Source organism: Paraburkholderia metrosideri (genome assembly GCF_904848625.1).
GTDB lineage: Bacteria > Pseudomonadota > Gammaproteobacteria > Burkholderiales > Burkholderiaceae > Paraburkholderia > Paraburkholderia metrosideri.
The window spans coordinates 230687-288357 of record NZ_CAJHCP010000009.1 but is presented as its reverse complement, the minus strand read 5'-3'; the positions used below and the strand labels follow the sequence as shown (position 1 = coordinate 288357).

Below are 57671 nucleotides of genomic sequence, written 5' to 3'. Positions count from 1 at the left end.
AACTGGAACGACAACGGAATCAGCACACCGCCAAATGCGCCCTGCAATGCGCGGGCAATGATCATCGTGTCGATGTTGGGCGCGACTGAACAGACGAGCGAAAACACCAGGAACCCGCTTGCGCCAGTCAGTAGTACGCGGCGAATCGTGAATACCTGCACGAGCCACCCGGTCAGCGGAATGACGATGATTTCCGCGACCAGATAGGCGGTGGTTATCCATGAGCCTTCTTCAAAACTGGCGCCCAGAGAGCCGCGAATGTCGGGCAGCGACGCGTTTGTCACGTGCACGTTCATGCCGGCCATAAAGCAGCCGAATACACCGCCGAGCACGGCAATCCACGTCCGCAGCGAGACGTTTGCGCTATCGGCTGCGGCGAGCCTGGTCGTTGTCATGACGGCTGCCCGCCATCCGCATTGCGCGTGTCGACTCTCACGACGACCGACATACCCGCACGCAACCGGCGAGCATCCTCGCGTGACGCGTCGAATCGTATCCTGACGGGAATCCGTTGAACGACCTTCGTAAAGTTTCCCGTGGCGTTGTCAGGTGGCAATAACGCGAACTCCGCGCCGGACCCTGGCGCGATGCTCGTGACCTTTCCGCGCAACGTGTGCCCTGAATACGTGTCGATGTCGATCTGCACCGGTTGACCCGTATGCATGTCGCCCAGTTGGGTTTCCTTGAAGTTGGCCACCACGTACACGTCATTCAGTGGCACCACCGCCAGCAATGGCATACCGGTCTCGACATACTGGCCCGGCCGCACCGTGCGTTGACCGATCACACCGTCGCGGGTCGCGCGAATCACCGTGTGCTGCAGATCGAGTTGAGCCAGCGCAAGCGCCGAGCGCGCTTCGCTCAACTGCGCGTTCGCCCTTTCGATGCCCGCGAGGCTCTGCTCCCGACGCCTGCGCAGTACGTCCTGCTGATCCCGCTGACTTTGCACGGCGGCGCTCGCCTTCGCCAGCACCGCGGCCGCTTTCTGTTGGTCGGCCCGCGCCAATTCAAGCCGTTGACCGCTGGACGCCTGCTGCGCATATAACTCGCGATAACGGCCCGCATCGGCATCGCGGCGCACGGCATCCGCCCTCGCAGCCGCGACGTCCGCCTGCGCCTGTGCGATGAGGCTGCTCTGCTGCGCCACTTGCGCATCCAGACTCGCGGCACCGGCTTCCTGCTCATGAATGGCCGCGAGCGCGGCACTCACCGTTGCTTCGGCATGATCCACCTTCGCCTGATAATCGCGGTCGTCAATCCGTATGAGCACGTCGCCGGCCCGAACCGGCTGGTCGTCCTGCACGGCAACTTCGCTGACATAGCCCGGCACGTGCGAACTCATCGTCACGACATCGGCGCGCACGTACGCGTCGTCGGTGCTTTCGATGAAGCGTCCGACTGTCCACCAGCGAACGCCCGCCACGGCGGCCGTCACGGCGACGACCACAACGGCCGCCGCGATCAGATGTTTTCTTCCCGGAATCGTGCGCTTTTCGGGCGCGACAGTGGTACTCATAAGTGGAACCCTCAATCAAGAAATAACGCGTGAGCGCAAGCGCATCGCTGATTTTTTCAACGCTGCCATCCGCCGCCCAATGCCTTGAAAACGGCGACCTGGTCCGACGCAAGGATGTCGGTCGACGCAGCGAGTTGAGCATCGGTCGTGACGAGACCGCGTTCCGCATCGAGCACGTCGAGGAAGTCGAGCGCACCGGCCTTGTAGTTCAACTCGGCTAACTCGAACGCACGCGCATGCTGTTCGCGAGCCTGCTGCAACGCGCGATGACGATCCCATTCGGCGCCGTACAACGTGAGCGCCTGTTCGGTTTCCTTCAAGGCAGTCAGTACACGACTGTCGAACGAAGCCAGTTCGGCGGCGCTGTCGGCACGCGCTTGCGCAAGCTTCGCGCGGCTCACAGCCAGATTCGGAAAATGCCAGCTGATCAGCGGTCCAATGCCCCACGCGACCGCGTATTCATTGCCAAGCGATGCAAGACTGCCACTCGTCGAGAGCCAGTTCACCGAACCGCCGAGCACCACCGACGGATACAGTTCCGCGGTCGCCACACCGACGCGCGCACTGGCCGCCGCAAGACGCCGCTCGGCCTCACGCAGGTCGGGACGGCGCTTGAGAAGCGCTGCACCGTCGCCGACGGGAAACGGCGTGGCGATCACCGGCACGGCGCGGCATTGCGCTGCGGCGGCGGGAATATCGGCGGGAGTTCGGCCAGTCAGCATGGCCAGTTCATACAGCGCTGCGCGGCGCTTGCCTTGCAAGTCGGGCAACGTGGCCCGGGTGTCACTGACAAAAGCCTCTGCTCGCACAACTTCCAGTTCGGAAACGAGACCTTGCGAGCGCTGAATCGTGGTCAACTGCGCGACGCGCTCGGCGATAGCCAGCGAGCGCTGCGCCACGTCGATCTGCTGGCCGTAGCTGCATGCGTGAGCGTAGGCGTCAGTCGTGTCGGCGGCGATAGCAACGCGCAATGCGTCGCGAGCGGCCTGCATCGCCTCGGCGTCGGCCTGCGCGGACGCAACCAGCTGACGCACACGGCCCCACAAATCCACCTCCCACGACACGGCGAGCGAAGGCGCATAGGCCCAGCGCGTCGCCGCGCTCTGATGAGTCGCCACCGCGACGATCTGATCCGTGCTCTGTTTGCCGTAGTTGCCGCCCAGCTCAACCGCCGTGTCGGGCAGACGCGCGGCACCCGCCTCGTTCAACACGGCTTGCGCGCGCTGAAGATGCGCCGCCGCGACCGCGAGATCGCGATTGTTGATGAGGGCCTCCCGCACGAGTCCATCGAGCGTGGGATCGCGATACAACTGCCACCATGGGTCGACAGCCGGCCCGGAAGAAACGGGCGCCGCAGCGCTCGAGACGAACGGGCGCACTGCGGCCTCCGGCACAGCGGGTTCGTGGTACGGCGTGCCGAGCGTGCAGCCCGCGATCGTGCTCGCGAGCGCACCGGAACGCACGATCCGCAACACGGGGGAATAGCGGCACAAAGCCGCCTGAGAAACACGCCACCAGCCGAAATTCGTCATCGATTGCCACGTAGCTGAGATGAAAAGACAGCGGCAATGCTAAGCTCGCGACTGGAGTTTTTCTCTCGCAGAATCAACATTCATCGTCGCAAAATGGACAATCCGTCGCGGAACTACGCCCCCACGCAGCAGATTCATCCGGTTGCGGTTATCGCCACCGATCCGCCGGGACGAACCGCTTTTCCGTCGCACGCACACCGACAAGGTCAATTGATTTACGCGATTTCCGGCGTGATGATCGTCCGCACCGATAGCGGCAGTTGGGTCGTTCCCACGGGCCGCGCGGTGTGGGTGCCGGGAGACACCCAGCACGCGATCGAAACGACCGGCGACGTGCGTATTCGCACCGTGTTCGTCAAACCGGGCGCAAGAAAGGGATTACCCGACGCGTGCCGCGTCATCCTGGTGAGCACACTGCTGCGCGAGCTGATCGTGACCGCAGCGGACATCGACGAGCACGCGGCCAGCGGCGCACGCGCGCGCCGCATCATGGCGCTGATTCTCGACGAGATTGAAATCGCCCCCACTCTGTCGCTGCACGTGCCAATGCCGCGTCACGCCGCACTCGTCAGGCTCTGCACGCAGTTGATCAACCATCCGTCAGTGCCGGTCACGCTCGCGGGTTGGGCACGCGAAGCCCATATGAATGAGCGCACGCTCGCTCGCACCTTCAGACGCGAGACCGGCATGACCCAGGGCGCATGGTGCCGGCACACGCGTTTGCTGCTCAGTCTGCCGCGGCTTGTTGCGGGTGCTTCAATACTTGAGGTTGCTCTGGAACACGGTTACGACAGCCCAAGTGCGTTCGCGGCGATGTTCCGCAAGACGCTCGGTGTGCCGCCAAGCGAATACTTCCGCAACGCGTGAATGAGCGCGCTGAGTGAGGCCGGATGCCATCACTTCCTCATTCAGACATGCCGGGTGCGGACGACGGCTGCGCTGGACGTTGCGGCACAGTTTGCGCCTGCTGTCGCGGTGCTCGACATCGGCCTGCCCGGCATGGACGGCTATGAACTGGCCGTCGCCCTTCGTGAGCAACCGCAACATGCAGGGCTTCGTCTTTTCGCTCTGACTGGCTACGGTCAGGCCGACAATCTGAAGCGTTCGTTGGCTGCCGGGTTCGAACGTCATTTCGTGAAGCCCGTGGCGTTGCAAGAACTGGTTAACGCAATGAATGACAATCAGGCAGGCTCATAGCGTTGCTGGAACCCAGCCGCACATTGGCGCCACTTTATAGGCGCCGATGTACGCTACCGCACCGAATGCAACGATTACGCGTGGCATAGTCTGCGCCCAGCGCCGGAGACGCCCGGCCCGGTTAAACACGCCGGCCCGCCTGAACGGCGAAGGAATACGACCTTCGCTGTTTAAAACATGCTCGGGAAAACATCTATTTTTTCTGCTCACCCGGTCGCGTAATTTTAAAATCTGCCGCATCCCAAATATCGGACGAAAGAGCCGCACTCCGACTGCCGATCTTCGTGGACCGATAAAAAGCTGTGCAAGGTACCGATTACATACATGAGCACGCAAACCATTGCGTCGACTTCGCGCGATCGTATTCACGACCCACGGACTCAGGGGGAAACATGATCACCGGTACCCGACAAAGCGGATTTTCCGCATTGGGGCCCATCAAGTGGGGCGCCCATCTGTGTCATTTCTACGAATCGCGCAGTGAATTGCTGAGCGTCACCGCAGAATTCCTGCGTGCCGGACTCGAGAACGGCGAGATGTGTGTATGGGTCGCTCCCGCGTTGCTGGGCCCCGACAAAGCCCGTTACATGCTGGTACGGGAGGACCCCGCTCTCGCCAGTTTCATTGACGCAGGGCAACTGCGCATTCTCGATGCGGCAGAGTTCTACGCGCCTGCCAATACAGGTTTCGACGGCGGCGCCACGGTCAGCATCTGGTCGGCGGCGATCAACGACGCGCTTGGGCGAGGCTTCGAGGGCCTGCGGGTGGCCGGCGACGCGATCTGCAACGAGACAACCAACTGGGCAGCCCTGATCGACTATGAAGCCAGCTTGCAGCAGAAGCTGGCCGGGCGCCCGATCATCGGTTTATGTACTTACTGCATGCATCGGCTCCGCTCTGCGCAGGCTCGTGAGATCGAGCGCCTGCACGACGCAACGGTTCAGGCGCCGCTTGCCGGAGAGTCCTGGCGCTCACGTGCACCGACCGGTTGTCAATCCGGGCCTCAGACGCAACATGCGGCCATGAACGGCACGCTTCGCGATGACGCAAAAGAAGTGTTGACCGGCCCGATGATCGGCCATGAGATACGCAATGCGATCACGCCGATTGGGCTCCTCGCCCGCTTGCTCAACACCCAGTACGGCCACGACGAACAGCTGACGCGTTACGCGTTGCTGCTTTCGCGCCAGGCGAGCTTGTTGGGCGAGTTGGCCCAGCAGTTGATGGCGCCCGCCACACCTCCTTCCGCTACCGCCCGTGAACTCACGCTGGCGGTTTCGTCGTCCTCGTTGCCCGCCAGAGGTCCTGCTCTGGGTTCCGGCGTGGATGTCGGCGATCTGCTGGCTCACTGTGTTCAGGTTGCCGAAGCCGGCCTTCCCGATCATGTGCCAATCGAACTGATGCCGGGCGACAGTCCGTTGAGAGTCCAGGGCGAGTTCGACAAACTGGCTCAGGTCTTCGTCAACCTGATGAGCAATGCGCTGAAGTATTCCGCGCCTGCGGATGCGATCCAGGTAGTGGCGTCCCGAGCCGGACGTTACTGCTACATCAGCGTATCGGACCACGGCATCGGCATCGCTTCAGAAGACCTGGTGAAAATCTTCAGGCCCTACGCCCGGGGGCATACAGGCAGCGATACGAATGTGAGCGGCCTTGGACTGGGCTTGTCGGTGGTCAAGGAGATTGTCGCGAGCCAGGGAGGAACGGCCGAGGCTTTTTCTGACGGACCGGGTCGCGGTTCAAAATTCGTCGTGCGCTTGCCGCTGGCAGGCTCAGCCTCGGGCACTGTGCCGATGCAGTACCAGGTGGATGCTGCCGGAACGATCCCCTCTGCTTCTGTCTGACAACACGTCTCCATCTGGCTGATAGCCCGCTCTTGATGCTGGATGCGACGCGTACGTCAACGCGTAGTCGCTCATTGCGCGTCAGGCGCTCACTTGTCCCGCCGGCCATCAGCCCGCCTGCGCGTCCACGGGCGGTCGAGCGCGAGTGCGGCAAATGCAGGTCTGCACAAACGTTTTCTACGCGAACCGCAGCACTATCTGCATAACTACGACGATTCGAGCGATTGCTGTCGATGTCGTAAAAAACCATCAATCTCAGGTTATTTCTCTGGATAACCTGTGCCCCCTCGGGCCGGCTAATAGCGGCCAACACTGCGATCAAACCGCGTGGCCCGACCCACTTCTCGTCCCGACACCCATATGCGGCCCAAGCCCAGCGGCAATGCGGGCTTCGTCCTGATGGGGCCCGATGCAACACCCGCCCCGATTAATCGAACTAACTAGATGGTACAAATAAGTACAAACCCCCAAAGACGCCATATTGCGTTTGAACGACACTTCGGACTCGTTCCAGAGCGGTTCGAATGGCTAGCTCGCTGGTGCTCCCCTTTGCGGGTCTTTGCACCCGCATGCTCATCGACCCTGCCTATCCACGGGCCGGGCGGCGAGCATCACTAGCGTTAGAAATGCAGAATAATTTTTTAAAGAGGAGCACATATGAAAAAGGCACTCATCGGTTCAGCTCTGGGGTTGGTCGCCCTGGGCGCGCACGCACAAAGCAGCGTGACGTTGTACGGTATCGTCGATACGGGTATCGGCTATCAAAGCAGCGCGGCAAAACTCGGGTCGAACGCAGGTGGCGCTTCGCAGGTCAGGATGATCAACGGCATCTGGGCGGGCAGCCGTTTCGGCCTGAAGGGCGCCGAAGATCTGGGCGGCGGCACGAAGGCCATTTTCCAGTTGGAAGAGGGTTTCAACAGTGCAAGCGGTGCTGAGAGCGTCACGGGTCTGATGTTCAGCCGCCTCGCGTATGTTGGTCTGACGAATGCCAACTTCGGTACGTTCACGATGGGCCGTCAGTACACGGCGTACTACTCGATGCTGTCCGCGTACAGCCCGACCAATTGGCTGACGGGCGCATACGGCGCGCACCCGGGCGATATCGATTCGATGGACACGATCTATCGCGCGAATAACTCGCTGGTGTACGCGTCGCCGAGTATTCATGGCCTGACGGTCAGCGGCTCGTACTCGCTGGGCGGCAACCCGGGCAGCTTCGCTGCGGGTCAAACCTGGAGTGCGGCAGCCCAGTACCTGTATGGTCCGTTCGGCGTCGCGGCAGGTATCCAGCGTGTCGATAACGCGGCTAACGGCGGCGCGACGTGGAACTCTGCGTTGTCGAACAACGGCGCGCAACCGGGTATCTCGGGTGTCAACAACGGCTTCTCGTCGGCAGCGAAACAGCAGCGCGTTGCAGTCAACGGCGGCTACGCATTCAACTCGCAGTGGGATGTCTCGTTCGCCTATTCGAACGTGCAATACGCCCCGGGCGTCAACTCGTTCTTCCAGGGCACGGCGATCTGGAACACGGGTGGTGTCGTGCTGCACTGGAAGCCGATCACAGCGCTGGATCTGGGAGCGGGCTATAGCTACACGCGCGCAACGCAGTCGAACGGCATTACGAGCGCCGCGAGCTACAACCAGTTCAACCTGTCGCAGTACTACAGCCTGTCCAAACGCACGGGCCTCTATGCACTGGAAGCCTATCAGCGCGCGGGCGGCAAGACGCTTGGTTCGGATGGCAAGACCATCATCAACGCAACGGCTGCTATTGGTGACGGTCAGAACGGCTCGCCGTCGTCGTCGCGCAGCATGGTGGCTGTCGGCGCAGGCATCATCGTCAAGTTCTAATTGTGTAAGTAAGTGAGTGCGTGGCGGCGCAGTGTCATGCCGCCATGCACGTTCTTCTGCGGGCACGCTCTTCCGCGACCGGTCACCCGGTAAAAGTGCCAACGCGATCATCAGGCCCAATGAGTGGTCGATAGCCACAGCGAGCGGTGCGTAGGTCTGCCGTCACCGCGGGGCAGGCGCACGACGTTGGCCGGCTCAAGCTCTTCCCTTCCGTTCCCTTCCCGCAGTTTTCGTTGCGCGCGAGTTTGCGTCGCGAACGCCCCCTTCAAAACGCTCCTTCAAAAAAAGCAGTCGCGCTGCCAGAAAGTGCTGTCCGCTACAATAGCGGCTAGCCACTCTTCGCTGCGCGGGTAACGGCGCCAGCGGTTGGGTAGACGTCATCCCCCTTTTTCTTGCTGACTGCGCGTCTTCCGGCTCGACTCCGGAATGCCATCGACGGTCAAACCTCGCGTTCTCTCCGGTAATCGCGTCGATCCGCGCGCTAACGGCCAGGATACGCCACGCTCGCCAGTCGGATCGACTGCTATCGCATCACCGGAAATCTGCTTTTTCAATGCTGTCATGAACAACAACATCGCCGACCCTGCCACTCCCGCGCGCGCCCCGAACTCGCCGCGCTTCCTGCTGCTTCTGATCTGTCTGTTCGCTTCCGCCGGGCAACTCGCCATCGACATCTACGTGCCCGCGCTGCCGGCAATGGCGCGCTTCTTCGCGACATCGCCGCAGGCTATCCAGTCGAGCGTGTCCGGGTACATGGTGGCCTATGCACTCGGCCAACTCATCTTCGGGCCGGTCGCCGACGCGTACGGCCGTAAGCCCGTGCTGGCTTTCGGGCTCGTGATCTATACGATCGGCTGTCTCCTGTCGCTGGCCGCGACCAATCTGGAAACGTTCATCCTTGCCCGCTGTCTGCAAGGATTCGGTATCGCGACCACCAATCTTCTCGCGAAAGCGATCATCACCGATTCGTTCGCCGGACAGGCACTCGTGCATGCGTTCACTTACATGTCGATTGCGTGGGGTCTCGCGCCGATCGTCGCACCCGTGATCGGCGCGCACTTGCAAATCTGGTTTGGCTGGCAAGCCTGCCTCGTGTTCCTGCTGGTCTATTCGCTGGTGATGTGGGGACTGCTGTGGCGTTATCGCGAAACGCTGCCGCGACCGGTGCACCTCGCGCCGCGTACGCTGATGGCCAACGGAGGCAAGGTGTTATCGAGCCCGGTATTCCAGAGCTGCTTCCTCGCTCAAGGGCTTTGCTACAGCATCCTGCTCGTGTTCAACATCGTTGGACCGTTCATGGTGCAGAACACGCTGCACAAGCCGCCCACCTTCTTCGGTTATCTCGCACTCGGCATCGGGATGATGTATTTCCTGGGCGGCCTGTCGAATCGTATGCACGGCCCGCGACTGCCAAGCGCAGAGCAACGACTGCGTTTCGGCGCGCGTCTGATGGCGGGGGCATCGATTGCGATGCTGGTGCTCGCGCTGACAGTCGGACTGCGGGTATGGACACTCGCCACACCCGTGCTCGTGATGGGCTTCTGCGCCGGCGCGATGTATCCCACCTTGATGGCCAAGGGTAATTCGTTGTTTCCGCACATCGCGGGCCTCACAAGCGCGATTCTCGGATGCGCGCTGCTACTCGTGTCGTCGGCGATGATGGGACTGGCCGGCTTCGTATCGGTGCAGGAACTGACACCGCTGGCCGTGTTTTTCGTGTTGCTCGCGCTCACTGTCGTCATGATGGTCACGAAACTGCTGCGACATCTCGCGCAACTTCAGCCCGCCGTGGTCGTGAACGCAGGTGGCGAGACGGCGTGATCTGGCGGTTTTCGCCGATCAGAGCACGCTAATGATGAACGACTCTGCGCTCAATACACATCTCAACGACGGATGCGCATAGCGCTTACACCAGCGATGCTTGCGGCGCATCACCGATCACGCATCTACATCGCGATACGCAGCAAACTTCGACGTCCCGCCAATGCCGGGATTGAAGCAATTGCACGGATCGAGTTCCTGATAGAACGCGGCGAGTTGAGGCTTTGCTTGATATAAGTGCCCCACGTTGTGCTCGGCGGGATATTCCGCGCCGCGCACGTCGAGCAGTTCGAGCATTTCATGCTCTAGCGCAACGCAGTCGTTGCCCTTCGCGACGATATAGTCCTGGTGAAAAACGTGGCACAGGAAGTGCCCGTAATACAGCTTCAACATGATCGGGCGTTCGATCTTTTGCGGCAATTGTTCGAACCAGTCGCGCTCGTTGCGTCGCAGAGCAATATCGAGTGCAACGATATCTTCGACCTCGCGATGATGCACGGCGCGATATCGCACCGCGGCGCTCGCCGCCGCGAAACGATGCAGGAAAGCCTTGCGGCCTTCTTCGTCGCTGCATTCGAAATACGCGCCGCCTGATTGCGCGAAGCGCCCCGACAAAAACGCGCGCGCTTCGTCGATGCCCGCTGCCGGGACTTTCAGCATCAGATGATGTTCGTACTGTTCGCGGTATGTCGTCAGACGTTGCGGCAGATGATCCGGCAGACGCTCGCTGAACCATTGCAACACGCGATCGGTCAGGTGTTTGGGCATGAAGCCGAGACGCTCGAACGCTACGTCACAGCGCGTTTTCAGATTGAAAAACAACGGCAAACGACTAGTACCGAACTTGTCGATGATGACGAACAGGTCCTTGCCATATTTCTTCGCAACGTCGAATGCATCGCGGTGCATATACTCGCCGGCAATCGGCAGATGCGTGAAATTCGCGAGCGCATGGCGACGGATCTCAGTTAGCACGCTGGTATCGTTCGTGCCGATGTAGAACACCTTTGCACCCTGCTCTGCCGCGAAAGTATCGAGGCGGACCGCGAACACCATCAGCTTGCCAGCGCAACCCGAGGCCTCGTACAGGCGTCGCGGATCGGCGTTGTAGCGCGCGGGCGTAGCCGCATCGATATCGCGGACATGGGTTGCATACTCGCGATCCGACGCCGCTGCGCCAGCGTGAATGTCCGTGTCACTGAACGACCCGGCTTCGACGCGTGACAGAATTTCTTCCGGCGTGCTGCCGAGTTCCACGCCCAGATGATTGACGAGCCTGAGCGTGCCGCAAGCATCGACCGCGGCGAACAACGCCATTTCTGTATAGGCCGGACCGCGATGCACGAGCGAGCCGCCCGAATTGTTGCTGATGCCGCCCAGCACCGACGCGCCAATGCACGATGACCCGATCACCGAATGCGGTTCGCGTCCAAGCGGCTTCAGCGTGCGTTCGAGTTGATCGAGCGTGGCGCCGCCGACACACACCACCTGACGTCCGCCGCCGATCAGATGAACGCGCCGGATGCGCGTCGTGCTGACAATCACGATGTCTCGATCGTAGTCGTTGCCATCGGGCGTCGAGCCGCCGGTCAGGCCGGTGTTCGACGCCTGGGTAATGACGATCGTGCGCGCCGCCACGCACGCAGCAAGTGCCTGCCATTGCTCGACCAGCGTGCCGGGCCGCACGACGGCGAGCACCCGGCCCGTGCCGAACCGATAGCCGGTACGGTAGCGGCGAGTTTGCGCGTCGCTGGTGAACACATTGCGTGCACCGACAATCGCGCTCAGTGACGCAATCAAGGATTGACTTGCGCCCGCAAGCGGGGCGGGGAAATGGGCGGTATCGGACATGATGGCCTTCGATCACAGATTACGTAAGCGGCTTCAGACCCGGCGCGGCGGCGACGACACGTCTGCCGACGCTGAAGTCAGACGCTGTGTCAGCGTCAACACGGCACCGACAAACAGCGCCACGGCGACAACGATCAGGCCGGCGTTCGTGCTGTGCGTCACGTCTTTCATCCAGCCGATAATCGACGGGCTCACGAAGCCGGCAAGATTGCCGACCGAGTTGATCATCGCAATGCCGGCAGCGGCGGCCGTGCCGGTCAGCACGCTGCTCGGATAAGTCCAGAACACCGGCATCATCGACAACACACCGGCTGTGCCGAGCGACAACGTCACCAGTACGAACGCGAGGTTGCCGGTGGAGAGCGTGCTTGCGTACAACCCCACCGCCGCGGCGACAGCCGCCAGCGCGAGGTGCCAGCGGCGCTCATTGCGACGGTCCGAACTGCGCGCCACCAGAATCATCGACACGATGGCGATGGCATACGGTATCGCCGCCAGAAAACCGACGTCGAGTGCGTCCTTTACGCCCGCCGCCTTGATCAGCGTGGGGAGATAAAAACTCACGCCGTAGAGACCCATCATGCAGCAGAAGTAGATCGCCGCAAGCCGCCACACGCGGCCGTTCGACACGATGCTTTTCAGCGACGCCTCTACACCCGCATGTCCGTCACGCGCGATGTTGTCTTCGAGAAGCTGCTTTTGCCGCGCGTCGAGCCAGCGTGCGGCGCGGATGCCGTTGGGCAGCACGAATAGCGTGACGATACCCAGCACCAGCGACGGAATCGCCTCGAGCACGAACAGCCATTGCCAGTTCGCCAGGCCCCGCACACCGTTAGCCGCCTGCATGATCCAGCCCGACAGCGGTCCGCCCAGCACGCCCGCCACCGGAATACCGATCATGAACAATGCGTTCATCCGGCCACGGCGCATCGACGGATACCAGTAGGTCAGATACAGCACGATCCCTGGAAAGAAGCCTGCTTCGGCGACGCCGAGCAGAAAACGCAGCGCATAAAACGACGCCGGCGATTTCACGAACACCGATGCCGCCGACACTAACGCCCAGGTCACCATGATGCGGCTGATCCACACGCGTGCGCCTACCCGATGCAACAGAATATTGCTCGGCACTTCGAACACGAAATAGCCGATGAAGAAAATCCCCGCGCCGAGTCCATACACCGACTCGCTGAACTTCAGGTCACTTAGCATTTGCAGCTTCGCGAATCCCACGTTGACGCGATCCAGATAGGCCGCGACATAGCAGATGAACAGGAACGGCAATAGACGCCACGTTACTTTCGCGTAAGTCGCAGTTTCGAAAGCGGTGGTTGCGATCAGGGAAGGGTTCTGAGGTCGGTCCGACGCGAGTCGGTCAGACACACTGGCGGGATCGGGCGGGTTCATTACGAGTCTCCAGATTCATGCGCGGCTTCACGCCGCAACTGAGTTTGATTGCTCGCATTGTTCCGTGCCATTACAGCGCTGTCGAGACACAACCTAACTGGTCCTACCAGTTATTTTTGCCGTGCCAGATGTGATGATCCGCGCAAATCAGGCGTGGTGCGGTCTCGCGGCGGCATGCAGCGGTTCGCCGACACTTGCGTTCGGCGTCATTCCCAGCCGTTGAGCCGCAACGTTGCCCGCACCAGCCGCTGCTCCTCGGCCTCGATCTCCTTCAGGCAGGCGATGGTGGAAGTGATATGCGTGCTCGCGGCCTTGCGCGCCTGTTCCGGCAGTTTGCCCGTCACAGCTTTGTAAAGACGGGCATGCTGCCTGTCGATCACGCGCTTTTCCGCTTGCCGATGGTAGAGATTATTCACTGACGCGAAGACCGAACTCAGCAGTACGTCGGTGAGCGAACTCAGCGTGTGCACGAGCACGGGATTGTGCGAGGCCTCGCAAATTGCCAGATGGAATGCATAGTCAAGGCGCGCGCGGGTCGATTCACCCACCCCGCTATGATTTGCGGCGAGCATTTCCTCATAGCGAAGGGTGATGATCGCGAAGTCGGCCTGCGTGCCGCGAAGCGCGGCCAGGCGCGCCGATTCGGCTTCGAGCAATTCACGCACTTCGAAAATGTCGTACAGGGTTCTCGGCTGCGAGCCGAGAAGATGCATCATCGGTGTAAGAGCGGGCTGCGTGTTCAGCGCCGCAACGAACGAGCCCCGTCCCTGCGACGTTTCGATAATCCCGCGTGCGCGCAGCACCTTCAGCCCTTCTCGCAGCGCTGACCGCGAAACGCCCAGCTTGACCATCAGGCGCCGCTCGGAAGGCAGCGCCTGACCCGGCTTCAATACACCGTCGACAATCAGGCTTTCCACGCGCTCGGAGACGACGTCAGCGATCTTCAACGCGCTTTCCAGAGTTTTCTTTTCGGCTGCATTTTTCACTGGTCCTACCACCTTGAGGATTCACCCTTCTCGACGATGCTAGCATTTTTGTCATGCGATGCGACGAGCAGCGAGAAATGTTCAGGCATCGGGAGAGCCAGGCGAGCGCACGCGCACTGAGGAGATGAGCGCCGTCAAGGCGAGCCACCTCCGCGGTCTTTTTTGTCGGAAAGAGGAAACGCGCGAGTCGCGCGCTGAGGGCCACGCACAACGCGAGCAGAAGATGGTGACGCTACGCCCGCACAACGAAAAACGGCGGCATATTCGCCGCCGTACAATTCGTCCCCCATCCGCTGAAGAGCAGGCGACCTGGGCGCCTGTCATTTGACCCATAGCGGGCGGCAGTGAATGGAGTTGTTAGAGTGATTCGACCCTGTGAACCTCAGAACTGCTCGATCCACGTCGCAAGGCGATCGGCGGGAAACTCTGTCTTGCGTTGAACCGGCCGGAATGCAATGGCCTCACCCTCACGGACCGGTTCGAGCGCAAAGTCATTCCCGTCCAGCCACAGAAGGCTTGCAAACCAGACAGCGTGCTGATTCGACACCGCGTTGTTAGCCGGTTCGCCCAGGAATTCTGTCAGTGCGGGAAGATCGCTCCAGATCAGAGCATCGCCTTCGCGACGGACTTTGATGCCCGCCTCCTCCAGCGTCCCGGCCACCGCCGACACTGCGCCGCTCACGCCAGAACCGGCATGACGGTTACGCAGCGTCGCGAGGTTCTCCGCCACCTGATGCCCAAACACTCCGCTGCGGTTACTCTCGGCGGCGACCAGATCGGAATAGTCGAGCAACAGCCAGTCGGCCTCGGAGCTTTGCACGCTGGCCAGTACCGCTGCGGCCAGGTAGGTATCCACCGGCTGGAAGCGCTCCGGCCCGATCAGCGTGGCGGACATCGCGCGAACCGCACCGACCCGTGTGGCGAGCGTCTGCTTTTGCAGCACACCCAGCTTCTCGCGCACCAGATGATCCCGCTCCTTACGCAACTCGGCCAGTTCGAGCGCCTGCTTCAGTTCCATCCGCAACGCGGTGATGTCCCACGGCTTCTTGATATAGCGGTGGATATGACCGAGGTTGACGGCCGCGACGGTCTGGTCGATCTCCGAATACGCGGTAGTCAAAATCCGCACGATATGCGGATAGCGCTCGCTGGCATAGCGGAGCAACTCGTTGCCGAATTCGCCCGGCATGCGCTGGTCGGAGACAAGGACCCCCACGCTGTCACCGTGCGCGTCCAGCAGAGCCTTGCCCTCTTCTACCGAACCGCCAGTCAGGACCGGCGCCAGGCTTCCGATAGCACGCTGGAAGTATTTCACGGCCGTGGCCTCGTCATCGACGAAGATGATCGCCGGTGACGACTCCTGTGTGGCTTTCGCTTCGTTCATCAATAACTCCTGTGCGTTTTATCTTTGATAGGGGGGAAATCCAGCATGACGGTGGTGCCGCCCCCTGGCGTGGACTCGATCCGGATGCCGCCGCCACAGGATTGCATGACGCGGTTACACAAAATCAGGCCCAGGCCGTTCCCACCGGATTTCGCGTGGGTGGTGATCGGGTCTGTCAACAGACTGGCCTTTACCTCAGGCGGAATGCCGGGACCGTTGTCGCAGATGCTGATGCCGGGCTCGGGTTCCGCTCGCACCGTGAAGCGTACCGACGGCGCGGACACATCCGCGAGCGCGCGCAGCGCGTTGGACAATAGCGAAGAGAGCACGAGTGCCACGCAATTCGGTTGCGTCACCACCGGAAAGTCGCCGACCACGTCAACCTGTACCCACGTCCGCTGCGTCGTTGCAAACGGATAGGTATCGAGCAGCGCGGAGATGAGTCCGTTTGCGGTAACCTCGTTGCGCGGATCGCTCCCCGCAAGCCGCCTGTGCCCATTGTGGACCGACCGCCAGAACGATGAGACGACCGATATGCAGTACTGCGCGCTCTCACGCATCGACCGCGCGGCGCCAGCGATCTCACCGTCGGCGTCGTGCGCGCGGCCGGAATCCTGCTCGCCGTCAGTACGGTTTTCGATACTGCGCGCGTTCAGCGCGATAGCCGCGAGCGGCGTGTTCAGTTCATGCGCGAGAAAGGCCAACGTCTCGCCCATTGCCATCAAGCGCTGATTCTGCAACGCACGTTCGTGGTAACGATCGAACGCGACATGCAGCGTCTCACGCACGATAGCCGGCGTCAGCGGCTTTTCGAGAATGCGGAATACTTCGCCGGCATTGACCGTTTGCAGCAACACGTCTTTGTCTGCGTAAGCGGTGACCAGAATGCGAATGATGTGCGGATATTCCTGCGCCACCTGCCGCAGCAGATCGCCGCCATCGCGCCCGGGCATACGAAAATCCGTGACCAGTACCGCAATGCGAGCGCTGTCCTGCAGCAGGATGGCGCTTGCCTCGTCACTGCTTCTCGCGACCAGCACGTCGTATTCTGCCCCTACTGTGCGGGCGAAATATTTGCATGCCAGCTCTTCGTCGTCGACGTAGAGAAGAGTGGGCCGCGTCTGTCTGATGTCATTCATTATGTTCTCAAGGCGCGCGCGACAGATCAAAGCTGAACGATGCCCAGCTTCCCAGTTCGCTCTCGGCAAACAGCAGACCGCCGTGGCGCTCGATGACCGCATAACTGATTGACAGCCCCAGACCCAGGCCCTGCCCGATGTCACGGGTAGTGAAGAACGGTTCGAACACGCGCGCGAGATGTTCATCCGCAATGCCTGGCCCATTGTCCCGTACTGTCACGTGCAGACGATCTTCCTCCCATTTCACGGCGATGTTAATGGCGGGTTTGACGGTGCCCGCTTTACGCATGGCCAATACCGCGTTCGACAGCAGATTGATCAACACGCCGATGATCGCAGCCTCGTCGCCTTGCACCAGCGTATCGACGGGAAGGTCGCGCGTGACCGCGACGCCGCGCAATTCATGCGCGACGAGTCGAATGGATGAATCGAGCGCTTTCTCGAACAGGAACGGGGTGCCCACCTCTGCCTCGGCACCCGGCTTGCGATAGGCGAAAGTCTTCAGGTCCGACACGATATGCTGAATGCGTTGCATGCCCTGCTTCGCGTCGACAAGACATTCTTGCAGCGTCGGTTCCGTTTTGGTTATGGGCTCTTCCAGCCCGAGTTCGATCGCCATCAGGCAGAAATTCACCGGATTGTTGACTTCATGCAGCAGGCCAGCGGCAAGCGTACCGATTGCCGCCATTTTTTCCTGTTGCAACAGTTGACCCTTGATGTCGACCAACTGACGGTTGATCACTTCCAGTTCAGCATTCTTTGCTGAGACTTCGGCATTCTTCGCGGAGACCTCTGCCTTCAGGCGAAACAGCATGAAGCGCACTCGCTCGTTGAAGAAGGTATAGACCGCGCTGGCCGCGGCAGCAAACAGAAGAAGCAACACGTTGACGGTCAGCGTGCCGCCCGGCAGCCCACCACTCGAATGCAGCAGGCAGGCCAGCAGGTAGAGAACGCACGACAATACGCCAAACACCACGTTCTGCCATAAGCCGAAAGGCAATGCGATGCCGGACGCGAAGATGGCGAGATTCAGCCCCATGTAGTACGGCGACAGCACACCGTCGGTCTGCCAGATCATCCACGAAATCATGATCTGCGGCAGCAGCAGCCATGACAGGGTCAACCATGGGCTCAGGTTTCGTCCCGCCGAACTGCCCAGCAGTACCACGATGCCGCCGATCAGCAATGAAACGACCACCCGCGCCGCCGCGAACGGTAACAGCAGTTGAGGATACTGCGCGTAATCCAGTCCCACGCCGAGTAGGACAAGCACAATGGCCGTATAGGCGCCGCCACGGCTGAACGTAATGCGAAAGTCCGCCAGCTCGGTTTGATAGCCTGAGTGCAGTTGGCTGATGCTCATGGATGAGGTGTCTGCTGACGTCAGAGGATCGTGGCTTCCGCGAATACATTCACTCCGGTCTCGTCGACATAGAGCTTGTGTCCGGCGGACTGTTCGGGCAACAGCGCTTGCATGCCGCTTTCATTCCGGTAGATCAGATACCACTCGAGCAGGTGCTCCATGCCGTATTTCTCGGGGTTCGCCGAATGCACGTTGGTGACGAGCAGTTGACCATTCGGCCGCGTACGCGACGCGAAATAGCTGAGCAGACGTGCGCACACCTTATCCGACAGGTAGTCGAACAGACCCGCGCAATACACGGCGTCGAATTCACGCAAAGACGGGTCGGGTGTGATCTTGCGCTTAAGCAGGTCGTGCACCGACTGATGCACCGTTTCCACCACGACCTTGTGCCCGCCTTCGGCCGCCGAGCGCTCGATTGCGTCTTTCGTAAACGCCAGCGTTTCCTCGCTGAAATCGACCAGCTGGAACGACAGCAGATCGGGCCGCGCGTATTCACGCACGAAGCGCTGAATCTCGAAAGCCGGTCCGCAACCGACATTGAGAATGCGGAACGGTCTGCCGGCCACGCGCGCGGCTTCAGCCTGGCGCGTCAGAAAGTCGATCAGCAGCGTGATGCGGTTTCTGTGCGCGGTCGCCACGGCGGCCTTCAGGAACGCCGTATTGACGATCTGGAAGTAGGTGGTCGGTCCCTGCTGTGGATCGCTCAGAATCTGATTGACCATCTCGTAGTCGCCGGCATAGCCCAGCGGCTTCGTAAATGTGCGATAGACAAACGGTGCTCGAAGCAGCAGCGGATGCAACGCTGCTTGCGCATACGTGCGATGCACAGGTGCGATTTCGATATCGACACGCTCAGCCTCTTCCTCGAGTCGGACGAGGTAAGACTTGACCTTATGCATTATGGGTGTGGCGAGCTCGTAGAACAGATCTTCGCGCAGCCGGCCATCGGTCTTCGGCAGACTTTCGGTCAGATCCACCTGCTCGACCCAGCGCGACACTTCCGACAGGAATGCCCGCATCTCGTTGACCACGATCTGATAGTCACGCCGGATATTGAATCGCGCGTCCCAGTCGGTAATGAAGTGTTCAGCTTCGCGCCCGACTGACCTGGATTCATTAGAGAGAACACTCAGTTCTCGCCATTCGTCGATCAGTGCCAGTGACACTACCGCGGTGAGACCGGTATTCACGAGGCTGACGACCACGGCCTTGCCAAGATAGGCATTCCTGGCGCCCATTCGCACACTCAGGTCGCTTAATACTTCACTGACCTGCACAATGGAATAAGGGTTATAGACCTCCATTACCAAAGATTTTCTCTGGAGGTTAATGATCGTGCCACGCACCTGTTCGCGCTGCGAGTTGCGGAAACTGACTACCGGATCGATTTGCGTTTGAGAGTACACGGTTTTAGAACCTGAGGAATCTGGAAAAACGCAGCTGAGTGTTCGGATGAAGTTCAGAAAATGGCCGCCACATGCATGACATTGGCTACGATCTGTCGATGCGACTCAAACGGGCGATGCATTTCGAAACCATCCAAACCCTATGCCAGAGAGGCTTTGGCGAGTGGCAGTGTAACACCAACAAGTTCGATCTTGAACCACGCTCAATTCAGGATGAACCACGCACACAAATTTGCCTTGCGTAACAATAACACGCAGTAAAAATTGATTTTTTAGTAAACCATTTTTTCCTTGGAACCACCAGTATGCGTCCGATCACGGCAAAACCCCACGTCGTGACGCGCTAAAAAAAAGCGGCCACCGGCACGACCGCCCGCTGCCGCTTTTGAATCCACATGCTCAACGACGCTTGACCCGGCCACGAACGCTTTGCCAACGGCCATCGCGAACAACAGCGTGCGCAGCAACGACGTCAGTCATCGCGCTGCATCGCCTTCTTCGATGGCGATCACGGCGGGCGCTTCGTCGTTCTTGTTTTTGCGCGACATCAACCTGAGTGCAAGCCGCCGGCCCGGCATTTCGACCATGTGATAGGAAGCCGCGGAGCACGCAATCACCGTGACGAACGCGAACAATGCCGACGCGACGACAGAGAAGTGGCCCAGATGCGCATCGGAAAGAGCCACGACCCGCTTCACGGCGGGCGCAAGAAGAATATGAACCAGATAGATCGAAAAGGAGATTTTTCCGAAGAAAAACACCACGCGATTGCCAAACATCGCATTCGCGGCTTTGGAATTTCCCAAACATGCCATAACGGTCGCAAACAGTAGTGCGTAAATAGCCAGGTCAGGCAAGCCCGCGAAATATGCACCGAGCATGCCGAATGCGGATAAGAGCGCAAACAGATTAGCCGATGCGATTGCGCGGATTGACGGCACGCTCCACAGCCGGTAACCGGTCAGCCCGAACGTGAAGCCCGCCACACATCGCATGAGCGGGTATAAGGTATCGCCGCGGAAAATATCCAGATAGCCCGTGCACGTGGTGCAACCACTGTTGCCCATAGCAGCAGCCACCAGAAGTGCGCCACTCAGGATCGTCATGATCCACGCGACCGCCGTCCTGCTGTGTATCGTCAGTGCGACCAGAATCGGGAAAAGGATATAGGCGCCGAATTCGGTACTCAGCGACCATGCGGGACCGACTGCGCTCTCCGAGATTCCCCACGCCTGAACGAGGAACAGATTTGCGATCATCGTTTTCAGTTCCCAGGTATCGGGCATCGCGAGTCCGAGACCGATATGCTTGCTCAGATCGTAGGCCGTCTTCACGACCGTCACGAAGAGATAAAGCGGGAACACGCGCGCAATGCGCTTCTGAATAAACGATAAATAGGGCTTGCTTCCTGCACCTAACGTGACCGTCGATGCATAGTTCAGTGCCAGCACCAGGCCGCTCAGCATGAAGAACATGTCGACGGCCAGATAGGCATGCTGCAACTGATTTCCGACCGTGTCGGTAGCACGTAGAAATGTCGAAACACGACCGCTAGCGCGGCAATGCCCCGCACGCCTGTCATTGGCCGGATTTCACCCGACTCGTTGCGCATCCGACGAACGTTTGCATATCCCATGGTCACCTCCGGTTCACGTCCTGGCGTGCAGCATCGGGCGACCTGTCACTGCAATTGCGGGTCGTCTCACTATTACAGTGCGAAAAGACGCGCTCTGTACGCTAAGGCTCACAGAGCGCGGCAAGCATGCAATGCGTCGTCAATCCAGTCAGCGGTTGACAGCTAAGTTCTAAAGCGCAGTACTTTCTAATGACCGTGTCGCTCCTCGACTGCAATGGGTGCCTGCCTTGTCTGCCGGCTCAACATCAACGTGACGATTGCCGACACGCCGAGTGTTGCGCCCACCACATACAGGCCCGCTGAATAGCCACCCGTGACGTTCTTGAGCCAGCCGATCACAAACGGCCCGACGAAGCCCCCAAGATTCCCAACGGAGTTGATCATCGCAATGCCCGCTGCTGCACCGGCGCCCGACAGAAACATGCTCGGCATTGACCACAATGGCGCTTTCGCAGAGCTGATTCCGATGTTCACAATCACGAGTGCGACAATGATCATCAGCGCGCTGCCGGCGCCACCGGCCAGAGCGAAGCCGGCAAATGCGACGACACAGGGAATGACGACATGCCAGGTCCGTTCCTGCGTGCGGTCCGAATGCCGCGCCCATACGATCATCGCGACGACCGCTAGAACACTCGGAACACCAGCGATCAAACCGGTTTCGAACGAGCCGAATCCGTACTGGCGAATAATTAGCGGTGCCCACAGGCCCAGTGTATAAAGACCCGCCGAGGTCCCGAAGTAAATCAATGCCAGCGCAAGGACTCGGGGGTCGCGCAATGCACTGAGTGCACCGGCGGTGTGTCCTGCGTGTGACTGCTTTTCTTCTGCTTCCGTTTTCAGCCTTGCGACCAGCCACTCACGTTCTTCGGGCTGAAGCCAATGCGCTTTTCGCGGCGTGTCCGTCATGTACTTGAGCACGACGAAGCCAAGAATAATGGCGGGGACCGCTTCGAGAATGTAGAGCATCTGCCAGTTGGAGAGTCCGGCGATGGACGGCAGCTTCATGATCGCGCCGGAGAGCGGAGAGCCAATGGCGGTGGAAATCGGCGCCGCCGCCATGAACCACGCAGCGGCAACAGCCCGTTGACGGCTCGGGAACCACAGGTTCAGATAAAGGATGATGCCGGGAAAGAAACCCGCTTCTGCGACACCCAGAATGAACCGCAGCGCGTAGAAGCTATTCGGCCCGACCACGAATGCAGAGGCTGCCGACACGATGCCCCACGAAATCATCACGCGCGCAATCCATCGGCGTGCGCCCACCTTGTGAAGAATCAGATTCGACGGTACTTCAAATAGAAAATAGCCGATAAAAAACAATCCGCCGCCAAGACCAAACGCAGTGGGAGACAGACCAATGGCTTTGTTCATCGTCATGGCCGCGAAACCAATATTGACGCGATCCAGAAAACTCACGAAATAAAGCAGCATGACAAACGGGATGATCCGCAACATCAGCTTGCGGGAAACCCGGCTTTCGAGATCGGTGATCATTGTCTCCTCCTGGGAGGTTGGGCCATGCGCTGCCTGCAACGAAGTAAAACGCATCGTGTGCCGGGGCCGGTTAAGCCGGCTCTCTCGTTACATCGACGGGTCGATCGGTAGATCGTGTATCCCAGCTTGTTTTTAGTGCGCGGACGAGCTGAGCCGGGCCGCGCAACGCGCGGCACTGGCCCGGACTCGATCCTTCGGATTCGACGGCTTCGCCCGAATACGCGTGCTTTTTGCGGACGTAACAAGCGCAAGCCGGGTTCACGCGTGCTTAGGCTGCACGCGCCGCTGCCGCTGCCGGCTCGCCGAGTAAAGCGCAAACAGCGGCGGTCACTTCAGCAGTGGTCGCCTGGCCGCCAAGGTCTCGCGTATGCAGCGAGGTATCGGCCGTCACTGCTTCGACGGCTTGCATCACGCGCTTCGCGGCGTCGAATTCGCCCAGATGCTCAAGCAGCATGACAACCGACCAGAACGTCCCGACCGGATTGGCGAGGCCTTTGCCCATGATGTCGAACGCGGAGCCGTGGATCGGCTCGAACATCGACGGAAAACGGCGCTCCGGATCGATGTTGCCGGTCGGCGCGATACCGAGACTGCCTGCAAGCGCGGCAGCCAGGTCGCTCAGGATGTCGGCGTGAAGATTGGTGGCAACAATCGTGTCGAGACTCGCCGGACGATTGATCATGCGGGCCGTCGACGCATCCACCAGTTCCTTGTCCCATTTGACATCCGGAAACTCTTTCGACACCTGCACGGCGATCTCGTCCCACATCACCATCGCGTGACGTTGTGCGTTGCTCTTCGTGATCACGGTCAGCAACTTGCGCGGACGCGACTGCGCCAGCCGGAACGCGAAGCGCATGATGCGTTCGACGCCGGCACGCGTCATCATCGACACGTCGGTCGCGGCTTCAATCGGATGTCCCTGATGCACGCGGCCGCCGACACCCGCATATTCGCCCTCCGAGTTTTCGCGGACGATCACCCAGTTCAGGTCTTCCGGCGCACAGCGCTTCAGCGGTGCGTCGATGCCCGGCAGGATTCGCGTCGGACGCACGTTCGCGTACTGGTCGAAACCCTGGCAGATTTTCAGACGCAAACCCCACAACGTGATGTGATCGGGAATGTCCGGATCGCCTGCCGAACCGAACAGGATCGCGTCCTTATCGCGGATCGCGTCCAGCCCGTTGTCCGGCATCATCACGCCGTGTTTGCGGTAGTAGTCGCCGCCCCAGTCGAAGTTCTCGAACTCGAAGGCGAACGCGTCAGTGGTGCTGGCGAGTGCCGACAGAACCTGCTGACCTGCCGGGACGACTTCCTTGCCAATGCCGTCGCCAGGGATGGTTGCGATGCGATAGGTTTTCATGTCTCCGTTCCTTCACGTTTAATCGGTGTGAGTCGACTCTACCCACATCCGGAGGCAAGAACCGGTGCTAATATCAAAGCATCTTTAACTTTAATTCACAAATAGCTCCATGCGCGAGACCGTCCTGGCCGCTGATCTGGGCTTCTTTTCAGTGCTGGCGTCATCCGGCAGCCTGAGCGCCGCTGCGCGCGAATTGGGGCTGACAGCGGCGGCTGTCAGCAAAAGACTGACGCAGATGGAGGCCCGCGCTGGCGTTGCGCTGGTCAACCGCACAACGCGCCGGATGATGCTGACTCCCGAGGGCGAGTTGTACCTCGAACATGCGCGCCGCATTCTCGACGAGATTGACAGCCTCGCTGAACTACTCGGCAGCGCGAAGAAAAAGCCGCAAGGCCTGTTGCGCGTGAATTCGACGCTCGGTTTTGGCCGCAGCCATGTTGCCCCGGTGGTCTCACGCTTCGTCGCACGCTTCCCCGAGGTGTCCGTGCAACTTCAACTGTCGGTGACGCCGCCGCCGTTGACCGACGATACGTTCGACGTCTGCATCCGCTTCGGTGAGCCGCCCGATACGCGCGTGGTCGCGCGGCGGCTGGCGCCGAACCGCCGGCTGCTTTGCGCCGCGCCGTCTTATCTGGCGGCTCGTGGCGTGCCGCTGACTGCGCATGACCTGTCACGGCATAACTGCATCGGCATCCGCCAAGGGGATGAAGCCTACGGCGTTTGGCGTCTGAGTTCGGGACGCGGTGCGGCGCGCAAGACGGAGGCGGTGCGTATCAATGGAACGCTAACCACCAACGATGGCGAGATCGCCGTCAAGTGGGCGCTGGAAGGGCACGGCATCCTGATGCGGGCAGAGTGGGACATCAGCGAGTATCTGCAGGATGGAAGACTGGTTCAGATACTGCCCGATCATGAAACGCCCAACGCCGATATCTTCGCGGTCTACTCGCAACGGCATCAGATGTCGAACCGGATACGCGCGTTTGTCGATTTCATTGCGCTAGAGCTTGGGAATGAGTTGAGGGCTTAACGGAGCAGCGATGATGCTGCTCCGTTTTCAGGCGGCCGATGCTGACTGCGTCGGTTCACTCGGGCGGTTGGCGCTTCAACATATGTCGCCGACAGCGACTCGAAGCCTTTTCCGCACCGGCGCCCAACAGCACAATCGGCCACTCGCGTTGCACGGAACGCCTAAACTGAACGAATCCGTTTCGTCAGGGTTCGACGCAACCATGCAGGCTCTGTTAATCAGAGCCACTCCCGCAAGGCTGCGAGAACGCACCGTCCGCATGGGAGACATGATGGCCACTGGTTCAATCGCAGGAAGCGCGGACAACGGTATCGTCACCGTCGCAAGCGCGCACTCGGGTATCGCGACGGTCGACCGGTTCCAGGCGTTGATCCGGGACAAGGGGCTCATGCTTTTCACCTGCATCGATTTCAGCGGCGATGCCGGACGAGCCGGGCTCGCGCTGCCCTTCAGTCAACTGGTTATCTTCGGCAATCCCAAGGCCGGTACGCCGCTGATGCAATACGCGCCAACCGCTGCGCTGGATCTCCCGCTTAAAGTGCTGATCTGGGAAGACGCGGACGGCCGCGCGTGGCTGTCGTTCAACTCAACCGACTATCTCAGCCAGCGTCACGCACTTCCGGACGATCTGATGAAGCCGGTTAGCGGCGTCGCCGCGCTGGTGGATGCCGCTGCGCGATAACAACGTGTGTCTCGTTAAACAAGGCGAGGAGGACGCTGGTTGAGCATTTGACACACAGCGAAATCAACAACCGCATTTAGCCCTCCCTCTCACGACTCTCAACAAACGGCGAGTCGGTATCATTTCCTCCCGCGCGCAGCGCCGTGCGCGCCTCTTCCGCCAGCCTTTCATAATGTTTGCGGAATCGGCTCAGGTCTTTCTCCTCCAGTTCTTCGAGATCGAGCAACGCATTGTGCGCACCCTCGATCGCGCGAATCAGTTCGTCGAGCTTGATCTGCATCGCAGCGGTATCGCGGTTCTGGGTGTTCTGGATCAGGAAGACCATCAGAAACGTGACGATCGTCGTCGACGTATTGATCACGAGTTGCCACGTATCGCTGTAGTGAAAAACCGGACCGGTGACTGCCCATAAAAGCACAAGAATGGCCGCGACGACAAAAGTAAGCGGTCTCCCGGTCATGGTGGAAAGGTAACTCGAAAATTTAGAAAACCATTTTCCGGTCATGACGATCTCCGATTCTCAGGGCAGTGTGACGAATGTTATGTCACGACCGGGATTGAGATGACGCAAGTATCCGCGGCGATGATCATCGCCGCTAACTGGGCAACACGTATCGTGCACATCCCCTTCGCAGTGCCTGATAAAACGTCGACGCAACTGTCGGCCTGCAATCGCATCGATCCTGAATTGATCAGGAGACCCATACGCTATCCGCACAAGTAACACTGGCCAACGCAAATGATAATGGTTATCATTCATTAACCCGAGTACGAAGGCGTTCAGTCCCACGCAAAGGGTGCATAACCAGGAGCCTTCGTCATGCACCAGCACACTGACCGCTTTATCCCGGACAGCCCGTCCGCAACGAGTCCGAGCCTGCCACAGTGGGAAGCCATCACGCGCGAGTCCCTCGCTGCGGAACGCGCAGGCCAGACCGTACTCGCACTCGCCGGCTACCGGCGAGCACTGTCCATCGCGCGCCAGTTGATTGACACACCTCTGCCCGGTCGAGCCGAAGATTGCGTGGCCGCGCTGGTGGTCTCGTGCCACAACCTGGCCGATCTTCACGCCGGGCAAGGTGATCTTGATCTCGCCGCCGAACACCTCAGCCGCGCTCACGAAGCGCTGATCGCACTCCTTCTGGATTCCGGCCGGGATCCCGCGCTTCAGCAAGCCGCCATCCGTCACAGCCGTGAAACGCACATGGCGCTGATCGCTCACGTGTCGCGGCACGGACCGGATCCGCTGATCACGCAGGCACTCCGTGCAGGTTGTCTGGCGATGAACGTAGACAGCCCGACCCGGCACTGAACATCCTTCTCCCATTCGCAAGGAGCCGCCTCATGCCTCATGTATTGCCCGAACTGCCGTATGCGGTCGACGCACTCGAACCACATATCGATACCCGCACGATGGAGATTCACCACGCCAAACACCATCAGACCTACGTCAACAATCTCAACGCGGCGCTGGAAGGCACCGAGTACCAGGATCTGCCTGTCGAAGGCCTTGTTGCGCAACTCGAATCGCTTCCCGAGCAGTTGAAGCCGGCCGTGCGTAACAACGGCGGCGGTCACGCGAACCACAGTCTTTTCTGGACCGTCATGTCGCCGCAAGACGGCGGCGAGCCGGATGGCGAGATCAGGAAAGCGATCGACACCGACCTCGGCGGCTTCGACGCCTTCAAGGATGCCTTCACCAAAGCGGCATTGACGCGATTCGGCAGTGGCTGGGCGTGGCTGAGCGTCGACCGGCAACGCAAGCTGGTGGTCGAGAGCACCGGCAATCAGGACAGCCCGTTGATGGCCGGACTCATGTCCGGCAATACGCCGATTCTCGGTCTCGATGTCTGGGAGCACGCGTACTACCTGAAATACCAGAATCGCCGACCGGAATACATCGCAGCGTTCTACAACGTGATCAGCTGGCCGGAAGTCGCACGACGCCACGCTGCGGCACTGAGCCGGTAAGCACCGTCATCCTGCGGTTCTCCTGCCTCACTAGATTTATCGTGCGGCAGGAGATCGGCAACGGCGCGGTTTCCGTCGATACACGCTGTCACGCCGATGCGTTCCTGCCTGGATCCCGGCTTTGCCGGCAACCTCACGCTTTTCGCACCATCGCACAAGATCGACATAGCCCGGAGACTTTGATGAACACGGTGGCGAGCAGAAACACGCTCACCGAACGCGCGACGTCCGCGATCCTGGACGTGCTCGCTGGTAACCGGCGCGGTGGCCTCCGCTCGATCCTGCTGTTTGCAGGACCGGCTGTGATTGCGTCGATCGCGTACATGGACCCGGGCAACTTCGCGACGAACATTCAGGCCGGCGCAAGGTTCGGCTATTCGCTGCTGTGGGTCGTGCTGATGGCAAACCTGGTCGCGATGCTCTTTCAGGCGCTCTCCGCCAAACTGGGGATCGTGACGGGCCGCAATCTGGCAGAACTATGCCGCGAACAATTTCCGCGTCCCGCCGTCTACGCGATGTGGGCCGTCAGTGAAGTCGCGGCCATGGCCACCGACCTCGCCGAATTCCTCGGCGGCGCAATTGCGCTGTCGCTGCTGTTCAACCTGCCGCTCATGGCCGGCATGGCGATCACCGCTATCGCGACCTACGTCATTCTGCTGTTCGAAAAAAATGGCTTCCGGCCGATGGAAATCGTGATCGGCACGCTCGTCGGTGTGATTGGCCTCTGTTATCTCACGGAGATGTTTATCGCGCCTGTCGCGTGGGGACAGGTTGGTCTGCATGCGATCGTTCCATCGATGCCCAACGCGGAAGCGCTAACCATCTCGGTCGCCATCGTCGGCGCAACGGTGATGCCGCACGCGATCTTTCTTCATTCCGGCCTGACCCAAAGCCGTATCGCAGGACGCAATGCGCGCGAGCGCCGCCTGCTGCTGCGTTTTTCGAACTGTGAAGTGGTTGTCGCGCTCGCCATCGCCGGTCTCGTCAACATGGCCATGGTCATCATGGCAAGTTCTGCATTCCACGCGGGTCACAGCGATGTCGCGCAAATCGAAACGGCCTATCACACGCTCACGCCGCTGCTTGGTGCGGGTGCCGCCGCGATCTTCCTGATCTCGCTGATCAGTTCGGGAGTTTCCAGTTCGGTCGTCGGAACCATGGCGGGCCAGATGATCATGCAGGGCTTCGTCGGATTTCGGATCCCTGTCTGGCTGCGCCGGCTGGTGACGATGGTGCCCGCTTTCATCGTGGTCGCGCTTGGTGTGAATGCGACGCAAGCACTGGTGGTCAGCCAGGTCGTCCTGTCGTTGGCGTTGCCCGTTCCAATGATCGCGCTGGTGCTCTTCACGCGGCGGCGCGACCTCATGGGCGAATTCGTCAACAGTCGCGTGACGGACGTTGCCGCAATCGTGGCGACGGCGGTCATCGTCGTGCTGAATATGGTGTTGCTGCTCCAGACCTTCGGCGTCGATATGGAGCGATTCGCGGTCTGACCGTTGCGACGATCAGACCGCGAGACCACACGAGCGTCACGCGGCCAGCAAACCTCGTTTGCGCAACATCGATGCCGCTTGCGGATCGCGCCCGAGAAAAGCACGGAACGCCGCGCGCTGTTCACGACTATCGCCAGCGCTGTAGACGTATTGCTGCAGCTTGTCGGCCAGAGACGGATCGAATGCATTGCCGGCTTCTTCGAATACGTCGAACGCCTCGGCTTCCAGCACTTCCGCCCAGATGTAGACGTAATACCCGGCGGCATAATAGTCGCCGCTAAAAACGTGACCGAAGTGAGGCAGGCGGTGGCGCATTCCCACTTCGCGAGGTACGCCCAGCCGCTTGCATTCGTCTTCCTCGAAGCTGGCGATGTCGATACCGGTGGGGTCTTTCTGCAAGTGCAACGCCAGGTCGATCAGAACCGACGATGCGTAGGCCACTGTCTCAAACCCCTGATTAAAGGTTTGCGACGCACGAATGCGCTCGATCAGCACCGCAGGAATCGGCGCGTTGGTCGTCACGTGGCGCGCGTGTTTTGCCAGAACCTCAGGCACCGTGGCCCAGTTTTCCATTAATTGCGACGGCAGTTCGACGTAGTCTCGCGGAACACTGGTACACGACAGACGGCCGTAATTCACGTTCGACAACAAGCCGTGCAGACCATGCCCGAATTCGTGAAACAGCGTGCGCACGTCGTCGAAACTCAGCAACGTGGCGCCCTCGCCGCCACGCGCGAAATTGTTGTTGTTGACCACGATCGGAATCGCTTTGCCGCCGTTACGTGTTTGCCTGCGATAAACACTCATCCACGCGCCGCCCTGTTTGTTCGGGCGCGCGTAGTTGTCGCCGAGGAATACGCCCACCAGCTCGTCGCCGCGATGCACTTCCCACAGGCGCACATCCGGGTGATAGAGCGATACGCCCGTCTGCTCGACGAACTGAACGCCAAACAGGCGGTTGGCGCAATCGAACATGGCGTTCAGCATGGCCTCGAGGCTGAAGTAGGGTTTCACTTCGGCGTCGTCCAGCGTATAACGCGCCACGCGCACTTTTTCGGCGAGGTAGTACCAGTCCCACGGTTCGATATCCGTGGGTTCGCCGAGCGCCCCGGCTTGCGCGACCAGCGCCTGTCGTTCCCGTGCAGCGCTGGCTTTGGCCGGCTCCCACACCTGGTCGAACAATGCATACACCGCGGCCGGTTTGGCTGCCATGCGGTCCGCCAGCGCGTACTCAGCGTAGTTGTCGTATCCCAGCAAGCGCGCCTGTTCCGAGCGCAACACGAGAATCTCATGGGCTAGCGGACGGTTGTCTGCCGTTGGCGTCGTTCCCCGGCTTGTCCATGCACGCCATGCGGTTTCGCGTAAGTCGCGGCGCGTGGACCATGTGAGGAATGGCTGCACCAGCGAGCGTGACAGCGTGATCACATAGCCATCGACACCGCGTTCCCGGGCCGCGCTTCGCGCAGACTGGCGAATGGAATCGGGAAGTCCGGCCAGGTCGGCCTCGCTGGTCAGCGGTAGTTGATAGCTGGATTCGTCGGCCAGCACGTTTTGCGAGAACTGGGTGTACAACTCGGCCAGCCGCTCTGCAATCGCCGCGAAGCGCTCACGTGCAGCACCTTGCAGCGTGGCGCCGCTACGCACGAAGTCGGTATGGAGGCGCCGCAGCAGGCGCTGCTGCTCTTCGTTCAATTCAAGCGTGGCCGATTGCTCATAGACCGCGTGCAGCCTCGCGAAAAAACCGCCATGCAGGGAGACTTTGCTGTCATGTGCAGCAAGCAGCGGCGCCATTTCCCGCTCCACCGCCTGTAACGCGGGTGGCGACTCCGAAGCGCACAGATTCCCAAAAGTCAGACGCACGCGATCCAGCCTTGCACCTGCGGCGTCGAACGCGGCGACCGTGTTGTCGAACGTGGGCGCGTCGGGATTGGCGACCAACGTATCGATTTCAGCGAGATGCTCGGCGAACAGCTCGGCAAAAGCCGGCGCAAAGTGTTCAGGTTTGATCTGCGCGAATGGCGGCAGTTCGTAGCGGGTATGCCAGTCTCGTAACAGCGGATTGCTGTGGTCGGTCATCGCGATCTGCCTTGTGGGCGTCAAGGTGGAAGAGCCACCATGATAAAACATCGCCGCGATCTCGCCGCCGCCCTGGCATTCAGAGGAAATATGCAATTGGCATAAATGAGTTCGGCGCATTCAATCCGGACTCAATCAACACGCCCCCCCAAAAAAAACGGCGCTTTCATTTAACTGAAAGCGCCGCCGCACCTGCGCATTTTCTTCCCGTAGCAGTTTAGGTATATTCGTTATTCAAACGCGCCTGCAAACGAGACTTCGAGCAAATTCTTTTTATTGGCGCTCTGCCGCCAGTTTTCCCTGATTGTCATCCGTCGTCTATCCGGAATTAGTCACGCCTCTCATGCCAGACAGAACAATGAATGCGTCGGCTCGACGCGATCCGGTCGCCCAACACGCATTAACTCAACACGCAACCGGCGCCACTGGCCAGCCCTCGTGGCTGGATCTCGTGACAGTAGATGCGGACGATGCCGCAAGCATCCAGCGGCGATGGATGTCCATCGAATACGACCAGATTGACGGCGGCGCATTTTCCGGCCGGTTTCAACAACTCGGCATTCAGGACACGCTCGTCGCGACCGAGCGGCAAAATCGCACGGTATTGAAGCGGCAGTACTTTCCTCCTGATTACTGCACGGTCAGCCTGATCCGCTCAATCTCCGGGCAAGGGCGCTGCGGACTCGACGCGCTTTCGACACGAAGTGTCGGCTATATGCCAGGCAATAAGAGTTACGAAGTTCTTCTACCGCCCAGCGAGATCGTGTTTTTCCGGATCCGTCAGGAGCGGTTTTTACAGGCGGCCGACACATTGGGCTATGACCTGCCGGGAAGCGGCCGGCAGATGCTGTTTCTGGATGGCCTCGATCCCAGCTATCTCGACGACATGGCTGAGACCTTGATGTCGATTCAGCATTCGCCAGTTGCCGATCTGTTTGCGTCGATCGATCGCGCTTATCTGGACCAGGTCGTGCTGGAACGCATTCTCGGCGTGCTGCTCGACTCGACTGCCCGCTCCACGCGAATGCCATTGCTTAACGCACACAGGATCACCCAGGCCGCGCAGTCTTTGATAGAGAGCAGCGTCAACGAACCGTTGACGGTCATGCGCTTATGTGACGAACTGGGCGTGAGTCGCGCTTCGCTTCAGCGCAGCTTCCTGCAGATTTATGGCGTCTCACCGCTTGCCTACTTAAGAATGCGACGGCTCAATTGCGCGCGGCGCGACCTGAAAGCGGCATACGGCACTAGCACCACCGTCGCCGTCATCGCCATGCGTTGGGGCTTCTTTCATTTCGCCCGATTTTCGCAGGATTATTTTCAACAGTTTGGAGAATTGCCGTCCGCAACACTGGGCAGGTCAGTCAGAACGAAGCCTGAGCCTCGCAAGAATCATCTGCGGGGTTAAGCGCGAAGGGCTTGCTTCACCCGGAGCGTGCCCATCGCCTGGCAACGCCGCCGCTCACCACGGCACAACCCGGCCGAGATAATCCAGGTAATGCAGACCGGAGCGCCCCTCGTACGCGCCGATCGTATTCACCAGGTTCGGAATGCTTTCTTCGATAGTCAGACGCGCTCCAGGGCCGCCCATCTCCGTGCGTACCCAACCCGGCGCCATCAGCAACAGGGTTCGCGAATCATCGGCGTGGCGCGCCGCGAAACTCCGCATGAACATGTTCAATGCCGCTTTGCTGCCCCGATAAACCTCGTAATTTCCATTGACGTTATTCGTGACACTCCCCTGCCCCGACGACATCACGCCAATTGTTCCATTGGGTCGCACGAGGTCCTGAAACGCCTCGATCACCCTCATCGGGCTGAGCGAGTTCGTCACCATCACGCGGATGAATTCGTCCGTCGAGACATCGGCTATGGTTTCGCGATCGTCGTTTTTAACGCCCGCATTCACGAAAAGCAGATCGATCTGACGGCCTGCGAGCCGCGCGCGTAAAGCTGCGACCTGCTCGGGCATTGTGATGTCGACGGTTTCGACTTCGAGCGTTCCTGCGAGGTGACGGAGTGGGTCCGTCGAGTTGGCCCGACCGGTGGCGATCACGCGCCAACCGCGTCTGAGGTATTCCGCGGCCATTGCCAGTCCAAGACCACGGGATGCGCCGATAAGAAGTGCGGTTTTCTGCGGGGTTGAGGGTTGCATCTGCCTTGCTCCTATGAATTTACGCGCGGTCTGCCGCGCTGGCCAAGATCAATGTAGCGCCGATCCACACATGGCGGAAGACGCAACAAATGCACTCGTAACCTGCATCAAACGCCTTCTCTAGCCGCGCGGTGTTACGATCCGGGCATGGCCGAACCCGATCTGAATCTGCTGATTGCGCTCGACCCGCTGCTTGCCGATGGAAGCGTCGCAGGCGCGGCCCGTCGACTAGGACTGAGTGCTTCGGCCATGAGCAGAACGCTCAGCCGGCTTCGCGCCGCCACCGGCGATCCGTTGCTGGTCCGGGCGGGCCGTCAGATGGTCCTGACGCCGTATGCCGAGGAAATCCGCGAACGGACACAAAACGCGGTTCACGAGGCGCGTGCAGTGCTGCGTCCGTCGAAGGAAGAAGTCGATTTATCGACCTTGCGGCGAACCTTCACCATTCGCGCCAACGATGGTTTTGTCGAGGCATTCGGTTCACCGCTGATCGCTGCGGTAACGGCGGTTGCACCGCACGTATGTCTGTGCTTCGCGCCGAAGCTCAACAAGACCGCGGCCCATTTGCGCGACGGTTCGGCTGATCTTGAGATTGGCGTATTAAGCGACATGGGTCCCGAGGTGCGAGTGCAGGCATTGTTCCGGGACCGCTTCGTGGGCCTCGTCCGAAAGGGACACCCGCTTGAACTCGACGGCGACGTCACCGTTGAACGATACGTCGCGTTTGGGCATGTCGTCGCGTCGCGTCACGGACACATGAGTGGCCCCGTCGATCAAGCATTGGCCGCGCTCGGTTTAGAACGAACCATCGTGGCGGTGGTGCCAAGCTTTCCCACCGCGCTCGCCGTGGCTCGCACGTCGGATCTGATCGCCCTCGTGCCCGCTTCTTTTCTGCGCAATCAAACCGAACTTCCACGCGATGCAGCAGGCATCGCCACTTACGCGTTCGAGCTTCCTGTAGCGACGGGAGGAATTACCGTGTCGCAGATGTGGCATCCGCGTCTGGAGGTCGATCCGGTTCATCGTTGGCTACGGCAACTCGTGCTATCGGTTTGCCGGCAGCAGGTGCCGCTCTGAACGTCAGGTCACTGCTGAACAGCGCCCTCGCCCGGACGAACTAGTCAGCCGGCGTCTCCCCGCCATACCTGGCACGTGCCAATCCCTCCTCCTCTGCGGCACAAAAAATGCGTGGGTACCAGCGTTCCATCTCGCGCCGCGTCGCGATCAGACCGAATGTGCCGACGTAACAGGCATGTCGGCGTCGATAAGTACATGGAGGCTGTCAATGGACCAGACAAAATATCCGGCGGATTACACGCTGGCGGCAAACGATCCCGTCACGTTCGCGCACCGCCACGAAGGCGTGGTGTCCTGGGGAGCCGTGTTTGCGGGCGGCATCGGCGCGGCTGCGTTCGCGCTCATCCTGTTGACCTTGGGTACCGGGCTAGGCTTGACGGCGATTTCGCCGTGGTCGTCGGGTACGTCGAACGCGAAAGCATTCGGCTTTTCCGCCGTGCTGTGGGTATGCGTCACGTCGATCCTTACCTCGGGGCTGGGCGGCTATCTGGCGGGTCGGCTCCGCCGCCGCTGGCTCGCCGTCGACGTCGATGAAATGCACTTTCGCGACACCGCTCACGGCTTCCTGAGTTGGGCCGTGGCCACGCTTCTGACGGCGGCGATATTGACGTCGGCTGTTTCCGGCATCGTGCGAACAGGCGCACAGGCTGCGGCACTCACAGCGTCGACGGGTGGCGCGATCACGATGGAGACGATGCAGCGTGGCAACGCACCCGCCGAGATGAATACATGGCCGCTCGGCTATTTCGTCGATTCCCTGTTCCGTATGCCCGCCGGTGTTCCTGCTGCAGCCACCGCAGAAGCCCCGGGGCGTAACGCGGTACCGCGTGCTGAAACCGCGCGCATCCTCCTCAACAGTGCGGCAACGGGCGACCCGTTGTCTGCGGAAGATACCGCCTATCTCAGCCAGCTCGTCGCGCAGCGTACCGGCCTTGCGCCAGATGCCGCGCAGGCCCGGGTCGTCACTACCTATACGCGTCTATTGCAGAAAATAACCGCGCTCAACGCCGCTGCGAAAGACGCCGCCGACAAGGCGCGCAAAGTCACGATAGGCGCATCGTTGTGGCTCTTCATCTCGCTGCTGATGGGCGCGTTTTCCGCGAGTCTGATGGCGACTCATGGCGGTCGGGTACGCCAGCTTTAACAGGAACTTCGGTTCACTTTCCTAGGGGGATTAATCATGCGTTCCATTCTTCTTTATCTGCTGGGCGTGCCGATTCCGATCATCATCCTGATCGCGCTGTTCTGGCATTAGACCGACGGCGCGCAGTGGACCGCCCGATAGACCTTGCCATCCGGCGGACACGATCGCGGTCACCATCACCTTCGTCGCCAAGAGCGTGATGCCCGCACCGCGCCAATTTAGGGGAGGCGTCATGATTCGACGGGCGCTCGTTATCCGCAGCAAATCTTCGTTCGTCGCGTGGGTGTCGATTGGAACCGGCGCGGTATTTCTCGTGCTCGCGCTGCCGATGGCGGCCTTAGGTGCGTTCGTGCTCGGCGCGTATTGCGCGTATTCGGCACGGCGCAAACTGCGATAGTGCCGGTGCTGTTCGAGCAGAGGCATGCCTATGCCGCGCTCATCGGCGGCAAGCTAATTCAACGCTAACTTTGAGCGTTCAGGATGGCGTCATCGAATCAGAGGACGACCACCATGAAACTCCTGAACATCACCCGTCTGGCCCTGCCCGCAGGTTTGATTGCCGTCGCGCTTGGCGGCTGCGCCGTCATGCCGCCTACCGGGCCGTCTGTCGTCGCATTGCCGCCAGCCGGCAAACCGATCAGCGTATTCCAGCAGGAAGACTATGCATGCCGGAACTACGCGTTCCGTGAGGATAATGCCGCCACACCCGCACAGGGCGCGCTGCCCGACGGCGTCGGCAGCACCGCGGTCGGAACCGTGGGCGGAGCCGCTGCCGGTGCGCTGCTCGGCGCGGCGGCCGGCGACGCTGGCGTCGGCGCCGCAATCGGCGCGGGCGCAGGCTTGCTGCTGGGCAGCGCGTTAGGCGCGAACCACGCCCAAGCCAGTTCCGCCGGTCTGCAGGCGCAATACGACGCGGCCTACTCGCAATGCATGGCCTCGAAGGGCAACAGCATTTCCCAGCCGGCCGTCTATAGCACAGCGCCTGTCTACGCCGCGCCGCCCGTCGCTTACGTGCCGGGCCCGGTCGTCTATGGCTATCCACGCCGTTACGGCTACTGGGGTTATTAGCACTATCGGTGCTAATTCTTTGCTCACTTTAGCCAGTGAAGATACAGCCATGGATCACCCACAGCGAACGACGCTGCTGCCGTGACTCACTTTCCCATTCCATGAGGCACCCAGAATGTTCACCAGGATTCTCGTCGCAGTCAGTGCACGTTCCGCCGATACCGTTCTGGCATCGGCCATCGAAATCGCACAAAAATACGATGCGCAAGTCGTCGCGCTGCATGTGGTCGATCCGACGCCCTGCTATTTGGGCGCCGCCGATTGCAACTCCGGTCTGATCGTCGACGCGATGGAAGCACACGGACGCAAATTCATCACGCAGATCTGGAATCAGCTGGACGGACGGGTGCGGGTCGCGGAAGTTCGCATGGTGACGCTGCCGATGTCCGGCATGACGATGGGCAGCGCAATCGCTGCCGTGGCCGACGAAACCGGTGCCGACATGATTCTTCTCGGCGCTCGCGGTTCGTTCCTGCGGCACTGGTTGACGGAGGACGTGGCTTCGGAAGTGATGCGCTGTTCCGGCAAGCCGACGCAGATCGCTGCTGACAGCGTGGCAGTTAGTTCGACGGGGCGCGGTGCGAAGCGCTCTTTTCTCAAGGAGGCGGTTTTTGCGGAATGACTGATGCTGCCCGCTTCGGCTGACGCGGTGTTCGAAGCGGGGAACGCGTGAGCGGCTCGTGGAAACCGCGACTTCCACCGCAACAGCCATGCACCGGCGTGGTGATCGACGCCGCTGCTTCGCGTGACGGATCGGCAACGCTTGCCGGGTGACCGCATGCACGCGGCAAACCTTGCCGCCAGCGGACCGTGGTTACCCTCATAGCATTGAATCAGTCGCGAGGATTGCCGAAGATCTATTGACAGGAACGCTAAGTAATACGAGATTTGCAAAGCGCCCTCGCCGAGGTTTTCACGATATAGACGGATAGCGCGGACGCACTAATCCAACTATCGGAGACAGGCCATGCAAATGCAGCGTACCGTCCGACACCCCGGCTTCATTGGGTCCTCGTTAATCGTCGCCCCCGTGCTTACCGCACTCTCGTTAAGCGGTTGCGGCGACAGCCTCAATGCACCCACGGCGGCACCGCTCACCTGCACCCAACTCGTCGGCAAGACAGTGCCGGCGGCGTCGATCGGCTTACCGACAACTGGCGCAACCGTCACGGCAGCCACGACCATGCCCGCGTCGGGCACGGGCGCGCAGGCGGTCGGCGAATATTGCCTCGTGAGCGGCGCGATCAATCCCGTCGATACAAGCGCGCCGCAAATCGAGTTTCAGATTGCGATGCCCACCGCCTGGAACAACAAAATCATGATGTTCGGCGGCGGCGGTTACGACGGCACGATCCCGGCGCCGACCGGCAACGTACCTGCCGGTCCCACGGCACAACTCACGCCGCTCGGACGCGGCTATGCGACTTTCGCCAGCGACTCTGGACATCAAGCGAACGCGCTGGGTAGCGAGGACGGCTCGTTCGGCGTGAACGACGAAGCCATCAACAACTTCGACGGCGATGCACTGAAGAAGACCCGCGACGTCGCGGTCTTTCTGATCGACGCGCGCTACGCGGTGAAGGCGCCAAAGCGCGCCTACTTCGCGGGCGGCTCGTCCGGTGGCCGCGAGGCGCTCGCCGTCGTGCAGCGCTGGCCGCAGGACTGGGACGGCTCGATCGTGCTCTACCCGGCGTGGGCAGCCGCCAGTCTCGACTTGCAGTTTGGCCGCATCACGCGCGCGCTGGCGGCCCCAGGTGCCTATCTGGATCAGCCCAAACGCAAGGTCCTGCTCAACGCCGTGCTGGCTACCTGCGACACACTCGACGGCGTGGCGGACGGTCTGATCAGCAACGTCGCTGCGTGCAACGCCACGTTCAATCCGTCGACCGCGATGCTCAACGGCTCGCCGTTACGTTGTGCTGGCGGCACGGATACGGGAGACACCTGTCTGTCGGATGCGCAGATTTCAGCGCTCAACGTGTACAACACGCCGATCACGTTCAGCTACTCGCTGGCAAGCGGCGAAACGCAGTACCCCGGTTTCAATATTTATGGCGCGGATCTGGGTATTGTCAACGCGTCGGCGTTGCAGCCCACGGTCACGACCCTCGCGATGGGAACATCGCAACCCGCGTCGCCCATGCCCACCACCGCGCCTTATCTCAGCGTCTTCTGGGACCAGTGGATACGCTACTTCGTCACGCGTGACCCCAGCTACAACTCGCTGACCGTCGATCCGCAAAACCCCGGCAGTCTGCAGGCGCGTATCAGCCAACTGACTGGCTTGCAGGATGTCAACAAGACCGATTTGTCGGCATTCAACGCAAAGGGCGGCAAGATCCTGATGGCTCATGGCATGTCCGACGCGCTCGTCAGTACGCGCTCGACCGAGCAGTACTATCAACGCCTGCAATCGACCATGGGCGCGTCCACCGTCGCCAATTTCGTGCGCTTCTACGAGATTCCGGGTTACGGACACGCGGTCAGTTCGGTCTTCAATGCGTCGTGGGATTCACTCACGACGCTGGAAAACTGGGTTGAGAAAGGCGTCGCACCACCGGCACAAACCGTTGCGGATACGGCGGGTGTGCCAGGGCGCACGCGGCCGCTTTGCGAGTACCCGACGTTCCCGCGATATAGCGGTTCCGGTGATGTGAACACGGCGTCGAGTTTTACCTGCGCGACGCAGTGACGGAGCGCGGTAACGTGGAGTGGCCTGCGATCTCATTCGACAAGCCTTCGTCTCGAATGCGACCGACCTCCTCGCGGATCATCAGTCAACCGCTGACGTACACTGTTGCCCGGTTACGCTGAGTGATGACGAGGAGCAAAGCAGCTATGGCAAGTGCGACGACAGGCGACGACCAGCCAGACAACTGGCTGGTCGCGCGGCGCGATCCGGAGACCGGTATCGAAAGCCTGCGCGCGCATTTCAGCGGCCACGCATACGATCCACACGATCACGACGACATGCTGATCGGCTACACAGAGCAGGGAGTGCAGCGCTTCCAGTGTCACCGGTCGCTGCACACGAGCGTCCCGGGCCGCGCGATCCTGATCGAGCCCGGCGCGTTGCACGACGGTCACGCACCCGACGCGAACGGCTTCACTTACGCGATGCTGTATCTGCCGCCAGCGTGGGTCGAGCGGGCGGCGCGTCGGCTCAACATAGCGGGGCTGGGCGGCGTCGAAGCGGCCTTCGGCCACACGCTCGTCGACGACCGCAGCCTGGTCGATGCAATCCGGCAGGCGTTTTTAGCCATCTACGATGACGAAGGCAGGCTCGCGCGCGACCAGACGCTCGACCGTCTGCTGACGCAACTCGGTGGCCAGTTACGCAATCCGCCGTTGGCGAGCGAGCTTGCCGCGCCGCCGGCCATCGCCCGCGTGCGCGACCTGCTGCACGAGCAGATGGACGGCAACATGGGGCTCGACGAGCTTGCCGATATGGCCGGCATCGACCGGTTTCGGCTGACCCGCCTGTTCCAGCGCACGTTCGGCACGTCGCCACATGCGTATCTGGTGCGTTTGCGCCTGCGCGCGGCGCGCAGACTGCTGGCAATCGGCCGCACGCCCGCGCAAGTCGCCGCGGAGGTCGGATTTGCCGATCAGAGCCATCTTGGCCGCTGGTTTCGCCGTGCCTACCGGATGACACCGGCGGCCTACCGGCGCATGTGCACAAACGTTCCAGACTGATCGGTTCGATTCGTCGATCATGAGCGGCTCAACGAGGAGCAATCATGTTCGATACCAAAGTGGCCCTGATCGTGCGGGACGATCTCGCGGTCTGGCAAAAACTCAATGTGGTCGCGTTTCTCGCGACAGGCGTCGCGGCTGCGATACCCGAAGCATTGGGCGAGCCTTATGAGGACGCGGCCAATCATCAATACGGCCGGATGCTTGGCCAACCCATGCTGGTATTTGCCGCCGATCTGCCCGGCCTGCAATCTGCGCATCGGCAAGCGCTAACGCGCGAACTCAAGATGGTGCCGTACGTGCATGCGATGTTTTCGACTGGACACGACGCCGCGAATCGCGAAGTGTTTCGCGCTGGCGATGCAGCGAATCTCGACCTCGTGGGCCTCGCGCTGCATGGGCCCAAAAAAGCCGTGGACAAGGCGGTGAAAGGCTTGTCTTTGCACGCATAAGCGGGGGGTGATCTCGCAGCGCGGAGGCGGTTTGCACACGGCTATCTGGAACAACGCGCATCGATCGCGGGCATGCGGCCGTCGAAGATGGTGTGAGTTTGCAGGCATTCACCCCAGCGGTTGATTTGCCGGTTGGCAATCCGTTTCACCTGGCTGTTTGCTGCACCCATCAACCTGCCGTCGCTGTCAGCCGTGACTATCGACCCACGCCCGACACCAGTCGAACCCGGCTATTCTTGCTTCTTCGTCGGACTCATAGGTACCGAGTACGCCTGAACCTTCGATAAGCTTGCCCGCGCGCATGATGGTTCCGCCAGCAGCATATCCGCCGTCCTGCAGGATGGCATGGCCCCAAACGGAATATCCCTTGTAGTTCTCCGACTCCACTTTCTGTCTCTGCGTTGAGCTGCATTGAACTGCTTCAGCTACTTTTAATGCGGTGAAACGCCGGCTTCACGAGTTCCAGTATCGGGTTCAACCTGCCCTGCTGCAACCTGTTAAGCGAAGCCCGCAACCAACCGAACCGACTCGTTGCCGGTCTACACACGAAGCACGTTCCCTTCCGGCGTAATCACCCTCGGAATATAGACAGACGGTGGAACGGATGGCTTCTTCGCTACAACGACAGGTGCCCGTTTGCCCGAGACCGATCGGGACACCGGATCGGCTACGCGCCGCGGCACAACCTTCCCCGCATTGCGGCTGGAGACGGTCGCACCGTGAGTCTTCGGTGCGCACTTGGTGGCCGCGGGGGCACCCATGCGAGCCTCAGGCGGATTCCATATTTCCACGTAGCGCTCCCCCGCCAACACCGATGATGCAATGGTCAGCAGGAATACCCCGGCGCCCAAAAATCGAAGCATCTCCCCTCCGTCTATCTGTTCGAGGTTATCCGTTTGCGTCTATGGACGACATGACCTTGCCGTACCGATGCACGAACCGTCGCAGCCGTCGCAGTAATGCCGGTCGCGCACCGAGCGGTCGGCGCGCCAGGCACCCGTTGCGGCCGGCGCCGCAGTGCCCACCGAGTACCCGTTTTCGCATGCGTAAAACGTCGGCTCGCCGGCTTCTGCACGACGCATGGCCTCGTTAATCTCCTGCTCGCCAAACGCCAATTTCATTCCGGCAACGAACGCCGCTGTCTCCGGCATCGGGTGACTGACAGGCTTTCGCACACGCATGTCCATCAAATGGCACTCCAGAAAAAGTGCGGGTTCGGTGTTCCAACCTCTCGTACGAGATACTGTACATCCATACAGTAATTTGCGCAAACAGGACTTTCGGCTCCGCGCGGAGATTGTCGCGCAAGCCCAACGCGCCCGGATAGTTGCCCTGCAGCGTACTGACAGTTAACAAGATATTTTCAAAAGTTTCGGTTAGAAAATCGAATGTAATCTTTCGCACTACCGAAACGGTATATATATAATCTGGCCTTCCGTCTCACAAACGCGTATATATTTTAATCTATATGCGTTGATATTGCATTATCAAATCATTGAAAAATTTCCCGCATCACCTGCGCTTGTGCAATCCGATAAATAAAATATCGCCAAAATCATACCTTGAATTCAGTGGAAAATAATCGGCTATGCGGCAATTAAATTAAATGACACGGCTATCTTTCCATCGAGCATTTTCCACCTTCGTGTGTGCGTCGCTTTTGCTTTACTCGCGATTGTCAATGGCCTCCGTCACAATGAATTTCGCGAATACGGATATCACGCAGGTCGCACACGCAATCGGAGCCGCCACGGGTAAAACCATCATCGTCGACCCCAGAGTAAAGGGCTACCTTAATCTGACTTCTGAAAACCCCGTAACTGAAGAGGTGGCCATCAAGACGCTGCAATCGGCATTGCGAATGCAGGGTTTTTCGTTATTACAAGATCACGGAGTGATCAAGATTGTGCCGGAAGCTGACGCAAAGCTACAAGGCGTGTCAACGTATGTGGGCAATGAACCCATTGCCAGAGGCGATCAGATCGTCACGCAAGTGTTTCATTTGCGCAGAGAATCTGTTAACAGCGTGGTACCGATTCTGCGTCCATTAATCTCGCCCAACAATACCGTCAACGCATATCCAGGCAATAACACGATTGTGGTCACCGACTATGCCGACAATATCAAGCGAATCGCAGCGGTTATCGCCGGTATCGACGCCGCATCGGAACCCCATCTCGACGTGGTACAACTCAACTTCGCCGATGCCGCCGCTCTTGTTCCCCAGCTTCAGAAGCTGCTCGACATCGGCGCGATTGGCGAATCGGATGCGACGCAGAAAGTCACCGTGACAGCGGATCCCCGTACCAATTCGATCGTGCTTCGCTCGAGTGAGCCGGCCCGTTTGAATGAGGCAGAAGCGCTCGTTATCAAACTCGATACACCGGCTCGAACGCCCGGGAATATTCATATTGTTTCCCTGCGAAATGCCGACGCTGCCGACCTGGCAAAGACTCTCCGCAAGATATTGGGGTTGTCAACCTCGGCAGATTCGAAAGACAGCAGTACACAAACCAAAGGCAACGGTCAAAGTTCGTCCAGGCTTTCGGATAGCGACGGCTCACTGCCTCCGTTACCCAGTTCCAGCGGCGGAACATCGAGCAGCACAAGCACTTCATCGACCGCATCCGCAGCAGCTTCACCTCTGACAGGCAACGCCACAGGAAACACTGCATCTAGCTCCGGCGACGAAGAAGGGGATAAAGCGAGCGGCGAAGTCGTAGCCGACGTTTCGACCAATTCATTGATCATTACCGCTTCGGAACCCGTATTCAGGAATCTCAGCACGGTGATTGCCCGCCTAGATCAACGCAAGGTTCAGGTCTACATCGAATCGCTGATCATGGAAGTGTCGTCCGATAAAACCGGGCAGTTCGGTATTCAATGGCTGACCACCGCGGGCCTCGCGACCCTTGCCGAATCGACGACCAATGTCGGCATAGTCGCGGGCTTTGGAAATATTCTGGGCACCAAAGGTCTGTTTCAGGCCTTACAGACAAATTCCGACGTCAACATTTTGTCCACACCGAGTCTGGTTACACTCGACAACCACGAAGCTCGAATACTGGTTGGAACCAACATTCCAATTGAAACCGGCACGTATTCAACCGCCAGTACGAGTTCTTCGTCTGCCTCCGCATTCAATACTTATGATCGCCAGGACGTCGGGATCATGCTGGATGTGAAGCCGCAGATCAATCAGGGCGGAACGATCAAATTACAGCTCTACCAGGAAGACTCGAGCGTCATAAGCGGATCGGCCGACAACGCTGGTGGATCCAGTATTAACAAGCGCTCACTGCAGTCCACGATCCTCGCCGACGATGGGCAAATCGTGGTGCTGGGTGGGTTGATAAGCGACTCCTATACCAACACGAATAGCCGGTTACCTTGGGTCTCGAAGATACCGTTGTTGGGATATTTATTCAGGAATGAAACGAAGAGCAGAGAAAAGACGAACCTACTGGTCTTTTTGCGACCGGTGATCGTCAAAGACGCGGCCACGTTGAAGACTATCTCATCGGACAGATACGGATATATCCGCGGTAAATCACTCGACTATAAAACCGACAACTGGACGGAAAAGGACAACACACTTCCCGTTCCGCCGCCAGAAGAAAATAGGAATCCGCGAGATGGCGCGGCGAACGTGTTCGACCTGACGCATATCGAGCATAAGGTCGATAACAATGCGCAGTAACCGTTGCAGCGCCCGATTTAATCCGGGCGCCGCATACCTCAGTGCAATGGTATTAGCTCAATGTGCGGCTAGTAATTCGCCCACATACTGCTTCCACTCTTCCGGATGCGTCTGCGTCTGATGCCCATATGAATGCTCTGTTTCCGGCACTTCGACGAACCGTCCACGCGCGACGGTTGGGATCAGACGCTGCATCACGCCCAGATCGACGGCGTTGAGCAGATCGTCGTTAAAGTTGACGGCCAGCACGCGCGCGCGAATCTTGTTCAACTGCGCCGTGGGATTGTAGTCATAGGACGAATCGAACCAGTACAGCACGTCGTTAGCGTCACTCTTGCGAGCCTGTTCGATCAGGTTGTCATAGAGATCGGTCGCCGTCCTGCGATCCGGCGCCTGCGCCTGCAGACGAGCCGGGTTGCCAGTCAGCACCGCGAAGATCGGCATCACGCGAAGCCATTGGGTCGGCTCAGTCGTGTAGTCGCCGTTGTGCCAGTCGGGATCGTTGCGGATCGCCCCGATCACCATCTGGCGCCACAGCCAGTTGCGCCCGGCAATGGCAATCGGCTGGCTCACTACGGGCATCAGCGCGTCCGCCATGTCCGGATAGCGTTCGCCCCACATCCAGGTTTGCATGCCACCCATCGACACGCCGAGCACCAGCCGCAGATGCGTCACGTGCAACCCGTCGACCAGCAATTGGTGGTTAGCCTCCACGACATCGCTATAGCCATAGCGCGGGAAACGCGTGCGCAAGCCATCGCTCGGCTTGCTGGAGCCGCCGCGGCCGAGGCCATCGGGGATCACGATGAAATAGCGTTGCGCGTCCAGCGGCTGGCCCGACGCGTATAGCTCGCGCCGCATTAGCGGCGTCAGGAATTCCTGGCTGCTGGCGGTCGTGCCATGCATCAGCAATATCGCATTGTCGATACGGCCATGCGCATCGCGATGCGGCGTACCGATCGTCACGTAGTGAATTCGAACCTCTGGCAATACCGTGCCATCGGAAAACTGGAAGTCGTGCGCAACGAAGTCAGCCGATTGTTCCGGTGCAGCCGGCTGCGTGACATCGCTTGCGTACGCAGCGTCGATGCCGGCACTCGCCGCGATGCATAGACTGAAAGCCGCCTTCAGCAATCTGGATTTAAACATGTTCCTTTCTGGGCTCATGGGGGGACGTCATCAAGAGAACGCGCATGTTAAGTGAAACCGCTCGCACGCTGCAGTGAACATGGCAAGACGGTTGCGGCGCTGCGCTATATCGAGGTCCGCACGTGCAGACCCGTCACACAAAAAAAAGCGCGGCCAGGGCTCGCCTGGTCGCGCAAGGAAATGACAGCCGGCCCGCGCCGCAAACAATGCGGTGTGATTAGCGCATGAACAGCGTCTGATCGAGGTTAGCGGGAGCCGACCTTAAACACGGATACCACATCACGCAGCCCCTGGGCCTGACTCGCCATCGAGTGCGCGGCCGCCGAAGCTTCTTCGACGAGTGCCGCGTTTTGCTGGGTCACCTGGTCCATCTGGTTGACTGCGGTGTTGACCTGGCCGATACCCGTGCTTTGCTCCTCTGACGCCGAGGCGATTTCCTGCAGAATGTCGTTCACCCGTTTGACCGCGCCGACGATTTCTTCGATCGTTCCGCCCGCCTCCTGGACGAGTTTCGAACCCGTATCGACCCGCGCAACCGCTTCGCCGATCAGCCCGCGAATTTCGCCCGCAGCCGTCGCCACACGTTGAGCCAGTACCCGCACTTCCGACGCCACCACCGCGAAGCCCCGTCCCTGCTCGCCCGCGCGCGCGGCTTCGACGGCCGCATTCAGCGCGAGAATATTGGTTTGGAACGCAATGCCTTCAATCACGCTGATGATCTCTGCCATGTTGGCGGAGCTTGCCGAAATTTCATTCATCGTGCCGACCACTCGACCGACCACGTCGCCGCCCCGCTGCGCCGTCTCTGACGCGGTACCGGCAAGCAACGTCGCCTGCTTCGCATTGTCCGCATTCTGGCGAACGGTCGCGGTCAGTTGTTCCATGCTGGAAGCCGTTTCCTCGAGCGATGCAGCCTGCTCCTCGGTACGCTGCGACAGATCGGTATTGCCAGCGGCAATCTCCTGCGCAGCCGTATTGATGTTGCCGGCGTTCTCGCGCACCACACTGATGGTCTCGATCAGCTTGCCTTGCATGGTGTGCAATCCGCGCATCAACTGGCCCATCTCGTCCTGCGAGCGTACTTCGACCCGCGTGGTCAAATCGCCGTCGGCGATTGCCTGGAAATGCGTGAGCGCCTCCTGAAGCGGCCGACCTATCGCGCGTTGCAGCGAGCGCCACGCGAGCGCAGCAGCGGCCAGTGCGAACGCGATTCCCGCCAGCGCAATGCCAACGAACCACTGAAAACGCAACTGCGCAGTCTGGTACGTTTCACGCGCCACTTTCGCCTGTTTCGCCAGAAGCGCGTCGATGCTGCCGGTCACGTCGATATATTGCGCGGACGATGCATTGAGCACGGTCTCCCTGATCCGGTTCGCGTCGCCACTGCTGATCGCCTGAAAAATCGGATCGAGGCCCACTGTGACGAGGTTTTCGAGTTTTTGCGTGACCTCGTTGGCCTGGCGTTCTTCGTCGGCGTCTGCGGATGGCAACGCACGATAAGCGGCCCAGCTTTTCTTCGACCGATCGAGCAGCACTCTGGCGTTCTGAGCGTATTGGGGAACGGTGGCAGCACTCGGGTCGATGGCAATACGGAACAGCCATAGACGCGTTCTCGCCAGCGCCACGCTGGCGTCACCCAGTGCGACCGACGAACCAAGCTGGTTCGAATAAAGGCTCTTGACGTTGTCGTTACTCATCAACACGCCGCCGATGCCCATTGCCCCGCCGATAATCAGCAGTAAACCCAGAAAGCTCATTGCCAACGCAAGGCGGGCGCGAATCGTAATGTTCTTGAACATGATGTCAGGAAAGATTGATCCCCGTCGACGTCCCATGGACACTGGAATCTTGTAACGGGCAGGAAGGCTGCCGGGAGAGAGATCCGTCAGCGCCAGCGATATGTCTCCGTGCTGGTTTACGGCTTATCGGGGATAAAACTTGAGCCTGCTGTGACCGGTTCTGTACGTCCTCTATCTGTACAACGCAGCGACAAGCGGGCAAACCGTCATTCAACGTCCTATACAATCCATCCCATCATCAAAGAGCCACTTCGAACACCCGCCAATTCAATGGAGGTACGACGTGAAATACCGCCTGCTCTTGCTGCCGCTTGCTCTCGCCGCCTGTGCGCAAGCACCCGAAACGACAAGCCCGGCCCCTGCGACGACCACGACGTCGGCCGCCCCGACGAGCACCGCGCCAGCCACGGGAAGCAGCAGCCTCGTCCAGTACCACTGGCAACTCACTAACGCGACCGACAGTAACGGCAAACGTATCGACGCGTTGTTTGTCCGCGAAGACAAACCTGTGCAACTCGATTTCAGCCCGGACCGGCTGAACGTCATCAACAGTTGCAATAGCATGGGCGCCGGCTACACCATCAGGAAAGGCCAGCTGCAAGTTGGCTCGATGGTGAGCACGATGATGGCCTGCCACGACCCTGCGCTGGCCGCGCTCGACAGTGCCATCTCGCAGCGCCTGCAAGGCAATCTCGGCGTCAGTATGCTGGCCGGCGGCAATGCCCCGCACCTTCAGTTAGTCGCCGCAAACGGCGACACGTTGAACTTCACCGGCATGGCGACGGCTCAAACGCGCTTTGGAGGTCCCGGCGAAACAACCTTCCTTGAAGTGGCCGCGCAAACCGTGCCGTGCAATCATCCATTGATCCCCGACAAGCAGTGCCTGCAGGTGCGCGAAATTCATTACGACGAGCAGGGCCTGCTGACTGGTACGCCAGGCGCATGGCAGCCGCTGAATCAGGATATCGAGGGCTATACGCATACACCGGGCATCCGCAACGTGCTGCGCGTAAAGCGCTTCACCGTCAGGAACGCGCCGGCGGATGGACCGTCCACCGCTTATGTGCTCGACCTCGTGGTTGAATCGCAGAAGATCCAGCAGTGATTGGATGAGCGTGGTGTAAGGGCAAGTGCGGCGCGTGAAACGTGAATGCGCGCCGCCCAAGGCTCGCCTGGTTGCGATCCAGACGCATCGGCCTTACGCCGTACCCTGCGCCGCCTGAATCATCTTCCAGCCGTTGCCTGCAGGGTCACGGAAACCCGCGTCGATGCTGCCGAAGCGTTCGATCGGCTCCTGCGTGAACTCCACTCCGCTGGCCTTCAAACGCGCATAGCTGGCGCGACAGTCGGACACCGACAGAACGAGCGGCGGCATCGCGCCTTTAGCGACCATTGCACGGAGGGTTTGCGCGGTGGCGTCGTCGTGGATCGGCGGCCCCGGGGTGAACAGGCCGAGCTGGAACGAAGGCTGATCCGGATGCTGGACCGTCAGCCAACGGTAGGAACCGTTGCGCACATCCGTATGGATGCGAAATCCAAGTTTGTCGACGTAAAACGCGAGGGCTTCGTCCTGGTTGTCGACATATAAGCCCACCACGCTAATTCCCTGATTCATGACACTTCCTCCCTGGTTGATGGCGGCAATGTATCTTGCGCCACCCGGCGCCGCTTCTCCAAAACTGCGATCGTAAGATCGGGACGCTGTGCGGCCTTCAGCAGACAGGCAGGTACGCGGTCGAGCTGCTGCATGCCGGCCCGCGCTTCGCGGCGCATCGCGCTGGGGCTTCGACCGGTGATGTCGTGAAAGATGCGGCCAAACGTGCCCAGACTCTCCCAGCCGGTGGCGAACGCGATGTCCGTGATGCTGAGTTCGGTGTCGCGCAGCAGCGTATTGGCCTGCTCGATACGCCGCGTCAGCAGGTAGCGATGCGGCGGTACGCCGAAGGCCCGCTTGAACGATCGGGCGAAATGGGCCCCGGAGACGCCACTGACCGCCGCCAGCCGTTCGACCGGCCACGTCTCATGCGACGCAGCGTCCATACGGTCTTTGGCCCGTAGCAGGCGGCGCAGCAGGACCGGATCGAGCAATTGATCGATATCAAGCGATGAATCTGACTCCGCTGGCGGTTTGGCGGTATGGCGTTCGCGAGGGCGCATGAATTCTGGGGATGCGTAAGGTATGGGCGTAGTTCAGGCTGCATGCAGCCAGTCGAATCGAGACCACGGAGCCGCTGCGACGAGACTAGCGGTAGTTGACGAAGTTGATGATGTCATTGAGGAATCTGATTGGGCTTCTACAAACAACGCCCTGATTTTCATATAAATCCTTTGCAATCAATGTATTGCGCTGTTCACCACCGCATCAGACGTCAAGTAGTATGACGACATTGGCGTCTCGAAGGCGCGGCACGATTCGTTGCCAGAGTTCGTTGAAGTTCGACCATAATGGCAAAAACTTCGCCGGAGTTTATTCGCTTATGAAATCCCGTTGCCTTGCAACAGTTCTACCACTTCTGGCCGTTCTCGCCACCGGCTGCACAACGACTGCGTCGAGCAATCAGCAGGCGACCGCTACAAGCACCTACCTCCTGCACGCTCCCGAGCGCTCACCGTATGCCGATGCCGCGTCAAGACCACCGAGACTCACCGTCGGCACCAGCTACTCAGACACGCAACTCATTCTGCCCTGGTTCCTCAACGACTTGATCGACTTCGTGAACTACCGCTAGTCTCGTCGGTGTAGTCGGAATCGTTAGTCGGGCGGGGGACCGGCCGTCAGCGATAGGCTCTTACCGTCAACTTCATTCCCCTGCGCTATCCGATTTCGGATACACACTAGCCCGGTAAAGGATGATGCGCCACAAGTCGCAAAGCCGACGCGATCCAGTACGAAAACTCGCCCTGTCCGCATTCGATTTATGCGACCGGCAGTTGGGTCAACTGGACACGTTGATCACACTTGCGTCATCAATAGTTAGAAATCCTGCGTTCACGCACGATGAAAGAAAACGTCGTCAGACGTTGCTTGAGTTGCTGGGGACACGGCCGAGCAGTATCAGCTGGAACTCGAGTGCGACCGCGAGTTGTTCCAGGTGATTGCACTTGACGTGAAGGGCATCCCGCGCAGCCGTCTCACGGCGCAGCAGGCGGCGAACTTGCTGGCCGATGCATCGAAGATAGCGAAAGCGCCCATCGAGGCAGCCAATGCTTCGCCCAACAAAAAGCCGTCCACGAAACGCGCGATCAAGCTGCCCTCCGCGCCCGTGCAACAACCCTCTACCGCGCCGCGCTAAGCGATCCAATGCGACGCGTGCCGACACGCGCGGAGGCCCGTCACATATCTGAATGACGATCCCAGCGGTGACGCCGTTGCATAAGACGAACACCCAGGTTGAACTTGGCACTCCGTCGTCGGGCACTCGCCGGCCCAAGAAGAGAGGTCACCCATGCGTGGTTAGGAACCGTCGAGCGGCAACCTACTTCCATTGCTTCAGGCCGGAGTCTCCCTTACAGCGCTCGACTGGAATCAGCTTTCCGCTATGGATACGGGTAATTCGGTGGTCTGCGTTGTTCGTGTCGACAGTGAGGCAACCGCACGAGCGTCCCTCATCAGTCGCAGGCATGTATTGGTCGAAGCCAGGAGGCGCGTCATTGGCCGCCGTGTTGTTGCCGATAATCTGCCAATCGCCGTCACGATCCAGAAGGTCCAGCCCGTGTGTGCCGCCGTTCTCGATCCAGCCGCAACGGGTTTCTGCATGGGCGGACATGGAAACAGTGAAGCCTGCAACTAGCGCAGCAACGATGGTCAATCGTTTCATTTGTATTACCCGTGGTTAGTTTGTTTTGACGCGTGCCGATACCGCAGACGTGATAACGGCCGCGACGGCGAATTCGTTAGGACGCTCATGATGCCAGAGGGGACGTTATGAGCATGTACAAACACGCCGTCTCTACCCGGGGAGGGTTGGAGTCAATGCCATCGTCGCTGGCAGCACTTCCAAAAGGCGCGATGCCTTTTGTCTTTTCGGAGTCGCGGGATATAAGTCGAGTCGGGGGATATGGGACGATCAACAGCGGCTTACGCAGCGACTCGAGTGTCGCCGGCTCAATGGGGGCGCCGGCAGATGGCTCGATTCCGGAACGACCAGGAATCGATATCTTTGCACACGTTGCCGATTTTCAGTCATCGGCGCCTGGCGGGTCTGTCCGCCGTTGGCCGTTAACGACGTTATCGACAGTGACGCCGCTCGTAGAGCGACCATTCGCCCTCCTGCATCACCAGCGCAACATCGCACTCGTTGTTGGCGAAGAAATTGACCGGCAACGGCCCGATCTTGTGAACGAAAAAATAGCGATACTGACGCCCGTTATCTTTCTGCCATTCAAAACTCCCCGGATCATGTTCGAGTGCGGGGGGTTGAATGGGCATCATCCCCGGCCTGAAGCGCACGATCTGCGGCACGAAGGTCGCAAAGTTCAGATCGACAAAGCCGTGTTGCTCCGCCTGGTACCACAGCGACTGGTGTGCGTACGCGGCTGTGCTTTTGAATGCGGGGCTGGCGCGATCGAAGATGAGACTCAGCGCGCGTTGGCCTGGCTCGGTTTGCGCCAGCAGATTATCCAGCGGAGCGTTCTCGACAGCGAAACGATGCAAACGGATCGTCTGGTCGGTGAAGAAGATCCAGCATCCGGCGACAATCACAGCTTGCACGCCGAAGCCACGAAGCTTGTCCAGACTCGAACCTGACGACGCACGGCGAATACCGCTCGCGGAGCTCTGCGGCGCGCAGAACATCAGCGCATACGCTGGCAGCAGAAACACCGCAAACCGGTGATACAGGTACGCCGTCTTGAGCGCTGTGCCGGGCACCAGAAACCAGACAAACGTCACGGCAAGCATCGGCACGATCACCGAGCGATCCGGATTGATACGGTTGCGCCACAGCCACGGCGCAGCGAACATGACAGCGACGAGCGGCAGATAGCCGGCCGCCCCCTTGTTCATCCCCCACACATAGACCGGCAGCGCAAGCAGACGCTGCCAGTCAAAACCCCATTTGAATACGTCGATTCCGGGGACCGTCTGCCCAAGCAGTGGATCGGTCGCGTGACTCCACCATGCATAAGCGACGCATAGCACGCCAAGCGGCACAAATGGCGCGAGTGCGAATACCTTGCGCGTTAGCGGCTTCTGTTTGAAAAGTACAAAGCCGACGCCTATTGCGTTGGCGAACAGAAACACGAGTCCGTGACAGAAGAACAGCGCCGTGCCCGCGAGCAATATGCCCACGCCCTTTCTGACTGACGTGGCCGTCGCGTACGCATGGGTGAGCCAGATAAACAGAATGCCCAACGGCGCCGCGACCAGAAACGTGTAAAACCCCCACACGAATGCGAACCCGAAGAAGCCGGGCAGGAAAAGCCAGTCGAGCCGCGCGTCGCCGTGCAGATAACGGCGAAAGCCGACGCACGACGCTACGAACACGAAGTATGCGAGTGTCAGCATGCCCTTGAGCGCCGCGCCAATCGGCATCAGATAAGTAAACGGTAACGCCAGGCCGTACCCGACGAGATACGGCGTGAGTAAATTGATCTGCACGAGGCTTTGCCACGGCGACGTATGTTCAAGCAGATCTCGCAACAACATCACCTGCCCCGCGTGTTGCGGCACATCGACTAGCGGCGGGCGTGGTGCGATCCAGAACAATGCTCCGCCATACAGCACGGTGGCAATGAAAAGCACGCGCGGCAGAATCGCGGCAAGTCCGCTGGCGCGAGGCCGCGCACGCCCAGATGCGGGCTCGACGTTTGCGCGCGTCGATGCAGAACGATCGGCGGGCATGTTCATAGCGTTCGCTCGATGATGAAACGGGGACGCTGCTTGGTCTCGGCGTACGTCTTAGAGATATAGCCGCCGATGACACCGAGGAACAGCAATTGAATCCCGCCGAGGAAGTACATCGGAATGACCGTCGACGCCCAACCGGGCACGGTAAGGTCGGTAAAGAGACGCGCAAATGCCGCCCAGGCGCCGAAGCACAGCGAGCCGAACGCGAGCAAGGCCCCAATGCGCGTGCTCCATTGCAAGGGCACAGCGGAGAACGACGTGATGCCATCGAAAGCGAAAGCAAGCATTTTGCCGAGCGGATACTTGCTTTCGCCCGCAAAACGGGGGGCGCGCTCGTATTCGACGACCGCTGTCTTGAACCCCAGCAACGGAATGATGCCGCGAAGAAAAAGATTCACTTCCTGAAACTGCCGCAACGCTTCTACCGTCTTACGGCTCATCAGGCGAAAATCCGCGTGACCCGGCTGGATATCGACACCGAATGTCCCAAGCAGCTTGTAGTAGTTGCGCGCAGTGAAGCGCTTGAAGAAAGTGTCCGTATCACGTTTGTGACGCACACCGAAGACGATTTCCGCACCTAGCCGATATTGCGCGAGCATGCGCGGAATGGCTTCGACATCGTCCTGAAGGTCCGCATCGAGACTGACGATCACGTCGCCTTGCACCGTCAGCAGCCCTGCAAGCAGCGCATTCTGATGGCCCCGATTGCGGGAGAGTTTGATCCCGCCGTAGCGGGCATTCGTTGCATGGAGCGCTTCAATGATCGACCAGGTGTGGTCACGGGAACCATCATCGACAAAAACGATCCGGCTTTCGTCGCTTACCTCGCCCGCCTTGATCAATCGGTCCAGAAGCGCAAAAAGCCTTGTACTCGTTTCCGGAAGAACTTCCTCTTCGTTGTAGCACGGCACGACCAGATTCAATGTCGTCGCAAGCAGCTCTCCATTTCTGAAGAGGTCTTTATCCAGAGTCAGGCTCTCAACGTATTCGGACATTAATACGCGCCTCCGATGACATGCGAACGGTATCCGGCAGACAGATTTACCGTTCAATTTCACGCACGAGTCATAGTCGCCGACACGGCGGGTCAACGCAGATACTAGTTCAAAAAAAACGCGATGACTTCATCTGTCTGAAAATCACTAAAACAACGGGAAATATACCGAATCAAATTGCACGATTCGGAATACGAACATAAGGTTTATTCTCTACCTATCCTCTCTATGAACAGCACCTGATAGGCGGCCAATTGACGAAGAATGTTCTCGCAATTCCCGTATGATGGTGTTTTCTTTGCAATAGACAGCAGGCAAATCAGTACCTGAATCAGCACACCGGATTGTTTCCAAACGTCTTTGCAGCCGATGATTTATGGGAGAGATCCAGTCACATGGACAAAGCAGAATTCGACAGCTTCGCTGACGAGTACCTTTCGCTGCATGCCCGCAACATCTCGGCGTCAGGAGAAGGCCCCGAATTTTTTGCCGAGTACAAGATTCGCGATATCGTCGAAGAGATGACGCGCCGTCACGCGCTGCCCGCACGAATGCTCGATTTCGGTTCGGGCGTAGGCACGTCGATCCCTTGGGTGAAACGTTATTTGCCGACTGCACAACTCACTTGCGCAGATGTATCGGAGCGTTCACTGGAAGTCGCGCAAAAGCGCTTTCCTGAATCGTCGCGCTTTGTTCACTTCGACGGCCACACGCTGCCTTTCGAGCAGGGTGAATTCAATCTCGCCTATGCAATGTGTGTGTTCCACCATATCGACCATGCCGAGCATGGTCATTTGTTGCGCGAACTCAAACGCGTTGTGGGTCCCAAGGGCACGTTGGTCATCTTCGAGCACAATCCGCTGAATCCGCTAACCGTCCGGGCGGTCAATACCTGTGAGTTCGATGTGAACGCCAGACTGATCACCGCGCGAAACATGAAGCAGGCATGCGTCGACGCGGGCTTTTCCAATGTCGACGTGCGTTTCCGCATTTTCTTTCCGCATCGGCTCGCCAGACTCCGTCCGCTCGAAAAATATCTGACCCGTGTTCCACTCGGCGCTCAATATGCCGTCTATGCGAGCGGCACATGAAGGCGGCCATTCAATGACCGATTTGCGCACAACCGCACCGCGTACCGAATCTCTTCATCAGTTCATCAAGTATCTGCTGGTTGGCGGTCTCAATACGGCGGTCTCGGCCGCCATCATTTTCATCGTGCAGGCGGCGGGAGCGCGTCCGGTCGTCGCGAACATAGCCGGATATGCATTCGGTGTGGGATTGAGCTTCGCGCTCAACAGCAAGTTCACGTTCAGGACAGAGGCCACGCGGCACACAGCCATGCGCTTTCTGGTCGTCGTGCTGATCTCGTATCTGGCCAATCTCGCGACCATGCTCTCGGTGTTGCACGTCACGCACGCGCCCTACGTGGCGCAGCTTTGCGGCATTCCCGTGTATGTGATCGTGGGTTTTGTCGGCAACAAGTATTGGGCAATGCGTGAGCGTGACCGTCGCGCACAGAACTCGCCGTCCCGCTAGAGCAGCCCTAGGTCTCGAACCATTACAATGGCTGCACAAGACCTGTGACTCCCCAGGAGACAAATCCACGTGACCGACATTCAACCCACAGAACCCGAACTTCTCGAACTCCGCAAGAGCATCGACAACATTGACGCAGCGATGGTGCATCTGCTTGCGGAACGTTTCCGTTGCACCGCGCGCGTGGGGGCGCTAAAAGCGCGCTACAAACTCGCGCCGACTGACCCCGCCCGCGAACAGGCCCAGGTTCAACGCCTTCGCAACCTGGCTGAGGCCGCGGGACTCGACCCGGAGTTTGCACAAGCGTACCTTGCGTTCGTAATACGCGAGGTGATTCACCACCATGAAGAAGCCCAACGGGAAATATCGAACTGAGTGCGCTGCTTCGATACTAATGAGCGATCAAAGAGATTGGCAAAACAATAGTCAGGCGGAGAAAAACATGAAAATCGAAGGGCAATGCCATTGCGGTGCAATTGAATACGAGGCAACTGTCGACCCCCAAAAAGCCAGCCTTTGTCATTGCACCGATTGCCAGACTCTTTCTGGCGCACCATTTCGTGCGAGTGTTCCCGCGCTAGCCGAAGACTTTCGGATTGTGCGCGGCGAGCCCAAGATTTACATCAAGACAGCGGCATCCGGCGCGAGACGCGCTCAGGCATTTTGCCCCGAATGCGGCACGCCAATTTACGCATCTGCGGCCGACCATCCCACTCAATACAACCTGCGGCTTGGCGCCATCACTCAACGTGCTGAGATTCCCGCACTCAAGCAGAGTTGGTGCAACTCGGCGCTGAGCTGGGCCCAAAACGTGGAGCCGCTACCGAAATTGTCGTAACGCAAAAGCGCTCGAACAATTACCCCTCGTTCGTACAAAGTGGGCCTCTGCCTGACTCAGCATAAACAAATACAGGCAAGAGGCCCACCGGCATCGATCCAATCAACGCCTCTCAGGCACTAGCAGTACGCGCCCACCTACTGCCCCGCCAGCCCTCCCAGGTGCTGCGCAAAGAAGTCCTCCATCGCTTCATAAAATTCGATCTGGTTCTCTTCGTTGCGAAAGCCGTGTCCTTCATTCTCTTTAAGCATGTATTTGACATCGACCCCGCGCGCCCGCAATGCCTCGACGATCTGATCGCTTTCCGCCTGCTTGACGCGCGGGTCATTAGCGCCTTGTGCCACCAGTAGCGGCGTCACAATCCGGTCGACGAAGAACAGCGGCGACGCGTCGTGCAGCGCCTGCTTGCCTTCTTCGGTCTGCGGGTTGCCGATCATCTCGTACATCATGTCGAGCATCGGCTTCCAGTAAGGCGGCATCGATTCGAGCAACGTGAAGAGATTCGACACACCGACATAATCGACCGCAGCCGCATAGCGTTCCGGCGTAAACGCAACGCCCGCGAGCGTCGCATAACCACCGTAACTTGCTCCGTAGATCCCCACACGCGCCGGATCGACGATCCCTCGCGACACGAGCCAATCGACACTGTCGTCGATATCGTTCTGCATCGTGCGGCCCCATTGCCCAAAGCTCGCTTCCCAGAACGCGCGTCCATAACCGGTCGAACCGCGGAAATTGACCTGTAGCACCGCATAGCCCCGGTTCGCGAGCAGTTGCGCTTCGACATTGAAGCCCCAGTGGTCGCGTGCCCACGGACCGCCGTGCGGATTCACGACCAGCGGCAACGGCTTGTCGAATGTCTGCCCCGGCTCGAACCCCGCGGGCAACGTCAAATAGCCGTTGAGCTGCAAGCCGTCGCGCGCCTCGAATTGAATCGGCGACATCGGCACCATATCGGCGGGGTCGAGCCAGGGCATCATCTCCGCGAGTTGTGCAAGATGCCGGCTCGCGATGTCGTAAAGCCACACCGAGCCAGCGGACCGATCGCTCGCGGCACGCACGATTGCGCGCGATTCGTCGCGCGTGATGCTCACGATGTTGACTTCCTGGTCGGGCAGCTGCCGCTCAAGGTCGGCAATCACATCTCGCGCCCAGTCGTCGAA

General features: G+C 59.8%; 52 protein-coding genes and 1 pseudogene (2 of these 53 running past the window's edge). 26 read left to right on the top strand and 27 right to left on the bottom strand.

What is annotated here, in order from left to right; translation table 11 throughout:
- The 3 genes in view from LMG28727_RS21780 to LMG28727_RS21770 are tightly spaced (at most 56 nt apart) and all read right to left on the bottom strand, a layout consistent with a single transcriptional unit that may run on beyond the window.
- Positions 1–395: the 5' end (the start) of a DHA2 family efflux MFS transporter permease subunit gene (locus LMG28727_RS21780; RefSeq protein ID WP_201644369.1), read on the bottom strand. The gene continues 1186 nt to the left of window position 1, outside the view; only the first 395 of its 1581 coding nucleotides appear in the window; it begins with the start codon at positions 393–395; the stop codon falls past the left edge of the window.
- Positions 392–1516 carry an HlyD family secretion protein gene (locus tag LMG28727_RS21775; RefSeq protein WP_201644368.1) on the bottom strand — a complete coding sequence of 375 codons (1125 nt, stop codon included), beginning with the start codon at positions 1514–1516 and terminating at the stop codon, positions 392–394. The genes LMG28727_RS21780 and LMG28727_RS21775 overlap by 4 nt, the downstream gene beginning before the upstream one ends.
- 56 nt (positions 1517–1572) lie before the next feature.
- Complete coding sequence (locus LMG28727_RS21770; protein WP_201644367.1) at positions 1573–3048, bottom strand: efflux transporter outer membrane subunit; 1476 nt, start codon at positions 3046–3048, stop codon at positions 1573–1575.
- 93 nt (positions 3049–3141) lie between these two features.
- Here LMG28727_RS21770 and LMG28727_RS21765 point away from each other — a divergent pair, with 93 nt between their 5' ends.
- From LMG28727_RS21765 to LMG28727_RS21745, 5 genes are all read left to right on the top strand, one after another.
- Entirely contained in the window at positions 3142–3915 is a 774-nt protein-coding gene (locus LMG28727_RS21765) for an AraC family transcriptional regulator (protein WP_201644366.1), read from the top strand.
- Positions 3916–4245 (top strand): response regulator, encoded by a 330-nt coding sequence (locus LMG28727_RS21760; protein ID WP_201644365.1) that lies wholly within the window; start codon positions 3916–3918, stop codon positions 4243–4245.
- Positions 4246–4637: 392 nt separating this feature from the next.
- Positions 4638–6089: an MEDS domain-containing protein gene (locus LMG28727_RS21755; protein WP_201644364.1), complete on the top strand. Its 1452-nt coding sequence runs from the start codon at positions 4638–4640 to the stop codon at positions 6087–6089.
- Between the two features lie 657 nt (positions 6090–6746).
- Positions 6747–7940, top strand: a complete 1194-nt coding sequence (locus tag LMG28727_RS21750) for a porin (RefSeq protein ID WP_201644363.1) — start codon at positions 6747–6749, stop codon at positions 7938–7940.
- A 561-nt stretch (positions 7941–8501) separates the two neighbouring features.
- A complete protein-coding gene (locus LMG28727_RS21745) occupies positions 8502–9761 on the top strand; it encodes a multidrug effflux MFS transporter (RefSeq protein ID WP_201644362.1) in 1260 nt (419 codons plus the stop codon).
- A gap of 117 nt (positions 9762–9878) precedes the next feature.
- Here the strand turns inward: LMG28727_RS21745 and dld are convergent, their stop codons facing one another.
- The 10 genes from dld to LMG28727_RS21695 all read right to left on the bottom strand — a co-directional run bounded on the left by dld (position 9879) and on the right by LMG28727_RS21695 (position 23796).
- The gene (gene dld / locus LMG28727_RS21740; RefSeq protein ID WP_201644361.1) at positions 9879–11612 is read right to left on the bottom strand and encodes a D-lactate dehydrogenase; all 1734 of its coding nucleotides are present in this window, start codon (positions 11610–11612) and stop codon (positions 9879–9881) included.
- 33 nt (positions 11613–11645) lie between these two features.
- On the bottom strand, positions 11646–13019 hold the full coding sequence (locus LMG28727_RS21735) for an MFS transporter (RefSeq protein ID WP_236592197.1): 1374 nt from the start codon (positions 13017–13019) through the stop codon (positions 11646–11648).
- A 206-nt stretch (positions 13020–13225) separates the two neighbouring features.
- Positions 13226–14005, bottom strand: a complete 780-nt coding sequence (gene glcC, locus LMG28727_RS21730; RefSeq protein WP_236592196.1) for a transcriptional regulator GlcC — start codon at positions 14003–14005, stop codon at positions 13226–13228.
- Between the two features lie 382 nt (positions 14006–14387).
- Complete coding sequence (locus tag LMG28727_RS21725; RefSeq protein WP_201644359.1) at positions 14388–15389, bottom strand: response regulator; 1002 nt, start codon at positions 15387–15389, stop codon at positions 14388–14390.
- Positions 15389–16528 (bottom strand): hybrid sensor histidine kinase/response regulator, encoded by a 1140-nt coding sequence (locus LMG28727_RS21720; RefSeq protein WP_201644358.1) that lies wholly within the window; start codon positions 16526–16528, stop codon positions 15389–15391. The genes LMG28727_RS21725 and LMG28727_RS21720 overlap by 1 nt, the downstream gene beginning before the upstream one ends.
- 7 nt (positions 16529–16535) lie before the next feature.
- On the bottom strand, positions 16536–17891 hold the full coding sequence (locus LMG28727_RS21715) for a sensor histidine kinase (protein WP_201644357.1): 1356 nt from the start codon (positions 17889–17891) through the stop codon (positions 16536–16538).
- A gap of 20 nt (positions 17892–17911) precedes the next feature.
- Complete coding sequence (locus LMG28727_RS21710) at positions 17912–19300, bottom strand: class I SAM-dependent methyltransferase (RefSeq protein WP_201644356.1); 1389 nt, start codon at positions 19298–19300, stop codon at positions 17912–17914.
- A gap of 476 nt (positions 19301–19776) precedes the next feature.
- Positions 19777–20802 carry an acyltransferase family protein gene (locus tag LMG28727_RS21705; protein WP_201644355.1) on the bottom strand — a complete coding sequence of 342 codons (1026 nt, stop codon included), beginning with the start codon at positions 20800–20802 and terminating at the stop codon, positions 19777–19779.
- 320 nt (positions 20803–21122) lie between these two features.
- The gene (locus LMG28727_RS21700; protein WP_201644354.1) at positions 21123–22433 is read right to left on the bottom strand and encodes an MFS transporter; all 1311 of its coding nucleotides are present in this window, start codon (positions 22431–22433) and stop codon (positions 21123–21125) included.
- Positions 22434–22701: 268 nt separating this feature from the next.
- The gene (locus LMG28727_RS21695) at positions 22702–23796 is read right to left on the bottom strand and encodes a tartrate dehydrogenase (RefSeq protein WP_201644353.1); all 1095 of its coding nucleotides are present in this window, start codon (positions 23794–23796) and stop codon (positions 22702–22704) included.
- A 109-nt stretch (positions 23797–23905) separates the two neighbouring features.
- Between LMG28727_RS21695 and LMG28727_RS21690 the strand changes: the two genes are divergently transcribed.
- Positions 23906–24826, top strand: a complete 921-nt coding sequence (locus tag LMG28727_RS21690; protein ID WP_201644352.1) for a LysR family transcriptional regulator — start codon at positions 23906–23908, stop codon at positions 24824–24826.
- A 259-nt stretch (positions 24827–25085) separates the two neighbouring features.
- Positions 25086–25508 (top strand): DUF302 domain-containing protein, encoded by a 423-nt coding sequence (locus LMG28727_RS21685; protein ID WP_236592194.1) that lies wholly within the window; start codon positions 25086–25088, stop codon positions 25506–25508.
- 76 nt (positions 25509–25584) lie between these two features.
- Here the strand turns inward: LMG28727_RS21685 and LMG28727_RS21680 are convergent, their stop codons facing one another.
- The gene (locus LMG28727_RS21680; RefSeq protein WP_201644351.1) at positions 25585–26013 is read right to left on the bottom strand and encodes a low affinity iron permease family protein; all 429 of its coding nucleotides are present in this window, start codon (positions 26011–26013) and stop codon (positions 25585–25587) included.
- A 315-nt stretch (positions 26014–26328) separates the two neighbouring features.
- Here LMG28727_RS21680 and LMG28727_RS21675 point away from each other — a divergent pair, with 315 nt between their 5' ends.
- The 3 genes from LMG28727_RS21675 to LMG28727_RS21665 all read left to right on the top strand — a co-directional run bounded on the left by LMG28727_RS21675 (position 26329) and on the right by LMG28727_RS21665 (position 28972).
- A complete protein-coding gene (locus tag LMG28727_RS21675) occupies positions 26329–26820 on the top strand; it encodes a DUF2753 family protein (RefSeq protein WP_201644350.1) in 492 nt (163 codons plus the stop codon).
- A 32-nt stretch (positions 26821–26852) separates the two neighbouring features.
- Complete coding sequence (locus tag LMG28727_RS21670) at positions 26853–27479, top strand: superoxide dismutase (protein WP_201644349.1); 627 nt, start codon at positions 26853–26855, stop codon at positions 27477–27479.
- A 182-nt stretch (positions 27480–27661) separates the two neighbouring features.
- Positions 27662–28972: an Nramp family divalent metal transporter gene (locus tag LMG28727_RS21665; RefSeq protein WP_201644348.1), complete on the top strand. Its 1311-nt coding sequence runs from the start codon at positions 27662–27664 to the stop codon at positions 28970–28972.
- Positions 28973–29008: 36 nt separating this feature from the next.
- Here the strand turns inward: LMG28727_RS21665 and LMG28727_RS21660 are convergent, their stop codons facing one another.
- The gene (locus LMG28727_RS21660) at positions 29009–31048 is read right to left on the bottom strand and encodes a M3 family metallopeptidase (RefSeq protein WP_201644347.1); all 2040 of its coding nucleotides are present in this window, start codon (positions 31046–31048) and stop codon (positions 29009–29011) included.
- A 343-nt stretch (positions 31049–31391) separates the two neighbouring features.
- Here LMG28727_RS21660 and LMG28727_RS21655 point away from each other — a divergent pair, with 343 nt between their 5' ends.
- Entirely contained in the window at positions 31392–32456 is a 1065-nt protein-coding gene (locus LMG28727_RS21655) for a helix-turn-helix domain-containing protein (protein WP_201644346.1), read from the top strand.
- 54 nt (positions 32457–32510) lie between these two features.
- Here LMG28727_RS21655 and LMG28727_RS21650 read toward each other — a convergent pair whose 3' ends face one another.
- Entirely contained in the window at positions 32511–33203 is a 693-nt protein-coding gene (locus LMG28727_RS21650; protein ID WP_201644345.1) for an SDR family NAD(P)-dependent oxidoreductase, read from the bottom strand.
- A gap of 147 nt (positions 33204–33350) precedes the next feature.
- Here LMG28727_RS21650 and LMG28727_RS21645 point away from each other — a divergent pair, with 147 nt between their 5' ends.
- Together LMG28727_RS21645 and LMG28727_RS21640 are read left to right on the top strand one after the other, a co-directional pair.
- On the top strand, positions 33351–34280 hold the full coding sequence (locus LMG28727_RS21645; RefSeq protein WP_201644344.1) for a LysR family transcriptional regulator: 930 nt from the start codon (positions 33351–33353) through the stop codon (positions 34278–34280).
- Positions 34281–34488: 208 nt separating this feature from the next.
- Positions 34489–35424 (top strand): hypothetical protein, encoded by a 936-nt coding sequence (locus LMG28727_RS21640; protein ID WP_236592192.1) that lies wholly within the window; start codon positions 34489–34491, stop codon positions 35422–35424.
- Between the two features lie 30 nt (positions 35425–35454).
- On the opposite strand, the gene LMG28727_RS21635 is transcribed toward LMG28727_RS21640, so the two are convergent.
- On the bottom strand, positions 35455–35847 hold the full coding sequence (locus LMG28727_RS21635; protein WP_201644343.1) for a hypothetical protein: 393 nt from the start codon (positions 35845–35847) through the stop codon (positions 35455–35457).
- 87 nt (positions 35848–35934) lie between these two features.
- On the opposite strand from LMG28727_RS21635, the gene LMG28727_RS21630 reads away from it, so the two are divergent.
- From LMG28727_RS21630 to LMG28727_RS21610, 5 genes are all read left to right on the top strand, one after another.
- Entirely contained in the window at positions 35935–36492 is a 558-nt protein-coding gene (locus LMG28727_RS21630) for a glycine zipper family protein (protein WP_201644342.1), read from the top strand.
- Positions 36493–36607: 115 nt separating this feature from the next.
- Positions 36608–37114 carry a universal stress protein gene (locus tag LMG28727_RS21625; protein WP_201644341.1) on the top strand — a complete coding sequence of 169 codons (507 nt, stop codon included), beginning with the start codon at positions 36608–36610 and terminating at the stop codon, positions 37112–37114.
- 351 nt (positions 37115–37465) lie between these two features.
- Positions 37466–39184, top strand: a complete 1719-nt coding sequence (locus tag LMG28727_RS21620; RefSeq protein WP_407945860.1) for a tannase/feruloyl esterase family alpha/beta hydrolase — start codon at positions 37466–37468, stop codon at positions 39182–39184.
- Between the two features lie 146 nt (positions 39185–39330).
- Positions 39331–40188, top strand: coding sequence for an AraC family transcriptional regulator (locus LMG28727_RS21615; protein ID WP_201644339.1), 858 nt, complete (start codon positions 39331–39333; stop codon positions 40186–40188).
- A gap of 44 nt (positions 40189–40232) precedes the next feature.
- Entirely contained in the window at positions 40233–40640 is a 408-nt protein-coding gene (locus LMG28727_RS21610; RefSeq protein ID WP_201644338.1) for a DUF2000 domain-containing protein, read from the top strand.
- 186 nt (positions 40641–40826) lie between these two features.
- Here LMG28727_RS21610 and LMG28727_RS34260 read toward each other — a convergent pair whose 3' ends face one another.
- Together LMG28727_RS34260 and LMG28727_RS34255 are read right to left on the bottom strand one after the other, a co-directional pair.
- Complete coding sequence (locus LMG28727_RS34260; RefSeq protein ID WP_236592190.1) at positions 40827–41027, bottom strand: hypothetical protein; 201 nt, start codon at positions 41025–41027, stop codon at positions 40827–40829.
- A gap of 515 nt (positions 41028–41542) precedes the next feature.
- On the bottom strand, positions 41543–41827 hold the full coding sequence (locus LMG28727_RS34255) for a hypothetical protein (RefSeq protein WP_236592188.1): 285 nt from the start codon (positions 41825–41827) through the stop codon (positions 41543–41545).
- Between the two features lie 494 nt (positions 41828–42321).
- On the opposite strand from LMG28727_RS34255, the gene LMG28727_RS21605 reads away from it, so the two are divergent.
- On the top strand, positions 42322–44340 hold the full coding sequence (locus LMG28727_RS21605; RefSeq protein ID WP_201644337.1) for a secretin N-terminal domain-containing protein: 2019 nt from the start codon (positions 42322–42324) through the stop codon (positions 44338–44340).
- 57 nt (positions 44341–44397) lie between these two features.
- Here LMG28727_RS21605 and LMG28727_RS21600 read toward each other — a convergent pair whose 3' ends face one another.
- Positions 44398–45489 carry an alpha/beta fold hydrolase gene (locus tag LMG28727_RS21600; RefSeq protein WP_201644336.1) on the bottom strand — a complete coding sequence of 364 codons (1092 nt, stop codon included), beginning with the start codon at positions 45487–45489 and terminating at the stop codon, positions 44398–44400.
- A 245-nt stretch (positions 45490–45734) separates the two neighbouring features.
- Positions 45735–47288, bottom strand: a complete 1554-nt coding sequence (locus LMG28727_RS21595; RefSeq protein WP_201644335.1) for a methyl-accepting chemotaxis protein — start codon at positions 47286–47288, stop codon at positions 45735–45737.
- 283 nt (positions 47289–47571) lie between these two features.
- Between LMG28727_RS21595 and LMG28727_RS21590 the strand changes: the two genes are divergently transcribed.
- Complete coding sequence (locus tag LMG28727_RS21590; RefSeq protein WP_201644334.1) at positions 47572–48393, top strand: META and DUF4377 domain-containing protein; 822 nt, start codon at positions 47572–47574, stop codon at positions 48391–48393.
- 93 nt (positions 48394–48486) lie between these two features.
- Here LMG28727_RS21590 and LMG28727_RS21585 read toward each other — a convergent pair whose 3' ends face one another.
- Together LMG28727_RS21585 and LMG28727_RS21580 are read right to left on the bottom strand one after the other, a co-directional pair.
- Complete coding sequence (locus tag LMG28727_RS21585) at positions 48487–48903, bottom strand: VOC family protein (RefSeq protein ID WP_201644333.1); 417 nt, start codon at positions 48901–48903, stop codon at positions 48487–48489.
- Complete coding sequence (locus LMG28727_RS21580) at positions 48900–49445, bottom strand: helix-turn-helix domain-containing protein (RefSeq protein WP_201644332.1); 546 nt, start codon at positions 49443–49445, stop codon at positions 48900–48902. The genes LMG28727_RS21585 and LMG28727_RS21580 overlap by 4 nt, the downstream gene beginning before the upstream one ends.
- Before the next feature lie 272 nt (positions 49446–49717).
- On the opposite strand from LMG28727_RS21580, the gene LMG28727_RS21575 reads away from it, so the two are divergent.
- The gene (locus tag LMG28727_RS21575; RefSeq protein WP_236592186.1) at positions 49718–50017 is read left to right on the top strand and encodes a hypothetical protein; all 300 of its coding nucleotides are present in this window, start codon (positions 49718–49720) and stop codon (positions 50015–50017) included.
- Between the two features lie 99 nt (positions 50018–50116).
- A pseudogene (locus tag LMG28727_RS21570) lies at positions 50117–50581 on the top strand (hypothetical protein).
- 183 nt (positions 50582–50764) lie between these two features.
- Here LMG28727_RS21570 and LMG28727_RS21565 read toward each other — a convergent pair.
- The 3 genes from LMG28727_RS21565 to LMG28727_RS21555 form a co-directional block, all read right to left on the bottom strand.
- Positions 50765–51106, bottom strand: a complete 342-nt coding sequence (locus LMG28727_RS21565; protein ID WP_201644331.1) for a DUF4087 domain-containing protein — start codon at positions 51104–51106, stop codon at positions 50765–50767.
- 410 nt (positions 51107–51516) lie between these two features.
- Positions 51517–53136, bottom strand: a complete 1620-nt coding sequence (locus LMG28727_RS21560) for a hypothetical protein (RefSeq protein ID WP_201644330.1) — start codon at positions 53134–53136, stop codon at positions 51517–51519.
- The gene (locus LMG28727_RS21555; RefSeq protein WP_201644329.1) at positions 53133–54131 is read right to left on the bottom strand and encodes a glycosyltransferase family 2 protein; all 999 of its coding nucleotides are present in this window, start codon (positions 54129–54131) and stop codon (positions 53133–53135) included. The genes LMG28727_RS21560 and LMG28727_RS21555 overlap by 4 nt, the downstream gene beginning before the upstream one ends.
- Before the next feature lie 395 nt (positions 54132–54526).
- Here LMG28727_RS21555 and LMG28727_RS21550 point away from each other — a divergent pair, with 395 nt between their 5' ends.
- The 4 genes from LMG28727_RS21550 (at position 54527) to LMG28727_RS21535 (ending at position 56505) form a co-directional block, all read left to right on the top strand.
- A complete protein-coding gene (locus tag LMG28727_RS21550) occupies positions 54527–55222 on the top strand; it encodes a class I SAM-dependent methyltransferase (protein ID WP_201644328.1) in 696 nt (231 codons plus the stop codon).
- A 13-nt stretch (positions 55223–55235) separates the two neighbouring features.
- Positions 55236–55667, top strand: a complete 432-nt coding sequence (locus LMG28727_RS21545; protein WP_201644327.1) for a GtrA family protein — start codon at positions 55236–55238, stop codon at positions 55665–55667.
- Positions 55668–55736: 69 nt separating this feature from the next.
- Complete coding sequence (locus tag LMG28727_RS21540) at positions 55737–56042, top strand: chorismate mutase (RefSeq protein ID WP_236592183.1); 306 nt, start codon at positions 55737–55739, stop codon at positions 56040–56042.
- 19 nt (positions 56043–56061) lie between these two features.
- Positions 56062–56505 (top strand): GFA family protein, encoded by a 444-nt coding sequence (locus tag LMG28727_RS21535; RefSeq protein ID WP_236592181.1) that lies wholly within the window; start codon positions 56062–56064, stop codon positions 56503–56505.
- Between the two features lie 137 nt (positions 56506–56642).
- Here LMG28727_RS21535 and LMG28727_RS21530 read toward each other — a convergent pair whose 3' ends face one another.
- Positions 56643–57671, bottom strand: the 3' portion of a protein-coding gene (locus LMG28727_RS21530; RefSeq protein WP_201644326.1) for a S9 family peptidase. 876 nt of this gene lie beyond the right edge of the window; 1029 of the gene's 1905 nt are visible here — the last part of the coding sequence; the start codon falls outside the window, past its right edge; it ends in the stop codon at positions 56643–56645.

Excerpts from the sequence above, each read along its gene's own strand:
- LMG28727_RS21685 (WP_236592194.1), top strand. The coding sequence starts at position 25,086 with ATGGGAGACATGATGGCCACTGGTTCAATCGCAGGAAGCGCGGACAAC.
- LMG28727_RS21670 (WP_201644349.1), top strand. The coding sequence starts at position 26,853 with ATGCCTCATGTATTGCCCGAACTGCCGTATGCGGTCGACGCACTCGAA.
- LMG28727_RS21545 (WP_201644327.1), top strand. The coding sequence starts at position 55,236 with ATGACCGATTTGCGCACAACCGCACCGCGTACCGAATCTCTTCATCAG.
- LMG28727_RS21635 (WP_201644343.1), bottom strand. The coding sequence starts at position 35,847 with ATGCCTCTGCTCGAACAGCACCGGCACTATCGCAGTTTGCGCCGTGCC.
- LMG28727_RS21680 (WP_201644351.1), bottom strand. The coding sequence starts at position 26,013 with ATGACCGGAAAATGGTTTTCTAAATTTTCGAGTTACCTTTCCACCATG.
- LMG28727_RS21625 (WP_201644341.1), top strand. The coding sequence starts at position 36,608 with ATGTTCACCAGGATTCTCGTCGCAGTCAGTGCACGTTCCGCCGATACC.
- LMG28727_RS21630 (WP_201644342.1), top strand. The coding sequence starts at position 35,935 with ATGAAACTCCTGAACATCACCCGTCTGGCCCTGCCCGCAGGTTTGATT.
- LMG28727_RS21550 (WP_201644328.1), top strand. The coding sequence starts at position 54,527 with ATGGACAAAGCAGAATTCGACAGCTTCGCTGACGAGTACCTTTCGCTG.
- LMG28727_RS21715 (WP_201644357.1), bottom strand. The coding sequence starts at position 17,891 with ATGAGCATCAGCCAACTGCACTCAGGCTATCAAACCGAGCTGGCGGAC.
- LMG28727_RS21765 (WP_201644366.1), top strand. The coding sequence starts at position 3,142 with ATGGACAATCCGTCGCGGAACTACGCCCCCACGCAGCAGATTCATCCG.
- LMG28727_RS21655 (WP_201644346.1), top strand. The coding sequence starts at position 31,392 with ATGCCAGACAGAACAATGAATGCGTCGGCTCGACGCGATCCGGTCGCC.
- LMG28727_RS21560 (WP_201644330.1), bottom strand. The coding sequence starts at position 53,136 with ATGAACATGCCCGCCGATCGTTCTGCATCGACGCGCGCAAACGTCGAG.
- LMG28727_RS21695 (WP_201644353.1), bottom strand. The coding sequence starts at position 23,796 with ATGAAAACCTATCGCATCGCAACCATCCCTGGCGACGGCATTGGCAAG.
- LMG28727_RS21640 (WP_236592192.1), top strand. The coding sequence starts at position 34,489 with ATGGACCAGACAAAATATCCGGCGGATTACACGCTGGCGGCAAACGAT.
- LMG28727_RS21725 (WP_201644359.1), bottom strand. The coding sequence starts at position 15,389 with ATGAACGAAGCGAAAGCCACACAGGAGTCGTCACCGGCGATCATCTTC.
- LMG28727_RS21755 (WP_201644364.1), top strand. The coding sequence starts at position 4,638 with ATGATCACCGGTACCCGACAAAGCGGATTTTCCGCATTGGGGCCCATC.
- LMG28727_RS21720 (WP_201644358.1), bottom strand. The coding sequence starts at position 16,528 with ATGAATGACATCAGACAGACGCGGCCCACTCTTCTCTACGTCGACGAC.
- LMG28727_RS21610 (WP_201644338.1), top strand. The coding sequence starts at position 40,233 with ATGTTCGATACCAAAGTGGCCCTGATCGTGCGGGACGATCTCGCGGTC.
- LMG28727_RS21615 (WP_201644339.1), top strand. The coding sequence starts at position 39,331 with ATGGCAAGTGCGACGACAGGCGACGACCAGCCAGACAACTGGCTGGTC.
- LMG28727_RS21565 (WP_201644331.1), bottom strand. The coding sequence starts at position 51,106 with ATGAAACGATTGACCATCGTTGCTGCGCTAGTTGCAGGCTTCACTGTT.
- LMG28727_RS21665 (WP_201644348.1), top strand. The coding sequence starts at position 27,662 with ATGAACACGGTGGCGAGCAGAAACACGCTCACCGAACGCGCGACGTCC.
- LMG28727_RS21700 (WP_201644354.1), bottom strand. The coding sequence starts at position 22,433 with ATGATCACCGATCTCGAAAGCCGGGTTTCCCGCAAGCTGATGTTGCGG.
- LMG28727_RS21535 (WP_236592181.1), top strand. The coding sequence starts at position 56,062 with ATGAGCGATCAAAGAGATTGGCAAAACAATAGTCAGGCGGAGAAAAAC.
- LMG28727_RS21595 (WP_201644335.1), bottom strand. The coding sequence starts at position 47,288 with ATGTTCAAGAACATTACGATTCGCGCCCGCCTTGCGTTGGCAATGAGC.
- LMG28727_RS21620 (WP_407945860.1), top strand. The coding sequence starts at position 37,466 with ATGCAGCGTACCGTCCGACACCCCGGCTTCATTGGGTCCTCGTTAATC.
- dld (WP_201644361.1), bottom strand. The coding sequence starts at position 11,612 with ATGTCCGATACCGCCCATTTCCCCGCCCCGCTTGCGGGCGCAAGTCAA.
- LMG28727_RS21775 (WP_201644368.1), bottom strand. The coding sequence starts at position 1,516 with ATGAGTACCACTGTCGCGCCCGAAAAGCGCACGATTCCGGGAAGAAAA.
- LMG28727_RS21605 (WP_201644337.1), top strand. The coding sequence starts at position 42,322 with ATGGCCTCCGTCACAATGAATTTCGCGAATACGGATATCACGCAGGTC.
- LMG28727_RS21645 (WP_201644344.1), top strand. The coding sequence starts at position 33,351 with ATGGCCGAACCCGATCTGAATCTGCTGATTGCGCTCGACCCGCTGCTT.
- LMG28727_RS21750 (WP_201644363.1), top strand. The coding sequence starts at position 6,747 with ATGAAAAAGGCACTCATCGGTTCAGCTCTGGGGTTGGTCGCCCTGGGC.
- LMG28727_RS21660 (WP_201644347.1), bottom strand. The coding sequence starts at position 31,048 with ATGACCGACCACAGCAATCCGCTGTTACGAGACTGGCATACCCGCTAC.
- LMG28727_RS21600 (WP_201644336.1), bottom strand. The coding sequence starts at position 45,489 with ATGTTTAAATCCAGATTGCTGAAGGCGGCTTTCAGTCTATGCATCGCG.
- LMG28727_RS21735 (WP_236592197.1), bottom strand. The coding sequence starts at position 13,019 with ATGAACCCGCCCGATCCCGCCAGTGTGTCTGACCGACTCGCGTCGGAC.
- LMG28727_RS34255 (WP_236592188.1), bottom strand. The coding sequence starts at position 41,827 with ATGGACATGCGTGTGCGAAAGCCTGTCAGTCACCCGATGCCGGAGACA.
- LMG28727_RS21580 (WP_201644332.1), bottom strand. The coding sequence starts at position 49,445 with ATGCGCCCTCGCGAACGCCATACCGCCAAACCGCCAGCGGAGTCAGAT.
- LMG28727_RS21745 (WP_201644362.1), top strand. The coding sequence starts at position 8,502 with ATGAACAACAACATCGCCGACCCTGCCACTCCCGCGCGCGCCCCGAAC.
- LMG28727_RS21585 (WP_201644333.1), bottom strand. The coding sequence starts at position 48,903 with ATGAATCAGGGAATTAGCGTGGTGGGCTTATATGTCGACAACCAGGAC.
- LMG28727_RS21555 (WP_201644329.1), bottom strand. The coding sequence starts at position 54,131 with ATGTCCGAATACGTTGAGAGCCTGACTCTGGATAAAGACCTCTTCAGA.
- LMG28727_RS21650 (WP_201644345.1), bottom strand. The coding sequence starts at position 33,203 with ATGCAACCCTCAACCCCGCAGAAAACCGCACTTCTTATCGGCGCATCC.
- LMG28727_RS21690 (WP_201644352.1), top strand. The coding sequence starts at position 23,906 with ATGCGCGAGACCGTCCTGGCCGCTGATCTGGGCTTCTTTTCAGTGCTG.
- LMG28727_RS21675 (WP_201644350.1), top strand. The coding sequence starts at position 26,329 with ATGCACCAGCACACTGACCGCTTTATCCCGGACAGCCCGTCCGCAACG.
- LMG28727_RS21760 (WP_201644365.1), top strand. The coding sequence starts at position 3,916 with ATGAGCGCGCTGAGTGAGGCCGGATGCCATCACTTCCTCATTCAGACA.
- LMG28727_RS21770 (WP_201644367.1), bottom strand. The coding sequence starts at position 3,048 with ATGACGAATTTCGGCTGGTGGCGTGTTTCTCAGGCGGCTTTGTGCCGC.